Annotated in this window: 49 protein-coding genes, 1 pseudogene and 2 CRISPR repeat arrays; of the genes and pseudogenes, 25 read left to right on the top strand and 25 right to left on the bottom strand. The window is 70.3% G+C overall.

Going from position 1 to position 57,181, the window contains the following annotated elements; genetic code table 11:
• Positions 1–279: 279 nt before the first annotated feature.
• From IH09_RS32330 to IH09_RS32315, 4 genes are all read left to right on the top strand, one after another.
• Positions 280–546 carry a hypothetical protein gene (locus IH09_RS32330; protein WP_052861105.1) on the top strand — a complete coding sequence of 89 codons (267 nt, stop codon included), beginning with the start codon at positions 280–282 and terminating at the stop codon, positions 544–546.
• Positions 547–743: 197 nt separating this feature from the next.
• The gene (locus tag IH09_RS32325; RefSeq protein ID WP_425329074.1) at positions 744–1,634 is read left to right on the top strand and encodes an acyl-CoA desaturase; all 891 of its coding nucleotides are present in this window, start codon (positions 744–746) and stop codon (positions 1,632–1,634) included.
• A gap of 140 nt (positions 1,635–1,774) precedes the next feature.
• A complete protein-coding gene (locus tag IH09_RS32320) occupies positions 1,775–2,197 on the top strand; it encodes a DUF5994 family protein (protein WP_052861104.1) in 423 nt (140 codons plus the stop codon).
• A 501-nt stretch (positions 2,198–2,698) separates the two neighbouring features.
• Entirely contained in the window at positions 2,699–3,253 is a 555-nt protein-coding gene (locus IH09_RS32315; protein ID WP_052861103.1) for a DUF6344 domain-containing protein, read from the top strand.
• 450 nt (positions 3,254–3,703) lie between these two features.
• Here IH09_RS32315 and IH09_RS32310 read toward each other — a convergent pair whose 3' ends face one another.
• The 6 genes from IH09_RS32310 to IH09_RS32285 form a co-directional block, all read right to left on the bottom strand.
• Complete coding sequence (locus IH09_RS32310) at positions 3,704–4,237, bottom strand: Pycsar system effector family protein (RefSeq protein ID WP_052861102.1); 534 nt, start codon at positions 4,235–4,237, stop codon at positions 3,704–3,706.
• A gap of 125 nt (positions 4,238–4,362) precedes the next feature.
• On the bottom strand, positions 4,363–5,691 hold the full coding sequence (locus tag IH09_RS32305) for a DUF4407 domain-containing protein (RefSeq protein WP_240150709.1): 1,329 nt from the start codon (positions 5,689–5,691) through the stop codon (positions 4,363–4,365).
• Positions 5,684–6,757: a hypothetical protein gene (locus IH09_RS32300; protein ID WP_240150708.1), complete on the bottom strand. Its 1,074-nt coding sequence runs from the start codon at positions 6,755–6,757 to the stop codon at positions 5,684–5,686. The genes IH09_RS32305 and IH09_RS32300 overlap by 8 nt, the downstream gene beginning before the upstream one ends.
• Positions 6,754–9,000: a hypothetical protein gene (locus tag IH09_RS32295; protein ID WP_190233474.1), complete on the bottom strand. Its 2,247-nt coding sequence runs from the start codon at positions 8,998–9,000 to the stop codon at positions 6,754–6,756. The genes IH09_RS32300 and IH09_RS32295 overlap by 4 nt, the downstream gene beginning before the upstream one ends.
• A complete protein-coding gene (locus IH09_RS32290) occupies positions 8,993–9,769 on the bottom strand; it encodes a hypothetical protein (protein WP_318279618.1) in 777 nt (258 codons plus the stop codon). Before IH09_RS32290 ends, IH09_RS32295 begins: the two co-directional genes overlap by 8 nt.
• A 130-nt stretch (positions 9,770–9,899) precedes the next feature.
• The gene (locus tag IH09_RS32285) at positions 9,900–10,649 is read right to left on the bottom strand and encodes a Crp/Fnr family transcriptional regulator (protein ID WP_240150707.1); all 750 of its coding nucleotides are present in this window, start codon (positions 10,647–10,649) and stop codon (positions 9,900–9,902) included.
• Between the two features lie 291 nt (positions 10,650–10,940).
• On the opposite strand from IH09_RS32285, the gene IH09_RS32280 reads away from it, so the two are divergent.
• The 5 genes from IH09_RS32280 (at position 10,941) to IH09_RS38315 (ending at position 16,391) form a co-directional block, all read left to right on the top strand.
• Entirely contained in the window at positions 10,941–12,215 is a 1,275-nt protein-coding gene (locus tag IH09_RS32280; RefSeq protein WP_052861097.1) for an FtsX-like permease family protein, read from the top strand.
• A 50-nt stretch (positions 12,216–12,265) separates the two neighbouring features.
• Positions 12,266–13,588 (top strand): sensor histidine kinase, encoded by a 1,323-nt coding sequence (locus tag IH09_RS40380; protein WP_404827307.1) that lies wholly within the window; start codon positions 12,266–12,268, stop codon positions 13,586–13,588.
• A complete protein-coding gene (locus IH09_RS40375; protein ID WP_052861095.1) occupies positions 13,513–14,193 on the top strand; it encodes a response regulator in 681 nt (226 codons plus the stop codon). The genes IH09_RS40380 and IH09_RS40375 overlap by 76 nt, the downstream gene beginning before the upstream one ends.
• A gap of 225 nt (positions 14,194–14,418) precedes the next feature.
• A complete protein-coding gene (locus IH09_RS32265) occupies positions 14,419–15,276 on the top strand; it encodes an NAD(P)H-binding protein (protein ID WP_110952732.1) in 858 nt (285 codons plus the stop codon).
• A gap of 557 nt (positions 15,277–15,833) precedes the next feature.
• Positions 15,834–16,391 carry a GNAT family N-acetyltransferase gene (locus IH09_RS38315; RefSeq protein ID WP_110952729.1) on the top strand — a complete coding sequence of 186 codons (558 nt, stop codon included), beginning with the start codon at positions 15,834–15,836 and terminating at the stop codon, positions 16,389–16,391.
• 396 nt (positions 16,392–16,787) lie between these two features.
• On the opposite strand, the gene IH09_RS32260 is transcribed toward IH09_RS38315, so the two are convergent.
• Positions 16,788–17,000 (bottom strand): DUF397 domain-containing protein, encoded by a 213-nt coding sequence (locus tag IH09_RS32260; RefSeq protein WP_052861094.1) that lies wholly within the window; start codon positions 16,998–17,000, stop codon positions 16,788–16,790.
• Complete coding sequence (locus IH09_RS32255; RefSeq protein WP_052861093.1) at positions 16,997–17,827, bottom strand: helix-turn-helix domain-containing protein; 831 nt, start codon at positions 17,825–17,827, stop codon at positions 16,997–16,999. The genes IH09_RS32260 and IH09_RS32255 overlap by 4 nt, the downstream gene beginning before the upstream one ends.
• A gap of 288 nt (positions 17,828–18,115) precedes the next feature.
• On the opposite strand from IH09_RS32255, the gene IH09_RS32250 reads away from it, so the two are divergent.
• The 5 genes from IH09_RS32250 to IH09_RS32230 all read left to right on the top strand — a co-directional run bounded on the left by IH09_RS32250 (position 18,116) and on the right by IH09_RS32230 (position 22,034).
• The gene (locus IH09_RS32250) at positions 18,116–18,316 is read left to right on the top strand and encodes a hypothetical protein (protein WP_052861092.1); all 201 of its coding nucleotides are present in this window, start codon (positions 18,116–18,118) and stop codon (positions 18,314–18,316) included.
• 842 nt (positions 18,317–19,158) lie between these two features.
• Positions 19,159–19,752: a DUF6082 family protein gene (locus IH09_RS32245; protein ID WP_318279619.1), complete on the top strand. Its 594-nt coding sequence runs from the start codon at positions 19,159–19,161 to the stop codon at positions 19,750–19,752.
• Positions 19,753–19,884: 132 nt separating this feature from the next.
• Entirely contained in the window at positions 19,885–20,121 is a 237-nt protein-coding gene (gene tgmA / locus IH09_RS32240) for a putative ATP-grasp-modified RiPP (protein ID WP_052861090.1), read from the top strand.
• 1 nt (position 20,122) lies between these two features.
• Positions 20,123–21,070 (top strand): ATP-grasp ribosomal peptide maturase, encoded by a 948-nt coding sequence (tgmB, locus tag IH09_RS32235; RefSeq protein ID WP_052861089.1) that lies wholly within the window; start codon positions 20,123–20,125, stop codon positions 21,068–21,070.
• Positions 21,071–21,323: 253 nt separating this feature from the next.
• Positions 21,324–22,034, top strand: a complete 711-nt coding sequence (locus tag IH09_RS32230; RefSeq protein ID WP_052861088.1) for a methyltransferase domain-containing protein — start codon at positions 21,324–21,326, stop codon at positions 22,032–22,034.
• Positions 22,035–22,331: 297 nt separating this feature from the next.
• On the opposite strand, the gene IH09_RS32225 is transcribed toward IH09_RS32230, so the two are convergent.
• From IH09_RS32225 to IH09_RS32180, 10 genes are all read right to left on the bottom strand, one after another.
• Complete coding sequence (locus tag IH09_RS32225) at positions 22,332–24,122, bottom strand: reverse transcriptase/maturase family protein (RefSeq protein WP_052861087.1); 1,791 nt, start codon at positions 24,120–24,122, stop codon at positions 22,332–22,334.
• Positions 24,123–24,682: 560 nt separating this feature from the next.
• Positions 24,683–26,299: a CRISPR direct-repeat array (repeat unit 29 nt; unit sequence GGGACCACCCCCGCACCCGCGGGGACCAC).
• 75 nt (positions 26,300–26,374) lie between these two features.
• Positions 26,375–27,013: a CRISPR direct-repeat array (repeat unit 29 nt; unit sequence GGGACCACCCCCGCACCCGCGGGGACCAC).
• Positions 27,014–27,158: 145 nt separating this feature from the next.
• The gene (cas2e, locus tag IH09_RS32220) at positions 27,159–27,536 is read right to left on the bottom strand and encodes a type I-E CRISPR-associated endoribonuclease Cas2e (RefSeq protein WP_052861086.1); all 378 of its coding nucleotides are present in this window, start codon (positions 27,534–27,536) and stop codon (positions 27,159–27,161) included.
• A complete protein-coding gene (cas1e, locus tag IH09_RS32215; protein ID WP_052861085.1) occupies positions 27,533–28,483 on the bottom strand; it encodes a type I-E CRISPR-associated endonuclease Cas1e in 951 nt (316 codons plus the stop codon). Before cas1e ends, cas2e begins: the two co-directional genes overlap by 4 nt.
• A 3-nt stretch (positions 28,484–28,486) precedes the next feature.
• Positions 28,487–29,203 carry a type I-E CRISPR-associated protein Cas6/Cse3/CasE gene (gene cas6e / locus IH09_RS32210; RefSeq protein ID WP_052861084.1) on the bottom strand — a complete coding sequence of 239 codons (717 nt, stop codon included), beginning with the start codon at positions 29,201–29,203 and terminating at the stop codon, positions 28,487–28,489.
• Positions 29,203–29,964, bottom strand: coding sequence for a type I-E CRISPR-associated protein Cas5/CasD (gene cas5e / locus IH09_RS32205; protein ID WP_052861083.1), 762 nt, complete (start codon positions 29,962–29,964; stop codon positions 29,203–29,205). The genes cas6e and cas5e overlap by 1 nt, the downstream gene beginning before the upstream one ends.
• Entirely contained in the window at positions 29,961–31,172 is a 1,212-nt protein-coding gene (gene cas7e, locus IH09_RS32200; protein ID WP_052861082.1) for a type I-E CRISPR-associated protein Cas7/Cse4/CasC, read from the bottom strand. The genes cas5e and cas7e overlap by 4 nt, the downstream gene beginning before the upstream one ends.
• Before the next feature lie 63 nt (positions 31,173–31,235).
• Positions 31,236–31,991 carry a type I-E CRISPR-associated protein Cse2/CasB gene (casB, locus tag IH09_RS32195; RefSeq protein ID WP_052861081.1) on the bottom strand — a complete coding sequence of 252 codons (756 nt, stop codon included), beginning with the start codon at positions 31,989–31,991 and terminating at the stop codon, positions 31,236–31,238.
• Positions 31,988–36,715, bottom strand: a complete 4,728-nt coding sequence (gene casA, locus IH09_RS32190) for a type I-E CRISPR-associated protein Cse1/CasA (RefSeq protein ID WP_240150706.1) — start codon at positions 36,713–36,715, stop codon at positions 31,988–31,990. The genes casB and casA overlap by 4 nt, the downstream gene beginning before the upstream one ends.
• Positions 36,716–36,975: 260 nt before the next feature.
• A complete protein-coding gene (locus IH09_RS32185) occupies positions 36,976–37,161 on the bottom strand; it encodes a hypothetical protein (protein ID WP_052861080.1) in 186 nt (61 codons plus the stop codon).
• 502 nt (positions 37,162–37,663) lie between these two features.
• Positions 37,664–37,957, bottom strand: coding sequence for a hypothetical protein (locus tag IH09_RS32180; RefSeq protein WP_052861079.1), 294 nt, complete (start codon positions 37,955–37,957; stop codon positions 37,664–37,666).
• A gap of 414 nt (positions 37,958–38,371) precedes the next feature.
• Between IH09_RS32180 and IH09_RS32175 the strand changes: the two genes are divergently transcribed.
• The 3 genes from IH09_RS32175 to IH09_RS32165 all read left to right on the top strand — a co-directional run bounded on the left by IH09_RS32175 (position 38,372) and on the right by IH09_RS32165 (position 40,925).
• On the top strand, positions 38,372–39,634 hold the full coding sequence (locus IH09_RS32175; RefSeq protein WP_110952727.1) for a site-2 protease family protein: 1,263 nt from the start codon (positions 38,372–38,374) through the stop codon (positions 39,632–39,634).
• 216 nt (positions 39,635–39,850) lie between these two features.
• Positions 39,851–40,591: a PP2C family protein-serine/threonine phosphatase gene (locus tag IH09_RS32170; RefSeq protein ID WP_052861078.1), complete on the top strand. Its 741-nt coding sequence runs from the start codon at positions 39,851–39,853 to the stop codon at positions 40,589–40,591.
• Positions 40,592–40,739: 148 nt separating this feature from the next.
• Entirely contained in the window at positions 40,740–40,925 is a 186-nt protein-coding gene (locus tag IH09_RS32165; RefSeq protein ID WP_240150705.1) for a hypothetical protein, read from the top strand.
• Positions 40,926–40,971: 46 nt separating this feature from the next.
• Here the strand turns inward: IH09_RS32165 and IH09_RS32160 are convergent, their stop codons facing one another.
• Positions 40,972–41,631, bottom strand: a complete 660-nt coding sequence (locus tag IH09_RS32160; protein ID WP_240150704.1) for a DUF6058 family natural product biosynthesis protein — start codon at positions 41,629–41,631, stop codon at positions 40,972–40,974.
• A 246-nt stretch (positions 41,632–41,877) separates the two neighbouring features.
• Between IH09_RS32160 and IH09_RS32155 the strand changes: the two genes are divergently transcribed.
• Positions 41,878–42,282 carry a hypothetical protein gene (locus IH09_RS32155; protein WP_143682174.1) on the top strand — a complete coding sequence of 135 codons (405 nt, stop codon included), beginning with the start codon at positions 41,878–41,880 and terminating at the stop codon, positions 42,280–42,282.
• A gap of 15 nt (positions 42,283–42,297) precedes the next feature.
• Here IH09_RS32155 and IH09_RS32150 read toward each other — a convergent pair whose 3' ends face one another.
• A complete protein-coding gene (locus IH09_RS32150) occupies positions 42,298–42,825 on the bottom strand; it encodes a DinB family protein (protein ID WP_094793469.1) in 528 nt (175 codons plus the stop codon).
• A gap of 305 nt (positions 42,826–43,130) precedes the next feature.
• Between IH09_RS32150 and IH09_RS32145 the strand changes: the two genes are divergently transcribed.
• The 5 genes from IH09_RS32145 (at position 43,131) to IH09_RS32125 (ending at position 49,404) form a co-directional block, all read left to right on the top strand.
• Positions 43,131–44,594 (top strand): alpha/beta hydrolase, encoded by a 1,464-nt coding sequence (locus IH09_RS32145; RefSeq protein WP_052861074.1) that lies wholly within the window; start codon positions 43,131–43,133, stop codon positions 44,592–44,594.
• A gap of 466 nt (positions 44,595–45,060) precedes the next feature.
• Positions 45,061–46,179, top strand: a complete 1,119-nt coding sequence (locus IH09_RS32140; RefSeq protein ID WP_052861073.1) for a beta family protein — start codon at positions 45,061–45,063, stop codon at positions 46,177–46,179.
• Between the two features lie 420 nt (positions 46,180–46,599).
• The gene (locus tag IH09_RS32135; RefSeq protein ID WP_052861072.1) at positions 46,600–47,325 is read left to right on the top strand and encodes a DUF4232 domain-containing protein; all 726 of its coding nucleotides are present in this window, start codon (positions 46,600–46,602) and stop codon (positions 47,323–47,325) included.
• 330 nt (positions 47,326–47,655) lie between these two features.
• A complete protein-coding gene (locus IH09_RS32130) occupies positions 47,656–48,528 on the top strand; it encodes a helix-turn-helix transcriptional regulator (RefSeq protein WP_240150703.1) in 873 nt (290 codons plus the stop codon).
• 39 nt (positions 48,529–48,567) lie between these two features.
• A complete protein-coding gene (locus tag IH09_RS32125) occupies positions 48,568–49,404 on the top strand; it encodes a dioxygenase family protein (RefSeq protein ID WP_052861070.1) in 837 nt (278 codons plus the stop codon).
• 352 nt (positions 49,405–49,756) lie between these two features.
• On the opposite strand, the gene IH09_RS32120 is transcribed toward IH09_RS32125, so the two are convergent.
• Positions 49,757–50,068, bottom strand: coding sequence for a hypothetical protein (locus tag IH09_RS32120; protein ID WP_190233472.1), 312 nt, complete (start codon positions 50,066–50,068; stop codon positions 49,757–49,759).
• A gap of 363 nt (positions 50,069–50,431) precedes the next feature.
• On the opposite strand from IH09_RS32120, the gene IH09_RS32115 reads away from it, so the two are divergent.
• On the top strand, positions 50,432–50,980 hold the full coding sequence (locus IH09_RS32115) for a YciI family protein (RefSeq protein ID WP_052861068.1): 549 nt from the start codon (positions 50,432–50,434) through the stop codon (positions 50,978–50,980).
• Between the two features lie 555 nt (positions 50,981–51,535).
• Here IH09_RS32115 and IH09_RS32110 read toward each other — a convergent pair.
• The 3 genes from IH09_RS32110 to IH09_RS39440 all read right to left on the bottom strand — a co-directional run bounded on the left by IH09_RS32110 (position 51,536) and on the right by IH09_RS39440 (position 54,379).
• Entirely contained in the window at positions 51,536–52,654 is a 1,119-nt protein-coding gene (locus IH09_RS32110) for a TerD family protein (RefSeq protein WP_052861067.1), read from the bottom strand.
• Positions 52,655–52,764: 110 nt separating this feature from the next.
• On the bottom strand, positions 52,765–53,439 hold the full coding sequence (locus IH09_RS32105; RefSeq protein WP_052861066.1) for a transglycosylase SLT domain-containing protein: 675 nt from the start codon (positions 53,437–53,439) through the stop codon (positions 52,765–52,767).
• A gap of 802 nt (positions 53,440–54,241) precedes the next feature.
• Entirely contained in the window at positions 54,242–54,379 is a 138-nt protein-coding gene (locus IH09_RS39440) for a lasso RiPP family leader peptide-containing protein (protein ID WP_172450941.1), read from the bottom strand.
• Between the two features lie 741 nt (positions 54,380–55,120).
• Here IH09_RS39440 and IH09_RS32095 point away from each other — a divergent pair.
• Positions 55,121–57,025 (top strand): asparagine synthase-related protein, encoded by a 1,905-nt coding sequence (locus tag IH09_RS32095; RefSeq protein ID WP_190233471.1) that lies wholly within the window; start codon positions 55,121–55,123, stop codon positions 57,023–57,025.
• Between the two features lie 5 nt (positions 57,026–57,030).
• On the opposite strand, the pseudogene IH09_RS38305 reads toward IH09_RS32095, so the two are convergent.
• A pseudogene (locus IH09_RS38305) lies at positions 57,031–57,181 on the bottom strand (IS110 family transposase); the annotation flags it as partial.

Genomic DNA, 57,181 nt, shown 5'->3' with positions numbered 1-57,181 from the left:
TCTCCTTGTCGTTTCCGCTTCGTGCACCGCCCGAGCGGCCGGCCGCGGCCACCGGACCTGACCAGAGGCCAAGGGCGGGCGCGACTCGCCTGGGCAATGCGTGGGTCATGCGGAAGTAAAATCTACAACCTCGCGGATGCGCCGGGGGCGTCGCCTCCGATCCGACCGTTTCGTACGGCATTGCCCCTGTAGCGACGGAAATTCGGGCCGGTTGCGAGTACCGTGGAGATGTCGCCCCAGTGAGTGGAGACGTCGCCCCGGTGAGGTGGGTGGACCGTCATGCAGATCCTGTTGACCGTGGTCATACTGCTGGGACTGGTGGTGCTCGGCGCGCTCTTCATCGCCCGGGTCAACGCCCAGCAGGCCGGCCGGCTCGCCACGCACAAGTACGCGTCCCTGCTCCCGTCGTTCCGGGTGCGGATGCGCAAGTGGCCGCACGGCGGCGGCGCACATCCCGGCGCGCACGCGGGCGGGCCACCGCCGCGTGCCCCCCAGCCGGGCGGCTCCGGAGCGGACGTCCCCGAGGCGGGCGACGACGGCCGGTGAGCGGCACCGGCCGGTGCACGGTAAAGGCGAGTGAGCAGAGCAGACCAGTGACCAGCGAGGACAAGGCCGGCCGTCCGGTGCGGGACTCCCCGGACACGAAGGCCCGCCGTACCGCCGCCGCGGAGTACGACGGGACGTCGCCGTTCCCCGCCGGCGGCGAGGCCCCGGCGAGCGGCGGCCGGCGGATGTATGTGACGGTGACCGCCCTCATCGTCATCGCCCCGTTCGTCGGACTCGGGCTCGCCGTCCCGCTGCTGTGGGGCAGCGTCGTCGGCCCCACCGACCTCGTGCTCGCCGCCGTCTTCTACGTCGTCACGGGCCTGGGCGTCACCGTCGGCTTCCACCGCGGCCTCACCCACGGCAGCTACACCGCCGTCCCCGCGCTGCGGATCGCGCTCGCCGTCGCCGGATCGCTGAGCTTCCAGGGCGATGTCATCGACTGGGTCGCCACCCACCGCAGGCACCACGCCTTCACCGACCGCCCCGGCGATCCGCACTCCCCCTACCGCTACGGCACCAGCCTCCGCGGCCAGCTGCGCGGCCTGGTCCACTCGCATATCGGCTGGCTCTTCGGCAATGACCCCACCTCGCCCGAGCACTTCGCCCCCGATCTGCTCGCCGACCCCGGTATCCGCGCGGTGAGCCGGGCGTTCCCGGCGCTCTGCGTGCTCACCCTCGCGCTGCCGTTCGCGCTGGGCTGGGCCATCGGCGGCACCTGGGTCGCCGGCCTCACCGCCCTGCTGTGGGCGGGCTTCCTCCGGATAGCCCTGCTGCATCACGTCGCCTGGAGCGTGAACTCGCTCTGCCATGTGATCGGCGAGCGGCCGTTCCGCACCCGGCGCCACGACCGGGCGACCAATCTGTGGCCGCTGGCCCTGCTCTCGTTCGGCGAGAGCTGGCACAACCTGCACCACGCCGACCCGACCTGCGCCCGGCACGGTGTGGACCGCGGCCAGCTCGATCCGTCCGCCGCCGTCATCCGGCTCTTCGAACGCCTCGGCTGGGTACGGGATGTGCGGTGGCCCGACCCCGCCCGGGTCGCCGCCCGCCGTATCGAGACCCGTCGTATCGAAACGGAGCGCGCCTAGGGCACGCCGCTACGGCCTGGGACGGGCCGCGGCGCGCCGGTGTCCCGGTGTCCCGGCGCCGCGGGGCCGGAACGCGGCGGGGGCCGAGTCCGCGTACTCCTTCGGCCCTTCGGGGCCGTCCATCAACTTACGGAGTCATCATGACCGCCGTTCTCGGGGCCGTACCCGAACACCCGGGCCCGCCGCCCGTCGCCCGTCTGGCCATCGCACCCTCCCGCGGCATTCCGCGGCGCATCGACGGAGCCTGGTGGCCGCACTCCGCCGATCTGGTCGCCGAACTCCCGGAGCTGCTGGCCGCGTTGCCGTTCGACTGGCCGCGGATCACGCACGCCACGGTGAACGGCCCGATGTGGTCCGCGCTGCCCGGCCACACGCTGGTCGCCGGCCATGTCGTCCGGCTGCGCAGGACCGCCGAACGGCCGGGCCCGCACACCATCTGCCTGGTCTCCCCGGGCAACGGCCGCTGGGACCTGCTGGTCCTGCCCCCCGACACCCCCGAACCCGAGGCCGTCCGCATCCTGGCCGCCGCCGCGGCCGGCGCGGACGATCTGACGCCGGCCTGAGGCGGGAGCCCTCGGCGGGGCCTGCGGCGGGCGGGGCGCGCGCGAGGTGGTGCCGTGGCCGTTGCTGCGAGTGCGGCGGTGACTGCGAGTGCGGCGGTGGCTGCGACGGCGGCGGCCACGGCACCAGCGGCAGCACCGGCATCAGCTACGACCACGGCACCGGTATCGGCCACGCCGACGGGCATAACCCGGGATTCCGCGCCGCGCATCCCGTGGCAGCTCGCCCGACGTGTCCGGAACGGCGGTGACCGATCGGTTGGCCGGGATATACGGCCAGGTCCGCGGCGGATCCGAAGGGTCCGGCTACTGCGTACGGGTGGTGTTCATCCGAAGAACGCCGAACCGGGGGCGTCGCTCCTCGCATCCTCGCATTGCGTACTCATCATAAGAAAACGCACCAGATCACCCGTGGATCCGGGTGCGGATCACTCATGGATCTCCCGGCGAGATCTCTACCGAACATGGATCTCCCGGCGAGATCTCTACCGAAAGCGAGGGGCCGTGGCTGCGACCAAGGTCATGAAGTTCTGGGCGGTATGCCTTGCCGTACTCGGCAGATTGCTGGCCTCACTGGGCGTCTCCGCCCCGGCATCGGCCGCCCGCAGAGAGGCCGCGCGCTACGCACCGGCCCCGCGCACCGCGCCGCCGGCCGCCACGAGCGCCGCGCCGCCCGCCGCGCTCCCCGCACCGGACACCACCGGCGACACACCACGCACCACCGGCCCTGAGCCGTGCACCGCCGCCCCCGTACCGGACCGCGAACCGGAAGTGGCGACCCGCACCGCCCCGGTCCGGATCTGCGCACCGCGGTACGAACTCGGCACGTACGACCTGCCGTTGGCCGCCACGACACAGCTGCCGCCCACGATCAAACAGCGCATCAGGGCCGAGGCGCACGGCTCCTCACCCACCTCGCGCAGCCGCCTGGCCACCGGCGCCGAGTCGCTGCACACCGTCCCCGCCGGGACCGCACTGCACACCGATGTCCACCCGGACGCACTCCCCCCGGCCATCCCGGCGGCCCGCCGCCGGGAGCACACGGACTGCACGGCTTGAGCGGGGCGGTCGGTAACTGCTGTTCCAGCGAGCCGAGTTGAGCTTTGCCTTGGCCGTGGGAACGGGATGGCGAGACGGCCGGACAGTGAGACGGTGAGACGGCCGGACACTGAGCCAGTGAGATGGTGAGTCGGCCGGACAATGAGACGACGAGACGGCCAGATGGCCAGACGGCGTCATGACGAAACGGCGTGTGACAGATCCGCGCCGAAGAGCTGACGCACATGAACGAGCGAGGGTTCGCCGGCGGTCCCGGATCTTTTCCCGGTGGACCGCGGAGATACCCGATGGACCACGGAGATATAAGAGATGGGCCGCGGAGATATAAGAGAACTGAACCGCCCTTCGTAACGGATTTCCGATGACTTCAATTTTCTGAGTGAGACGCTTTCTTCGCATCGCTCTTTGCACTTCATGAGTAGAAACATTCGTGGCGTCTTCCGCCGGCGGTCAGCCGATTGACCCCACCAGCACGCCGAGAGACGTGAACACGAAGAAGAACGCACTGCACACCATTCCGCGCCGGATACGGCGGTACTTGGCGGCGACCACTTTCGACAGCAGGGCGAACTGGCTGACATCCCGCTCCAGCGGATCGGTCCGCCGCACGAGCGAACCGATCAGCCGCGCCGAGACGGTGGCGGCCGTATCGCCGGTGGCGGCCACGTCGCCGAAGTAGTGCACACGGTGCCGCTCGGCGCTGCCCACCCGGGGCACGATGACCTGGCCCAGCAGGTACAGGGACGGAGGCAGGGCCGCGCAGCCCGTCCAGAAGAGCGACTGCGCGACCGGACCGTAGCGCAGGGGCGCTATCCCGCCGGTGCTCACCGCACCCACCAGGGCGGTCACCGCGACACCGAGGCACGACAGGATGAAGCCGGCCTTCTGGTCGGCCTTGACCATTTCCTCGCGGGTCTCGGCCAGCAGCAGACGGGCCAGGGCGTCGCTACGGTTCCTTCCGTCGTCCCGCCGCGAAACGGCCACTCGGATTCCTTCCCTTCGGGTGAGCGGAGACTGATTTCCCCACCTGCCGCCCTGCGGAGTTCCCCGGCCCGGCACGGTGCGGAGCGCATACCGCGAAGGCGCCGGAGCCGGGGAACCACCGGAGGTCAGACAGTGGAAGGCCGGCGTAGTTCTTCCTCCAGCGAATCCACCGTCTGCCTTTCGCGGATATTCATCGCCGCCACGTGCTCGCGGTGGGCGGCGACGCTCTCGGCCTTACGGCGCCGCACGTACAGATCGGTCACCTCCTGCTTGATTTCCAGGTCCGCCATGGATTCGCGCTCCACCGCGTGCACGGCGGCGCTGTGGACCTTCACGGCGCTGTTGCTCCGCGCCGACAGCAGGCGGTCGTAGCTGTTCTCGTGGCTCATGAATTTCACCAGCACGGGCAGCACATCGATGAGCACGAAGAGGAGCCGGACCATCCAGACGCCCACGAACAGGGCGGTGTGGTCGGCGGTGAGCGCTTCCAGGGCCTGCATGCGCTCCAGGACGCCGATGCCCTTTTGCTTGGCCCGCTCCTGCGCGACGCGCTGTGTGATCTCCGCGTTCCGCGCGGTCAGGAAGGTGCCGCGGGAACGCGTGAGACGGCTGCCGTCCTGCCCGATCCGGTCGTTCATCTGCACCAGCCGCCGCTCGTTCTCGGCCGTGTGGTGCGTACTGCGGTACTCGGCCGCCTTGTCCCGCAGCCGCAGACATTCCGAGGTGCGCTGCAGCAGTCCGGAGGATGCGTTGCGGATCAGCTGCCGGCACTCCTCCCGGACCTCCGTGTCCAGGGCTTCGAGCGCGTGGGAGTCCTGGTCCACCCGCTTCTGGAGCGCGGCGGCGTCCTTCCGGAGGGCGTCCAGCTCGGTGGACTGCCCTCCGGGAGTCGCACCGAACGAGAGCAGATAGCTCCCGCACCCCGCCGGCGTGCCGTGGTCCGGCTGCGAGGGATCCGGGTTGCAGCGCAGGAGGTTGCCGCGCAGCCGGTCCACGTCGCCGTGCCGGTCCTCCTGGATGCGTTCCTCCACCGCGGTCTGGAAGATCCGCAGCACCAGCGGTTCGGCGATGACGGTGCCGAGCAGCAGGGCGACCGCGAGGCGCATCAGCAGCGGGCCCGGCCGGCGTTTGGCGTTCGGCTGGGGAGCGATCAGCCAGCGGTCCAGATTGAGCACGAACAGCAGCCAGACCACGGCGGGCAGCAGGGCGAGAACGGACGCCTCCCCGATCGCCTCGTTAACGAAGTTCCACATCGAGAAGGCGGCGATGACGGAGGTGCCGAGCACCACGCCGCCCAGCGCCGTGTACTTGCTGCGCTCGTACCACACCCAGGCGAGCAGGTCTTCGTCCACGCCGGTCAGCGCACGGAGCCGGCGGGCGAGGTCGAGGCCCTGGGGCCCGGCCTGTTCCGGCGGTCTGCCGTATCCGTCCGGCAGCTTGAGATGGTCAGTCAAGGAGGTCGTCCTCGTCCTTGATGAACGACGGGTGCGGCTCCCGGCCACCGCGCCCCGTCAGCTTGCGCGCCGGGCCGTGCTCGCGGTGCGGCCCGGACTCCACGGCGGGGGCCGGTGATCCCTTCGCCGGGGCGGCGCCGTACTCCGACACCTGCTGGAACAGCTGCTGGAAGTCCACGTACTCCTGGGACGTGCCCATCTGCTTCAGCAGGGTGTCGATGAGATGGGCCCTCATCTTCCGGTCCTCGGCCTCCCGTTCGCGGGCGTGCGACTTCTCCTCGGCACCGGCCTGGTGCCGGCGCGTCTTGTCCAGTTCGTCCAGGCGGTGGGCGCGTTCGGCGATGGCGGCCACATCGATGCGGTTGCGGGTCACCCCGAGGGCGTCGGCGTAGACACCTCCCTGGGCCAGCAGTTCCGCGAGCTGCTGCACGGCCTGGGACTCGAACTCGTGCTGTCCGCGGAGCAGTTCCTGACCCCGGCGCTCGTCCCGCAGCTTCTGTTCCCAGGCGCGCAGGTCGTCGGGGGTGAGCACCTCGATACCGACGTACTCCACGCTCATCCCGGCGACCCTGGGCGCCACGATCGTGGTGTACGCGGTCATCCGGAGGTTCACCTGGTCGCGGACGGCGTTGACCTCCTCGATCCGGTGCGCCGCGCTGCCCCGGGAGAGTTCGCCGTCCCGCGCGAGGTAGCTCCGCAGCGGGATGGTGACGTCGTCGATGCCCTGCCGGGCGACGACGGCGGCGTCGGTGACCTGGCAGGTGAAGGACGCCCGGATGGTGAAGACGTCCGCCTCGCTCACCGAGGGGACCGTCCGCTCGACCTCGACCAGCCGGGTGCGGGTGTCCACCAGGCTCACCGAAGCGGCCTCGACCACATCGGGGTGGGACGGGTCGAAGGAGACGCCTTCCGGGTATTCGCGGTACTGACCGCCGACCCGGAAGACATAGACCGCTCCCGGCGGCAGGGCGGGGACATCGACGCACTCACGGCGCCGGGACCACCAGCGGGGCTGGACCGTCTCCAGCGTCTGCTCCGCGACAATCGGGTAGTTCAACTCTGTCATCCTCCCAGTACGGAAACGGCGTCGGCCGGGGCATGACGCCGCATCGAGTCGAGCAGTACGCGGGCCAGCCGCTGGGTGCCCGGTATCGCGAATTCGGGGTGGCGCAGTGCCGACGACACGGCACCGCGCAGGGCTTCCCACTGCCGGTGGTCCAGCGCACTGCGCATCGACTCGCCCAGTGCGCGCACCGAGCGGGTGGCTGCGGGGTCGTCCTGCAAGGCGGCCAGCGTCCGGCAGAGTGCGGCCACGGCGCGCCCGCGGCGCACACTGAGCAGTGCGGAGATCCACAGCGAGCCGAGTTGCGGGGCGGTCCGCACATCGGTGCGCAGCAGGAACGCCGCCAGCGGTTCCACCGCGTTCAGCCGCTCCGCCGCGAGCACCTGGACGACCGTCTCCAGCGCGTCCGAACGCTCCTTGCGGGTACGCACGTGGGCCAGCTGCGTGCGCACATAGCGGAAGAAGAACAGGGCGCGTTCGGGCTCCCGCTCGGCCGTGGCGAGGAAGAGGACCAGCGACCGCCGGGCGGCGACCGCCACCCGCTGGCCGCGCCCGGTGAGCCCCCAGAGGCAGTCGACCGCTTTGAAGCGGTACACGGAGCCGACCTCGCCGGCGAAGGCCATCGCTGCGGTGATGGCGCGGGACTGCCCCGCCCCCCACTGCGACCAGCCGAGCGCCGTGGAGAGCGCCTGGGGCGCGAGCCGCTCGTCCGCGCACATGAACTGGAGGACGAACGCGGCGGTCAGCCGCTGGCTGGTGGTGCCGTCCGCCCAGGGCCGCAGCAGGTTCTCCTCGACCTCCGGCAGCGCGTACTTGGCGAGGAGCGCCACTCCCCGGGCCACTTCGGCACGGACGTCCGGGCCGCTCTCCACGGACAGCTGGTGGAGCCATTGCCGCAGGGGGTACCAGAGCCCGTAGCCGTAGAGGGAGTGGAGTTCCCCGATCACCAGCTCCCGGACCCGGGGGGAGGCGAAGACGATCATTCGCTCACTGCGGCAGTGGTCCGTGCCCTGTTCCGTCCGGCGCACCGGTTCGGCGATCCCGACGGCCCGCGAACTCCACCGTGCCCTGCTCTGCTCGATGTCCGGGTACGGCTGTGGCACGGGTACGCCCTCGTCGGGCGGTGTCCCGTCGGCGGACCGGTCCCAGTTGCGGACGTGCACCCCGAGCAGTACGGACAGCTCCTCGAAGGTGCGCTCCGGCAGGCCCTCGGCGAAGGCGAGCGCCGCCATCGGCAGCAGGTCGTCGGCCGGCGGCCGGGTGCCGAACCAGTCGCGCACGGTCTGCTTGGCGCCGTCCCGCAGCGCCAGGAGGGCCGCCGTCGGGCTCTCCGTGAGCCCGCGCACGGCCTTGACGACGTCGCCGGGGCGCCGGAGTTCGCCGACCCGCTCGCGCAGTTCGGCCGCCAGCTCCGGCGGGACGTCCGGCCGCGGCGCTGCCCCCTTCTCCGGCGGCCGCGCCAGGCAGTGGTCGAACAGGGGGAGCGGGTCCGGCGGGTGCCAGGGCACGCAGAAGGCTCTGAGGGCCAGGCGGCGCTGCGCGGCCGGTGCGGCCGTCAGCACGAGATACGAGCCCTTGTTCCGCAATGCGCCCTGGAGCTTCTTGACCGCGAACTCCTGCACCGCGTCGGGGTGTGTCTCACCGACGTAGTCGAGGATCACGTACCCCACCTCGGCCTTGAGCCCGTCCCGCTCGGTGAGATCGGCCAGCGAGTTCGCCGGGGACAGGCTCTGCAGACCGGTGCCCCGGCCGAGCAGGTCCCGCAGCATCGCGAAGGCGCCCGCGCGCCGTCCGCTGCCGTCCTCGCCGACGAGGACCAGGATGTGGTCGTCCTGGAGCCGGCCGGCGGCCTCGTCGTACCCGTCCGGATGCAGGTAGTCGCAGAGCACCCGGTCGATCTCGGCCGGTTCCACGAAGCCGGGGGCCAGACCCGGGGCGGCCGCCGCACCGAAGCCGAAGACGGCGTCCCCGGCGTCGACGCGACCGTAGAAGGTGTTGTAGACACGCTGGCCGAGGGCGGCGCCCAGTTCGCTGTAGACCTGGTCATCGTCGGCCCCCGGTTCACTGGCGGATGAGGCCGTGGGGTCGGTCCTGCGTCCTTCGTCGGGCGCGTCGTCGGTGTCGTGCGGGGGAGTCCCGTCGTCTCCTCGTGCGTCGGGTTCCCAGGTGCCGCGGTTGCTCTCGGCGCCGCGCCGTTCATCGGGGGCGTCCCCTTCGCGGGGCGCGCCGTAGTCGGGTTCAGCCACGGGGGCCGCCGAAGCCCACGACGCCACCACGGAGGTCGACCGGGGCGTTGAAGGTGTTGACGCTGACGTCGCGGCCGTTGACGTGCGGGCCCTGGGCGCCGACCGGTTGGGAGTCGGTGGGCGCCGTCTCGGACCGGTCGGCCCGCCCGTGCGGCGTGGTTCCCGCGGCCGTGCGGTACGGCTCTTCGGCCGCTCCGGTCCGGTGGCCGGGTTCGTCCAGGTCGAGCTGGTGCGCGTCGTGTCCGGGCACCCAGAGCCAGGCGGCCGCTTCGTACTCCTTCTCCTGTACGGCCACCCGCCGGAACGCCGTCGTGGGCAGTGTCGTGTGCCCGCCGCCGACCGTGGAGCGGTAGACCTCGTCGGACAGGACGAGTACCAGATCGGCGGCGGGCGCGGCGGTCAGGGCGCCGCGCAGCGGACCGGAGTTGAGCAGCCTGGACGTGGTGACCACCGTCCGGCCGGCGAAGCCGTTGTCGGCGACCTCGACCGGCCCGTGGTGGACGGCGGCCCGGATTCGCATCCGGGCGTTGCTCACCCGGTCCTGGTTGTAGCCGAGCAGTCCCGAGGTGATGTGCCGGATGTAGTCGTCCACGATCCGGGGCTCGGAGCCGTCCATCGGCGCGACGGCCAGCTGCTCGTCGCCCTTGGCCTGGATGTGCCACCGGGACCGGTCCAGACCGGAGTTCAGGGCGGCCCGGGACAGCAGACGGGGCAGATCGTGCTGGATTTCGGATTGCCTGCGGTCGTTGTTGCCTCCGTACGCTTGCACGTCCAGAGCAATACATGTGCAGGGGTGGTAACCGGCCTGTTCGGCCACTTCGTCTTTCCTCCCTCCTCCGCGGAGTTCCCGCGAAGCGATGAGGGAGAGGTTAGGAGGGCCGGCCGGAGTTGATCCCGTATTAATACGGGTTCTCGTCCTCGATTCTCGCGAATTTCAGTAGCTGCGGAATGTCACTGATGGTGATCCGACGGTAGTTTCGTTCCAGAAGTCCCTGCTGGGAGAGTGTGGCGAGGGCTTTCTCCGCGGTGGGCAGGGCCAGTCCGGCGAGCGAGGCCAATTCCGTCTGGGTGAGCGTCACGCCGAGCGTGACGCTCTTATCCGAGTCGCCGTTGTGCGGGTGCCCGTACGCCTGCGCCAGTTCCGCGATGACGCGGGCCAGCCGGGTCGGCGCGTCGTATGCCCGGAAGTCGAGACGGCGCCGGTTCGCCCAGCGCAGCCGGGCGCTCATCATCTGGAACAGGGCGGCCATGGCGTCCGCGTGCCGGGTCAGGAACCCTTCCAGGGCGCGCCACTGGATGATGTGCGCCGACACGTCGCTGCACGCGATGACCGTGCCGGAGCGGGGCTGGTTCTCGAATGCCGCCATCTCCCCCACGAGGTCGCCGGCCACGCGAACCGCGAGCAGCATGTCGCAGCCGTCCTCCGAGCTGGTCACCACCTTGACCACGCCCTCGGTGATCAACAGAACGTGCCGGCTCTTGTCCCCCTGATGCAGGAGAAACCGGTGTGCCGGGTATGCGGTGAGCGTTCCCAAATGCAGTAGGTGGTCCAAGGTCTCGGCCGGCAGTTGACCGAGGAACGTCGAGGGCGACCAGCGGGGATTCATCGAGTGGGCCCGTGGAAGGCCGGCGTTCCTGGACAGCGCCATGGCAGCAACATGCGTCATTTCCCCAGGCTTGTGAGGTGAGTGCGGCCCGTATGCGGGGCGCTCCGCTCCATGGTGCCGCCGGTATGTGAAACATGAAGCGGAAATTCAGCATTGGCTGAATTCCGTGGTGGTGATTGAGCGGCCGGCCGGCTGGTCGAAGAAGAGTTCGTCGGGGGAGTGAACGCCTTCGGCGTATTCTCGGCATATTCATTACAGAAGTGCCTTATGCGCGCACCCGGAGCCCCTGCGCGAGCCGCCCGGGTTCGGCCAGTGGCTGGGGGTGCGGGCGGTGTGGCATCCCGGGGCGGCGACGGCGCCATGGTGATCTCGCTGGTGCTGACCGAGATCCTGGTCGTGACGATGGTGGCGTTCGCGCCGCTGCTCGTCCCGCCGCTGGTACGGCTGGCGACCTTCCCGCTGGCCGCGGTCACCCGCGCCACCGGGGCACTGGCCGGCGACAACGCCCGCGCCGCGGTGCGCAGGACCGCGTCGGCCGCCGCCCCCGTGATGGTCACGGTGGCCGTCGCCGGCTCCCTCGTCGGCGTCACCACCGCGAGTACCGCTACGGCCATCGCCGACGACCGCGCGCATCTGACGGCCGATGCGGTGGTCGCCGCCGACGGTGGCCCCGGCCTGCCCGCCGCCGCGCTGCGCGAACTGTCCGCGGTCCCCGGCGTACGGGCCGCCTCGCCTGCCGTCGGGACCAGCGGCTTCCTCGTCGGCTCCGATGTCGTCATGGCCGGCGGTATCGGTGCGGTGGACCCGGCGACCCTGCCCGGCGTCATCCGGCTGGACACCGTCAAGGGATCGCTGGACGACCTGCGGGGCGACGCGATCGCGGTGACGAAGTCGCTCGCCGGGCAGCTGGGCTGGCGGGTGGGCGACGAGGCCGAGGTGTACCTCGCCGACGCCACGAAGGTACGGGTGAAGGTCGCCGCGGTGATCGGCTCGTCGGCGGGTCTGCCCCCGGTGCTGTTCCCCCGGGACGCGCTGGTCCGGCATGCGCCCGACACGATGGCGGACACCGTCTACCTGTCGCTGGCGCCGGACGCGGACCGCGCCGTGGTGAAGGTCGCCGCGGGACGGATCGCGGACGCGTACGGTGCGGTCGCGCACGACCGGGACGACTGGCTGGCGCTGCGGGCCTCCGCCGCGCAGCAGGAGGGCCGCGTACTGCTCCTGGTGCTGCTCGGCACGGCCATGCTCTACACCGGTATCGCCATCGCCAACACCCTGGTCATGGCCGCCGGGGAGCGGGCCGAGGGCATCGCCCTGCTGCGCAGGCTCGGTGCGACCCGGCGGCAGGTGCTGCGCACCGTCGGGTGGGAGACGCTGACCGTGGTGGCCGTCGGCGGGGTGCTGGGGGTGTTCGCGGCCGGGGTGACGATGCTCGGCGTGATCCGGGCGCTGTCCGGCACCGGTGTGGGCGCCGAATTCCCCGTGCCCTGGCGGGAGATGGGCGCGGTGCTGGGCGGCTGCCTGGTGGTGGCCCTGCTCGCCACGCTCGTACCCACCTTGATCCAGCTGCGCTCCGCCGGGAGACCCGCCGCTTCGGCCGGGAGGTGACGTGGCGGGCGCGCCATCCTGGGCCCCGGGCGGGATCTAGCGTAGGAACGGTGAGTTCCTCTCCCCTCTGGCGGGCCATGACCCGGAGCCCGGCCGCCTTCCTGACCTCCGCCGCGCCCTGGCGCTCGCTCGCCTATCTCGCCACCTCCGTTCTCCTCGGGCTGGTCTCCCTGGTCGTGCTGGGCGGTCTGGTGGTGTCCGGGCTGCTGCTGTCGGTGCTGGGCATCGGGCTGGCGGTGCTGGCGGGCGCGGTGCTCCTGGGCATCCCGCTGGCCGCGCTGGAACGCCGCCGGCTGCGGCTGCTGGACGGGCCGCACGCGGACCGGCCGGGCAGCCCGCACGGCCCCGTCACCCGGCCGGGGCTGTGGCCATGGCTGACCACCCGGCTGCGGGAGCCCGCGACCTGGCGGGAGTTCGGCTACGCCGTGGTGTTCACGGTGCTGCTCCCGCTCGTGGACCTGGTGCTGCTGGCCGTGGTCGTCCCGCTGTTCGCGCTGATCGCCGCCCCGGCCTACGTGGCGGTCGACTCCACCCAGCCGGAGGCGCTGGTGCTCACCGGTATCGGGATCGCCGGGCTGCCGGTGGCCGCGTACGTCCTGGGCGCGGCGGCGGCCGCCCAGTCCTGGTTCGTCCGGCTGATGCTGTCCCCCAGGGAAGGCGAACAGTCCGACCGGGTCGTGGAGCTGACCCGCTCACGGGCCCGGATGGCCGACGCCTTCGAGGCCGAGCGGCGCCGCATCGAGCGCGATCTGCACGACGGGGCGCAACAGCACCTGGTGGCACTGGTCATGACGCTGGGCCTGGCCGAGCTGGAGTTCCGTACCGCGGACCAGGAGGCGGGCAAGGGCGGCGAGCTGGTCTCCCGGGCCCGGCGCGAGGCGAAGCAGGCGCTGGACGAACTGCGCGACCTGATCCGCGGCATCCACCCGCAGGTCCTCACCGACCACGGCATCGCCGCCGCCGTATCGGAGATCGCGGTCCGCTGCCGGGTGCCGGTCTCCGTCGATATGGACCTGACCGGGCGGCTGCCCGCGCAGATCGAGGCCACCGCCTACTTCTTCGTCAGCGAGGCGCTCACCAACGTGGTCAAGCACAGCGGGGCCGCGGCCGCCTCGGTGCACGGCCGGCTGACCGCGGGCCGGCTGGCCGTCACGGTCACCGACGACGGCGTGGGCGGCGCCGGGCTCCGCGACGGCGGCGGGCTCCAGGGCTTGGCCGACCGGGTCGCCGTGGTCGATGGAAGACTGACGCTGTCCAGCCCCGCCGGCGGTCCCACCGCCCTCAGCCTGGAGATTCCGTGCCAGCCCAGCCACTCCGTATCGTCCTCGCCGAGGACTCGGCGCTCGTCCGCGAAGGGATCGCCGAGCTGCTGAACAAGTTCGGCCATCAGGTGGTCCGCGCCGTCGGGGACGCCGACTCGCTGCTCACCGCCGTGGCCGAGTGCTCCCCGGACCTCGTCGTCACCGACGTACGGATGCCCCCGGGCCACGGCGACGACGGGCTGCGCGCCACGCTGCGGCTGCGCAAGAGCGACCCGGACCTGCCCGTCCTGGTGCTCTCCCAGTACGTCGCGAACGCCTACGCCAAGGAACTCTTCACCCCGGGCCGGGCGCCGCACCGCCCGAACCCGGCCGGTCTGGGCTATCTGCTCAAGGACCGGATCGGCGAGATCGGCGAATTCGCCCAGGCCGTCGAGCGGGTCGCCGCGGGCGCCATGGTGATCGATCCGCAGGTCGTCCAGCACCTGCTGACGGAGCGCGACCGGCGCCACCAGTCGCAGCTGCTGTCCGCCCGCGAACGGGAGGTCCTCGGCCTGATGGCACAGGGCTACTCCAACGCGATGCTGCGGGACGCGCTGACCATCAGCGACGGCGCGGTGGCCAAACACATCGGCAACATCTTCGCCAAGCTGGGCCTGTCCGCCGACGACGGGAACCGGCGGGTGCTCGCGGTTCTTGCTTATCTGCGGGACGAGTAGGGCGCGGGGGTGCGCGGGGCCGCTCGGAGCGGGACCAGTTCCGTCGGGTCGGGGCCGCCCCGCAGCCGGGCGGGGCCCGCTCCGTCCGGCGCAAGCCCCCACGAACGTGATCGTGAACGTGATCGTGAACGTGATCGTGAACGGGAACGTCAACGTGAACGCACGCACATGGACCTGAGCCTCTCGACCATGTCCCGGCTGACCAGCACGAACTTGACTGTCGACATGACTCAGAACGCGCAGACCACTCCGACCGCTCACGACACGCAGAGCACGCCGCCGATCACCCTCGTCCTCGGCGGTACGGGCAAGACCGGCCGCCGGGTCGCGGCGCGGCTCACCGCGCAGGGGCACACCGTACGGATCGGATCACGTAGCGCCGACCGCCCCTTCGTATGGGAGGACCCCGCCACCTGGCCGGCCGTACTGGAGGGCGTGGCAGCCGCCTACGTCACCTACTCCCCGGACCTCGGCTTTCCCGGTGCGGCCGAGACCATCGACGAGTTCTCCCGGTTCGCCGTCGCCCACGGGGTACGCCGGCTGGTGCTGCTCTCCGCCCGCGGCGAAGAGCGTGCCCACGTCAGCGAGGACCGGCTGAAGGCGTCCGGCGCGGACTGGACGATCGTGCGCGCGAGCTGGTTCCACCAGAACTTCAGCGAGGACTTCTTCCTGGAGCCGGTCCTCGCCGGTGAACTCGTCCTGCCGACGGGGGAGGCCGTCGAGCCGTTCGTGGACGCCGACGACATCGCCGACGTGGTCACCGCCGTACTCACCGACCCCCGGCACATCGGCAAGACCTACGAACTGTCCGGCCCCCGGCTGCTGAGCTTCCGCGACGCGGCCGCCGAACTGTCCAAGGCCACCGGTCGGCAGATCAACTACGTCCCCGTCACCCTCGACGACTTCCGCGCCGGACTGGAGGCGGCCGGGGCCCCGACCGAGTTCGCCGACCTGCTCAGCCTGATCACTGACGGCCGCAACGCCCACCTCGTCACCGGCGTCGAGGAGGTCCTCGGCCGCAAGCCCCGCGATTTCGCCGACTTCGCCCGCGAGGCGGCTGCTGCGGGGGTTTGGGACGTCTGACCATTGGGGGAGGGGGCGACCTACTTGCCGTCGCCCCCTCCGGGGCGGGGTCGCGGGGAGCCTCCGGCGGCATGGGGCCACCGTCGTGCTTCCCACCGTCGGCCTCGACGACCACTTTCAGGTCTCGGGGGAAAACGGCACTCCGCGCCACCCTTCGGCGTCGGGCGTGCGCCTGTCGCACGTCTCGACCGATACAGCGCTCATCTACCAACCTCCTCTCTCGTGAGGGGCCGTGCCGCCGTACCGCCGAAGGCACGGCTGGCGGCCTACCTGGCAGGGGGAATGGGGGAGGGCGCTGAGGCCGCGCGCACCGCTCCATGTCCGCGCTGCTTCCGCATATGAAGCGTTCGCGCGCGATCACCACGGCCCGGCTCGCCCGGCCCCAGCACGGACAGCACGATGTAGGCCCTGCTGTCGAGACGGCGATGGGCATCCCCCGCGGCGCAGCATTCCCGTGTCGCCGGGATGCTCACCACCTTCACCGTCGACTTGCACAGGTTCGCGCCACGCAGCGTCCACACCCGCACCTTCGAGCAGCATCGGCGAGAAACTGTCACATGACCGTTGAAGCCATCACCCTGCGCAGCTTCACCGATCTTTCCGACGTCCGGGAGACGCTGGTTGGTTTGTACGCGGACGTACGAGCCGAGCTGTTGCATCTACCGAACTACAAACTCACCACGTTCGCCGAACGACTCGACCGTCATGGTGCCGAACCGGGATGGGAGTCGGTGATCGCCTATGAATATGGCGAAGCCGTCGGCTACGCCTACGCCAACACCATTGAGCCAGGTAACCGGTGGTGGAGCAGGCTGATTTCCCCGCCTCCGAACATCTACACCAGCGGACCGGTAGTCGCCATCAAGGAAATCGGTGTGGTGCAGAAACGGCGCGGTCAGAGTGTCGCTCAACGGATCCATGACGACCTACTGGAATCACGCGTGGAGCCTTACGCCACTCTCTGCGTGAACGGAGCGGCCGGGGGCGGAAAGGTCCAGGCGCTGTACGAGCGCTGGGGGTACGTGACGATCGGCCGTCAGGAGCCGCTGTCACCGGACTCGCCTCAACTGACTTGCATGGGACGCCAGGTATCCCAGCGCATACAGAATCCCTGACCAAATTTCGCCTTGCCCGCACGACGACGACCTATCGGAGATTGCCTTCTTTTCCCCGCTGAGACGCATAGTCGCTCCTCCACACAAGTGCTTCTCGGTTCCGAAGCGGTCATAGAGGACCTTGCACTTGGGGCTCCCCAATATCTGCGTTGTCGGGACCCCGCATACGCGGGGACCGCCTCTGCGGTGAGGGGTTGCCCCTCGCGGGCCTGGGACTACCCCCGCATCCGCGGGGACCACGAGTGGCGTTTCGGGATCATGGCCGCCGTCACGGGACCACCCCCGCACCCGCGGGACGCTCGCAGCGTAGCCCATGACAGAGCCCCGTCGCCCTGGTGGAGGGTGACGGGGCTGTCCGTCCCTTGCCCCCTCACCGATGGAGGGGGCGAGTAGCGGCTACGCGGAGAGTTCGCCGGCCTTGACGCTGCCAACGAACTCCGACCAGGCGGCCGGGGCGATCGTGAGTACGGGACCGCGCGGGTCCTTGGAGTCGCGGACGGGGACGACGCCGCGCGAGACGGCGAGGTTGGCGGCGACCTCAACGCACTGGCCGCCGTTCTCGCTGAATGAGGACTTGATCCAACGTGGGGTATCGGTCGTGGTCGTCACGGGGTGCCCTTTCGTAACTGGCTGATCATGGCCACGGATGCCGCTCGCGGCAGTGCTTCGGCCTGTAGTTGATGGTAGTCCGCCAGGATCGGCAGCACTGATGCACTGTCCCGCTCAAGATGGCCTCGATTGGCGGACTCGGCGTACGACATGAGCGACCGTTCCGGCATCGTGAGCACGGTTACCGGCAACGTCATCGGACGACGAACTCCGATGCCGAACGGAGCGACTTGAAGCACGGTGTTCGGCAGCTCTGCAAACTCCACCAGGCGCGTGAACTGCGCGTCCATAAGGGCGCTGTCGCCGATGGGACGGAGCAGGCAGCTTTCATCGAGCACCACGAAGACCAACGGCGGAGGTGTTCGTGCGAGCGACGCTTGACGCTGCTTAGCCAGCGCAATCCGTTCGTCGGCCTGCTCCCGCGAGGCGACACCCCGTTTAACGGTGCTGTCTCCAAGCGCTGATGCGTACTCCTGCGTCTGGAGCAGGCCAGGTATGACACCGACTTCATAGAGCCTGATCTCTGCCGCGCGCGCCTCGTGAGTGACGTACTCCGGGAAACCTTCCAGCAGCGCCGTTTGCCGAAGGGCCCGGCTCTGGCGTTCGAACCTATCTCCGGTCCCGAACACCTTGTCGACAGTCTTCGCAAATCGTTGAGTTGGCGGGCGACGACCAGTTTCGACGGCAGAAATGTGCGCTCCGGAGCACCCCATGCGCTCCCCTAACTCGTCCTGCGTCCAGCCCCGCTCGTCCCGCAACGTGCGTAAACGCTGTCCGAACGCGGCACCAGGCGATTTTTCGGGGTCCAGTTCCTTGCGGTTCACCATGTAGGGGCTCAATCCTCCAATCGTTCTTCGTAAGTTGATGACATCGCGACTGTAGGCCACTCTGAGTCGCCCGGTAGTGGCGTCGTTACGGAGAGGAGCAAACCTTGCCCCGGAGGTGCAGCCCCCACGAACCACAACTCACGGCGGAAGACAATGAGTTGACCGCTCTGATAGATGCCGGCGGGTTCTGGCGACTGGCCCCGGATTGGGTACCGCGTACCGGTTACGCCACGCCAACCAGGGACGTACTCAAGGATGTTGAAGCCGGACTGCGAAGGCGGCTGACCGATGAGTGATGACAAGATCCCGGCGGTGCGCATCTCGGGCACCGGGCTTGCCCCCGTGGACGGCTGCCGCATCTGCTACGCGGCCGTACAGGGCCGGGCCGCAGCGTGGAAGCGGGGCGACAACCGAGGTGTCCAGAACTACAACGAAATGATCTGGCAGCACCCCCACCAGCGCGCCACGGACCGGCGGGGGACGACATGAGCCCGGACGTGCCCGAGCGATCCGCGTTGACATGGCCGCTGTGCGACTGCCCCCGGTCCGACTGTCCCTATCGCAAGGAAACCGTCCGGGACGGGCTGACGTGCAGCACGCCGGTTTACGCCACGGACAGCCCGACACTCACCCGGCTGCGGGCGCGCGTGCACGAGGACTACCAGCGGCGACAGCGGTTCGGTCCCCTGGGGCGGACGCTGTGACGGTACAGGGGTCCGCTACAGCGGCACGGGGCACGCGCCGGCACGCAGCACCGAGAAGGCCGCCGTTCCCGGTGCGGGTGGTCCGCAAGTTCGGATGGGCCGTGTTTGTCTCCGTGGTCCTCCTGTTCTGCTTCGGCATGCTCGCCCTGGCCGCATCCGGCCGCCTATGAGACTCCGCCCCTGCCGGACGAAACCGAATTCGAGGCCCCTCCGCTTTGATTCGGAACTCCGACAGGGGCGGGCTACACCCCCGCCCGGCTGAAAGGACGGACAGCGACAGCCGGGCGGGGCCACATCAGAGAAGCCGAGGAGCCCGACCGTGCGACGTAGACGGAAATTGGTTATAGCAGCACGCGAAGCTGTGCTAGCCGATCAGCTCTACGTCATGCGGCGCTATGCGTCCGGCGAATCCGTAGCCAAGATAGATAGCCGCTACGGAGCGGGTGAACGCTGGCTCGCGCGGCGGCTCCGCAAATGGAAGGCGCCATGCCTGACGAGTACACCGAAGACATCTTTGACCTGGTAGGCGCCATTCGTACCACTGCGCCCACCACCACCCCCACGGAGGACATGGGGGATGACAGCGCAGAACCCGCCGCAGACGAATAGGGCAGGAAAGGCACCTTGGTGAAAATCGGATCTCTCGGTCTATGGGCCGTAGCGGCAGTGGGCGTCTGGCACGTGACGCAAACCGCGAAGCAGCACCGGCAACGGGTCGCCATCGACACACAGATCATCGTGCAGGAACTTGTTCAGTCTCAGGAGGAGTTCCCGGAGTACCGGGAAATGTGGAGTGTGCACGAGAGTCTGCCCGAAGATGAGCGCAGGCTCATGCTCCACTGCAATCGCTGGGTCAATCTCTGGGCGCTCGAATTCCGCGTAGGCGTAATGTCGCAGAACTCTCTTCGGGTGCACCTGAAAGACTTCATGCGTCGCAGCGCCGGACTCCTTTACTGGGAACGCGTGTCCCAGCATCGCGACGATGACGCAAGGGACAAGGTCGATCGCGAATTCAACCGGATCGCTAACCAGGCATACGCCGACTCGGCAGGACCCGCTGAACAGCATCTGACGAAGACTCCGCCCCTCCGGATGAACTCCCTATTCCATCCCTATGAAATAGGGGGCACGGTAGAGGGCGGGCACCACCCCGGCTGTCCGCAGGTTGTGACGGTTAGCAGGCGGCCGGGCAGCAACCGGAGTTATGTGGAAAGGAGTTGAGAATGAAGGACGACAAGACCATCGGAATCCCGACCTAGCGGTACACGCGTTCGGCTGTTCTGGTGCGACAGCGGACCGCCGGGCGACTCTGTAAGAGCACGATTGGACCAGCCACCACAGGAGGAACGCAGTATGAGCACGACAACTGCTACGCCCGCCGTCCCGTTCGGGGTCCGGCACCTGGTGTCACCGGCTCCGACGAACACCGAAGCGCCCGTCATCACGTACAGCGATGCGCTTCAGCTCAACGTCTCCGCCGAGGGCAACCCGTGGCACGCCATCACGGCCGAGATGCCCGAGACGCAGACCGAGACCAGCAACGGCGACGGCTCGGGCCCCGGCTCCGACTCCGGAACCGACCTGTACTGACATGCAATCCATCCTCATCCTGACCGGCCGGGACGACCTCACGGCCGACGCAGTGGTTGAGGAGCTGGTGAAACGCGGTGAACAGGTCGTCAGGTTCGATACTGCCGACTTCCCGACCGCTTCCCGTCTGGCCGTCTCCCTCACCGGGGACGGCTGGACGGGTTCCCTCGCCGGCTCCCGTACGGTCCGTCTGGAATCCGTCAAGTCGGTGTGGTGGCGACGCCCCAACGAGTTCCGGACCCCCGACGACTGGCCCGGACACGCTCGCGCCCTCGCGGTCTCGGAAGCGCGCTCGGGACTGCTCGGCGTGCTCGGGTCGTTGCCTGTCCGGTGGGTCAACCATCCGAGCAAGGATGCCGCCGCGAACTACAAGCCCGTTCAACTCGCGGTCGCTGCTCGCTGCGGGTTGGACGTACCCCGCTCCGTGATCACGTCGGACCTCGCGCACGCACGTACGTTCATGGGCGACGACACGGTTGTCTACAAGGGGCTCGGCGGTGGCGTGCTTGGCCCCGAAGGGAAGCGGCAGTTCCTCCCCGTGGCACTCGTCTCCGCGGACCAGGTGGACGACGGAGTGAGCGGCACCGCCCACCTGTTCCAAGAGCGCGTGGCCAAGGCGTATGAAGTGCGCTTGACCGTGATCGGGGGCCATATGTTCCCCGTCGCCATCCACACGGACAGCGAAGCCGCACAGCTCGACTGGCGGACGGACTACCGGTCCCATACATACGAGGTGGTGGACATGCCGTCGCAGGTGGAGAAGGGGGTCCGCCGGCTCATGGACGAACTCGGCCTGTTCTTCGGCGCGCTGGACTTCGCCGTCACCCCGGACGGCCGTTGGGTCTTCTTCGAAGTGAACCCCAATGGTCAGTGGCATTGGCTCGCTGTCAAAGCCGGGGTGCCGCTTGTTGAAGCCATGGCAGACGCACTACAAGGAGAGACCGCATGACCGAAGCGCCCGCATGGGCCAACGCCGCTCACGCGCTCGCCGACAAGGTGACCGCGAACGCGCCCGGATGGCATGAAGCCGTCAGCAACACCCCCCGTCACAAGCTCGTCCCGCGCTGGTGGCAGCGCATCCCGAACAGCCCGACCCAGGAATGGGAGTTGGTAGACCTCGCCGAGGACTCCCCGGAGCGGCTGCACGCCGCGTACACGGACGAAACGCTGGTGACCCGCGTCGGCCCCACGCACGCCGGGACGTGGACCCGTACCTGGTCGAGGCCGCCCGTACGCGCCTCGCCGAGTTCGGGCGCACGCCGCGCTTGGCAGCCGTCGACGCCACCGGGGAACTCCCCGATACCGAGTACGACCGCATCATGGCGACCGTTTCCGTACGGCCCGTCCCTGCGTCGTGGCTCCGCGCGCTGCGTCCCGGCGGAAGGCTGGTCACGACGATTGCCCACACCGCACTGCTGATCACGGCAGACATGGGACCGGACGGCATCGCACGCGGCACCGTCCAGCCCGACCCGGCCACATTCATGGAGACCCGGCAGGAAGCGGACTACCCGGCGAAGCTGAACGACGTGTTCGTGACTGCCCGCGTACGGGAGGGCGAGGACGTGCGGCCCCCCGAGGGATCCATTCCCGACCTGTGGCAGGAATGGCCGCTCCGGTGGCTGTTCGAGCTGGACACGCCCGGGGTCGAGACCCGCGCGGCTACCTACCCGGACGACGGGCGGCGCGTGGTGTGGTTGCTCGCTGCGGACGGGGCATGGGCCCGAGCCGAGGACGGAACGTCGCCCCTGGTGCACCAGGGCGGCCCCCGCCGACTGTGGGATGAGCTGGAACGTGTCCGCAGTAGGTGGGAGGAGAACAACAGGTTCTCTCTGCACTCGATGCGCGCGGAACTCTCCCCCGACGGCAGCCACCTGCTGACCCCCGACGATTCATGGCGCTTCACCATCTGACGCCCGATGGCTGCCGCCCCGTCCGGTGCCGTTCCGTTCAAGCACAGCGGGCGGGGCTTCGGCCTGCGTTGGTGCCAGGGAGCACCCCCGCATCCGCGGGGACCACGCTGTCCCGGCTGCGCCGGCCCCGGGTAACTCCGGACCACCCCCGCACCCGCGGGGACCACCCCCGCACCCGCGGGGACCACCCCATGAGTGAAGTAGGCCGCCGACGAGGTGCCCGTGGCGCGGGTCCTTTTCCGACGGCCCCTTCCCGAACGGAACGGGCGAGTTTCCCCGCATTCCGCTCTCCAGTGATCACGTCCGTTTAACAGCGGTGGGCCGTCCAGCGTGAATGTCTTCATGACAGCGGCGGCAGATCACCAAGGTTTTTCGCCGTCGCATGGCCATGAGGTGAACCCACGCGGGTTTCTCCCGCCGCCCTGGCCGGTTGAGATCAGCGAGCTTCCGGACGTGGTGCACTTCCAACTGCGTCCGGGATTCACAGATTTCACAGCATTCCGCGAGGAGCCGGTGGATCAACTCGTTGCGTTTGCTGCTGGCCATGACGGGCTTGAGATCGGTGAGGGTCGCTGTACGCTGTCGTTTGAGCGGGATCCCGCCGAAGCGGGCGACCAGCGGCTTCCTCCCTCGATCACGTTCAACCGTGACCTGGAAACATGTGCGCGGCCCGTCTGGCGTCTCGATCAGTCTCTTGTACTTTCGAGCCGTCTTCGTGACCGTGCTGCGGTGTTTCCCGGCCAGGGTCTTCAGCATCGAAGTCTCCATGACCCATCGGAGCCTGCCCAGGCGAAAGACGTCCTGGGCCAGGAGGTAGTACTGAACGACACCTTGAAACTCGGACTGGTACTTCGCGACGATGGTGAAGTCATCGTCACGCATAACCGAGCCTCTCAGCGCCGGTTTTCCCTTGCTCATGTAGAGCGCACATCGCTGCCTGATCGCCTGCCTGGGTACGAACAGCCCAATGGAACCATTGACTGCCCGGCGATTCCGGGTGATCTTGTCATTGGCGTACTGGGACTTGATGTCGTAGCCGAGGAAGTGCGCCGCCTGGCTGGTGGCGTGTGTAATCAACGTCTTGGGTTCGGAGAGTTCCAGCTTGAGTTCCTCTCGCAGGAACCTCCGGATCTTCGACTTGATCTCCTCTGCCTCGTGCCTGGGCCCGGCGAACCCCAGCAGCCAGTCGTCGGCATAGCGGACATACCGAAGCCGCCGGTAGTCCGGATCGTTGGGGTCTTGGCTCGGCAGGGCTCGGCGGCGAGGCTCAAGCTCCCGCACCGATTTCCGACAACCGCGCCGTCTCGCCCCTTGGATCCAGTGCTCCAGCCGTCGGTACGCCCGGTTCGGCTGTCGACGCCGGCCGTGGTTGTATTCGGGCAGCAACGACTGTTCAACGAACTGGTCGAGCCGGTCAAGGTAGATGTTCGACAGGATCGGACTGGCCACGCCACCCTGCGGAGCACCGCTGAGTGTCGCATTCCAGCGCCAGTCCTCCAGATACCCAGCCTTGAGCATGTGCCCGATCAGCCGGAGGAAACGGCCGTCGTGGACTTTCTCCGACAGGATCGACAGCATGACGCCATGGTCAAGGCTGCCGAAGCAGTCGGAGATATCGCCCTCGACGAACCAATGGGTTCCCGTCCAGTACCGTTCCACCTCGCTCAGCGCGGTGTGACAGCCCCGGCCGGGACGGAAGCCATGGGAATGGTCGGAGAACTGGACGTCGTAGTACGCCTCAAGGAGCAGGCGAACCACTTCGGCCACGAGCTTGTCCGACCAAGTCGGCAATCCTAGCGGGCGCTTCTTGGCTGACCCTTTCTTCTCGATATAGACACGCCGTGCCGGAGACCACCGATAACGCTCATTGCGCAGCGATTCGATGATCTTCTGGATCTTCTCCAGGGACATGCCGTCCACGGTTTCCCCTGTGGCCCCGGGAGTCATCGCACCCTTGTTGGCGTAGATGCGCCCGTAAGCCAGCAGGAACAACTCCGTGCTGAATAACTGCCGGTACAGCCTTTCAACCGGCAGACCTCTCTCACCGCGCTTGCGGAGGACGCTCAGCACCGTTTCAGCGCTCTGCATTGCGCATGCTTCCCTTCGCCGAACATCTCGATCACCTGGTGCCCTTCGCCCTGTGGTCCCGGCTTTCCCGGCCTCCTTGGCAGGTCGTTACTCCTGCGACTACTACGACACCTCCGTCGCCATAGGGCTCGCGCCCCGTAGGCGATCCCGTGGTACGTCTCCGTTGTACGTATCGAGCACGACGTAGGCCGCCCACTCATCTCCTTAACCACCCTCGTTGGGCGGCGTTTCGCGTCATGGAGGTTGCCTCGGCTTCACGGTTCACGGCCGGGCATGACGCGACGTCGGTTTCAGACGTCATTCCGACGGGTGCGCACTTTCACCACCGGAGATTGGGCTTCAAGCAATCCAGCCTTGGCCTTATCGTGCGGGTCTTGCGGCACCCCGCCCTGGACGCCTCCAGACGGCCGCCGCTTCCCTGGCATGCTCTTGTCCCCTCGCGCTTTCGCGTCCAGGTAAGTCAGGTGACCCAGAAACATTCCTCCAAGTTCCTCCCGATTGAGTCGGGGATACAACGAAGCGCCTCACGGCGCACGCCGTGCTTGCGTAGCTTCATGATGGGGACCACCCCCGCACCCGCGGGGACCACCGAACCCCTCCCCGGCCCCGGGTGTTGCTGTTGGGACCACCCCCGCACCCGCGGGGACCACACGATCAGCAGGGCAATGGCGCCCATCCCCACGGGACCACCCCCGCACCCGCGGGGACCACTACACCGTGCTGCCTGATGGGTCCTGGGTCACGGGACCACCCCCGCACCCGCGGGGACCACCCTGGTGCCCACCGGTGGGTGTCCTACTGGGCGGGACCACCCCCGTACCCGCGGGGACCACTGAATCGTCTGAACTCGCCCCGGCCACCATCGCGGGACCACCCCCGCACCCGCGGGGACCACCACGCGGCGGCCGCGATCGCGGCTGCCGGGATGGGACCACCCCCGCACCCGCGGGGACCACAAACCGGAACCGCGGGATCTGGTCTGAGTTCAGGGACCACCCCCGCACCCGCGGGGACCACCGAGGTCCTCGAAGCCGGTGGGGACGCCGGTGGGGACCACCCCCGCACCCGCGGGGACCACGTCTCCGGGTGGAGATCGGCGGCCTCGACTTCGGGACCACCCCCGCACCCGCGGGGACCACTCCGGCCGCGGAGCGCGCTCGCGCGGGGCAGTGGGACCACCCCCGCACCCGCGGGGACCACGTGGTGGTGGGGCGCGCCATGGCCATGGCCATGGGACCACCCCCGCACCCGCGGGGACCACATGGTCTTCTTGGGGCCGTCCTGGTCGGCCTTGGGACCACCCCCGCACCCGCGGGGACCACCCGAGAGCAGCAGTCAGTGCGCCACCCGCAGCCGGGACCACCCCCGCACCCGCGGGGACCACCCCTCCACCAGGAGCGCGATCTCGGCGGTGGCGGGACCACCCCCGCACCCGCGGGGACCACAACCGGATCCACGGGTGTGTGTCGCGCTCGGGGGGACCACCCCCGCACCCGCGGGGACCACGTCGAGTCGGCCGGCCCCGGCGAGGGCCGCCAGGGACCACCCCCGCACCCGCGGGGACCACTCGGTGTCGCAGTCGATGACGGCGAGCGGGCCGGGACCACCCCCGCACCCGCGGGGACCACCCAGATCACCCCGGGCGCGGGGGAGGCCCTCGGGGACCACCCCCGCACCCGCGGGGACCACGGCGAGCGCGCCGGGTCCTCGATATACGGGTCGGGACCACCCCCGCACCCGCGGGGACCACCCGAGCGCCGTGCCGCCAATTGGCGGCGAACCGGGACCACCCCCGCACCCGCGGGGACCACCCTCGGTCAGACAAGCACGCCGAGCCCGGCGAGGGACCACCCCCGCACCCGCGGGGACCACGTCGCTCAAGCCCGCCGGTCGGGATCCTGGGCGGGACCACCCCCGCACCCGCGGGGACCACGGACGGCATTGAGCACCTGGCCGAGGCTGTGCGGGACCACCCCCGCACCCGCGGGGACCACCCGATGTTCCACATGACCTCACCCGAGTAACCGGGACCACCCCCGCACCCGCGGGGACCACATCAGGGACCCGGAGCTGACGCCGGGACGCCTGGGACCACCCCCGCACCCGCGGGGACCACTCACGGTCTACGCCACGTATTCTTCGCTTCGGGGGACCACCCCCGCACCCGCGGGGACCACGCCTGCGCGTCGCACTGCGCGGCCCTGGACTCGGGACCACCCCCGCACCCGCGGGGACCACCCTCCCGATCAGCCTGGGACCACCCCCGCACCCGCGGGGACCACTCACATCGTCAATTCGAGCTGCTGCACAGCCTGGGACCACCCCCGCACCCGCGGGGACCACTCGCTCTGGAAGATTCCCGCACTGCCGCCTTGGGACCACCCCCGCACCCGCGGGGACCACGACGACATCGGCGGGCTGTTCAGCTGCGACGCGGGACCACCCCCGCACCCGCGGGGACCACACCAGCCCGCAGCCGGGTGAACGCCCCGCGTGGGGACCACCCCCGCACCCGCGGGGACCACGTGGCTTTATCGACGACTCGCCGACAGCACTTGGGACCACCCCCGCACCCGCGGGGACCACTCGTAGCAGCGGACGCTGCACGCGGTGCCCAGGGGACCACCCCCGCACCCGCGGGGACCACGCCGAGACCTTCGGCACTCAGCCGGACGCCAAGGGACCACCCCCGCACCCGCGGGGACCACGCCTGGCGGCCCTCGGCGGTGCGCAGCGCCGGGGGACCACCCCCGCACCCGCGGGGACCACCGCGGCGCCTGCAAGCTGCTGTTCGCCGCTCAGGGACCACCCCCGCACCCGCGGGGACCACACCGACTGTCAGCCGCCGCCCCTCCGCCTCCGGGGACCACCCCCGCACCCGCGGGGACCACAAGCCCTGACCTGGCCTTTCAACCAGCAACGCGGCCGTTTTTACTCACTTCCGCAGATTCCGACATACCCCCCACCTCCTCACCTCGCGGACAACGAGGAAAGCGCGCCCCCCACAACCCTCCCCCAGCCCGACACCTAGCCCTCCTACCGCCCCCCATACTTCCGCCTCTTGGACGCCTTGCTCCAGCCCTGGCGTGGAACATCCGGCGTCGGCCCATCCGATGCCCGTGGCGCCGGGCGTTGAGTCTTCGGGGACGGGCGGTGGATCAATGTCAGGCCCTCGTGGTCGGTGGGGTGCCATGAGTGGTCGTGGGTTTCGAATGTGTAGCCCTGTTCGTTGTTGGTCTGGTAGGCGAGCAGGGCGCGGCCCTGGCCCGCGTATTGGCGGACTTCCTTCCACAGGGACTCGCGGATGCGGGTGGAGGGGGCGCCGAGGAAGACGCCCGGGGAGATCTCCAGGAGCCAGCGGGTGAGCAGACCGCGCAGGGCGACCGGGCAGTTGGTGAGGACGATGACGGTCACCAGATGATCTCGTCGCCGTAGTTGCGGCCACCCTCGACGTGTCGGTCGCCGTCGGACTGAAGGGTCATGCGGTCCTGGGACGGGTCGGCCGTGTCGCGCGTCCCGTCGTAGGAGAGCAGGTCCTTGATGTCCCGGACGCAGCGGTCGAGCAGGCCGGTCTCGTTGATGCGGTCCCGGAGCATGCGGCGGGTACGCGCCGCGACGTCCTCCACGCCCTCCGCCGCCGCGTCGAACGCTGCCGGGATGGCGATCTCGGTCTTGTACAGGTCGGCCACGTCGAGGACGAACGACCGCTCGTGGCCGGAGTGGACGAAGCCCAGACCGGGGGAACAGCCGAGGGCCGCGACAACGGCGTGGGCGATTCCGTACATGCACTGTGCCGCCGCGGTGACGCCCTGGTTCGGTGCGTCGCCGGCCGAGAAGTCGTCGCGGTGGTACTCGCGGCGGCGCCAGGGAACTCCGGTGCGGGCCGACTCGTGCCGGTAGCAGTCCTTCAGACGCCGGCCCTCCATGAGGAGGAGGTCCTGCCGAGTACGGCCGGCGGGGTCCTCGTCCGGGAAGCGCAGGCGGTACATGGCGCGGGCCACCTCCAGCCGGGTGCGCCGGTTCGCCCACGCGGTGGCCTGGGCCTCGACCAGGCCCGACGAGCGGGTCAGCGCCCGGCCACCCGCGTAGTAGCGCACCCCGTGCTCGCCGACCCACGCCACACCCGCGCCGGAGTCACCGAGGACGGCCATCGCCTGGTGGGTGATACGAGTCCCAGGGCCGAGCAGGAGTGTGCCGATGGTGGCGGACGGGATGTGCGTGACTCCGTCCGCGTCCTCCGCCGTGATCGCGTGGGAGTCGCGATGGACGGTGCACCGCTCCAGATAGACGAAGGAGAGACGGTCGCCGATCCGGGCGAGGTCACGGGGCGAGGAGGCACCCCGACGGTTGACGGTGCTCATCGGTCACCGCACCGGGGCGAGCGTCATCAGACCGCAGCCGTACGCCTTGGCCTTGCCCAGGCCGTGGGTGAGCGTGCGGCGGAAGGTGTCGGGGTCCGTGATGCGGAGCCGGCCGTCGAAGGTGACCTTGGTGAAGCGGACGTCCTCGCGACCGGACTTCGACGGGGGCCTGCGGAACTGCAAGGGGCGCTGGTCGCGGACGATCAGTTCATGCTCGTCGCCCCGTTCCAGGAGCCGGCGTTCCACCGGTTTCCGTACCACCTCGAATCCCGCGCGCTGCTGCCGCTCCAGCAGCCACCGCGCCTGGTGGTACGGGGTCTGGTGGGCGGCCCGCTTGGTGCGCGCGCCCTCCTTGTCGTCCGGGTGGCGGATGTGGTGCAGGGGGTTCGCCGTGAGCCGGAATCCCCAGGTGTCTCCCTTGGCGAGTGCGGTGAGGAACGTGCCGTAGGCGAACGTCGTCCAGCCGGGGCCGTCCGCGGCCGGCCAGCCTGCCTGCTCGACCAGATGGGTCAGGTCGGGGCGGGCCGGACCGGCGATGAACAGCAGGGTCTCGGCGGGTGAGTTGCGGTCGACTCGCCACAGTACCCGGGGGCCCGATCCGTCCCGGGGCGGGGGCGTGGAGAAGGACATGTTCACCGCGCCGTGCACGAGGTGGGGGGAGCCGAGCAGCCGCCGGGCCTCGGATCGCGCGGTGTTGACGCGGAAGCGGGTCAGGTACATCAGGTGGTCCTCGGTGCGGCGGGCAGCAGCACGGTGGTCGGATCGTGGAATGGTGGCGGGGACGAGGGTGCGGGTGGTGATGACGGGGGCGGTGTTGTCTGCGTTCCGCGGATGCCGCGCAGTCCGTACTGGCGATGGCGCGGGTCGAAACTGAGCGGGAGGTCGCGCAGTGTGGTGTCCGGGGTTTCGTCGGCGGGGCAGTCGAGCAGCAGCTCCAGCTGCGGCGGGCCCTGGTGTGAACCATGGCCATTGCGCCAGGAGTTGGTGTATCGCTTCCGGTGCCGCGCGGATGCCTCCCATGCCGCTTCCCGCAAGGCGGCTTCGAGGGTGGTGTTCAGCGGCTCCGATATCGTCACCGGCTGCGCGGGGGGACAGGAGCGGCGTCCGAGATAGGGCAGGAAGACCGGCTCCAACAGAGCTTCGTACAGCGTGTGGAGAAGGCTGGGATCACCCGCCACGCCCGCCACGAAGACCGCGTCCGCGAGATAGAAGCGTTCCGACAACGGCATGGCCTTGCCCGAGTCGGCGTGGTGCGCGGTCTGGAAATCGCGGAGCCGGACACCGGGCTGATCGATCCGTACGCCGAACTCCAGAGCCGCCAGGTCGGAGAGGTCCGCGTCCCGGGCACGGCCCTGGGCCGCGGCTAGCAGTCCGAGGACGCCGCTCTTCGTGGGCGCGTTCTCGGTGGTGCGGCGGGTGAAGCGGGCCGCGGACCCCCACGCCTGGAGGGGCCCCGCGAGCCGCAGCAGCAGCACGCTCATGCCTCGGGCTCCAGCCGGGCGGCCACGGCGTCCCCCACGGCCGCCACCAGGCCGGGCAGCGTCACCTCGGTGCCGAGGGCGGCGAGCGCCTCGGTCTCCTCGCCGACCCGCAGCACCCAGCTCTGCCCGCCGGCGGTGAGCCCGTACTTGCTCTCCAGATCGGGTACGTGCTTCGCGAGCTGTTCGCAGCTCTGCCGCAGGAAGCCGCCCGCCTCGCCTGCCGCTACCGGCTCCTCGAACGCGGCGACGAAGCTGATCGGACGCCGGGAACGGAGCTTGACGACCACCGCGGCGGGCAGTGTGTGGTTGCCGAAGGTGTTGATCTTTCCGGTGGGCAGCGAGGTGATGAAACCTTCGAGGAAGGCGGCCACGGCACGCCGGGTGGGTTCGGCGGACGACCGGTCCTCGCGCAGGCCGGCGCCGAGGTTCTCCTGGAGCCGGTCGACGTCGACCGCGGCGTAGCGGTAGAGGGTCGCCGAGTTGAAATCAACGGAGCCGATCATGCCGGCGCCCATTTCGGCGTCGGTGTTCCTGTCGTCGACGGCGGTGAAGTAGTCCGACTCCACTTCCACCGGGTGAACGCTCAGTGCGTGCGCCACCTGGGCGGCCGCATCCACATTGAGGTCGGTCGAGTCGGCGACCATACGGCCGAAAAGGGCGATGTCCACCGAGTGCCCGGTGTCGGCCAACTGCCGGGCGCGCGCCTTGTTCTCCTTTACCTTGAGGAACTCCTTGAGTGAATTGAGGTCTCCGTCCTCTGCGCCCTCGACCGCCAGTCCGGCGAGAGCGTTGATCTGGCGCCCGCTCAGGAACATCAAATACGCGGATTCAGGAGCGGTTTCGCTCTCCCCGCCTTCCTTTTCCTTGTCCTTGGTCTTGCGCTTGGGGACCTCGATCTTGGAGCCGGTCGCCGCGCGCATGGTCTCCGCGGCGAGCTCCCACGCCGCGGTCTTGGACAGCGACGGGTCGAGGGCGGTAATGCGCTCGGCCAGTACCTCGGCGACCTTCTTCGTCCGGACACCCAGCTCGGATGTGTCGAGCAGGTCGACGAACGCCCGGCGCGTGGCGCGTTTCCACGCCTGACTGGAGACGCGGGCCCGCCGCACACCGCCGTAGACGGCCGATTTGGGAGTTCCGGTGTCGTCCCGGTTGAGGTTGCTCGGCGGAACGGTCTGGAGGATATGGATATCGAGAATGGTCCTGGTCACGAACGCTCAGTTCCTTTTCGCGGTCAGTGCGGGAGATAAAGAATTCATGGTCGGTGGGGGAGTTCACTCCCCGGGGCCGTAGTCGTCGTCTTCCCCGTCAGGGTCCAAGGACGGGTCGATGACGTCGTTTCGGCCTTCCTTGCCAGGTGACGCGCTTTTGCCGGTGCGCGGCGCGAGATGGAATTCCCGGCCCCACTCCCGCCGTACGGCGGCGCGTTCCGTCCGCGATTGCCAGCGGTAGAGCTGGTCGGCCAGTCGCCCGTAGTCGAGCGGCACCTGCGCGCCCCGGAGCAGCAGGACGATTTCCCGTAGCCGTACGGCAATCGATTCGATCGATTCGGCGGTACCGACACGGACGAGCCGTTTGCGGAGCGGGTCGTTCAGTTCGTCGTCAGGGCCGGCCCCGCTCTTCTCCTGCATGAGGGTGCGGACCGCGCGTCCCAAGGTCCACTTGGGGCGGTGCATATCGCCGTCCCGGACGGACTGCTGGTGGAGGGCCCAGAGCGTCACGGCCAGATATACCGCCTCTTCGGCATGCTCACGGCGTACGGGGGTCCGGCCGTCCGCGAGGATGTCGGCCAGCTCCTCCAGCCCGCCGAGCCCCCAGTGGTCCTGGACCGTGTGTGCGGTCCGTCCGGCACCGCGCCGCAGCCTGGCGAGGTTCGACACGGCGGCGGGGTTGTCCTGGCGGTACTGGTGCTGGAGCCGCAGGATGCAGCGGGCGGTGGCCTGTCCGGCCGGAGCGAGGGAACGGCGGGGGGCGGACGGGGCGGAACCGGCCGGCCGCGCGGGTTCGGGCCGTTGAGCGGTGCTGGTCATACGGGAGGCTCCGGGGGGTTCTCGTCGGGGTGGGTGTCCGGGGGCTCTGCGGACGGCGGGTCCGGGGGCGAGTCCGGTGAGACGGCCTCCTGTCCCGGGGAACGCCCCGAAGGCTGTTCCGGAGAAGGCCCCTGCGGCTGCTCCCGAGGGCGTGGTTCCGCTGTTGGCAGCACCTTGTTCAGGCGGCTCCGGAACCACAGGTCGGCGCGGGAGTCATCGACCCACCGTCTGCCGATTCCGGGTACCTCGGTGATCCGCCCCTCCGCGGCGGCCGGTCCCGCGGTGTCGAGCAGCTGCCGGCCGAGACCGCGGATGACGCGGTGCGCGGTGGTCCGCCATTCGGCCCGAGCCGCATCCGGGTCGGCATGCTCTCCCAGTGCCCGCAGCCACTGCCGGTACGGACCGTCGAGTGCCCCGAACCCCAGGTCCCGGGCGGCCGCAGTGGCCGGGGATGGCTCCGAGCCGGTGGCGCGCGCCAGATTGCCCGCGAGATGTCCCAGCGCGGTCACCCCCTGTTCGGCGTCCGCGACCGCGGCGACCGCCGTCGCGCCGTAGACCGGGTGCTCCTCGTGGAGCAGTACGACAGGCAGTGTGACCCCGTCGTCGACCACCTCGTCCACCACGGACTGCTGGGTCCCGTACACCGCCCCGATGAGGCGGGTACGGATGAGCGAGTCCTCGGGGAGCACCCCCTCGGTGGTGAGCAGGGCGAGCCACTTCACCACGCCCGGCGGCAGGCTCTGCGCGGTCCCCCGCCCGGTATCGCCGGTGTCCGACTGCTGGGCGAAGAGCAGGCTCGCCAGGCCCCGCCAGGCGGCGCGGGCGGGATCATGCTGCTGCGGCAGGTAGACCAAGGGACGTCCCTGCTTCTTCTCCTGCGCCGGGCTGCGCCGCCAGCCCGTCATGGGCTCCGACATCCAGCGGTCGTGCGGGGCGAGCGGATCTCCGTAGCCGAGGACGACCCCGGTGACGGTGTCGTCCTCGGTGTGCAGCAGCAGGCGCCGGGACTGCCAGGTGTAGAGGTCACGCGGGCCGGTGGGACGGCGGATGGACGGGTCCGCCGGAGACGGTCCGGGACCGGGCGGATCGCGGCGCCAGGCCGGCAGATCCTGCTTCCGGTCCGTCGTCAGGATGTCCTCGTCCGTCGCGATCAGGTTCAGCAGCAGCGTGTCGCGCAGGGTGCGGCCCTCCGCGAGGACGCCGCCGAGATTGCCGGCCCAGCCGACGCCCTGCGGGTAGACCTTGCCGCCCTTGGCCCGATCGTCGCCCGTCATCCCGGACTTGATGCCGGACGGGTCGAAGGCGTGTGCGTGCACCAGCCACCGGGCCGCTTCGGCGAGACCTAGCCGGTCCACGCTGGGCCGGCGCATGGCGAAGAACGGTTCGCCGTTCGGCACGTCGGCGACGATGCGGTTCAGCGAGGCGACCTCGTTCTTCGCCGTATGCAACCCCGCCACCTGGAAGAACGGCCGCTCCGCGGCGAGTAGGTCGAACCTTTCGCGGTGCCGGTCGAGGTAGCCCGGTACGGCCGCGAAGGGGTCCGCCGACTCCCACAGTTCCTCCCAGTCCGCCAGCTCCACGGGCCCCTCCACCGCGTCGTGGAGGATCGCCAGCAGCAACCTGAACAGCGCGAATTCTTGCGTGGGCAGATCACCCACCAGGCGCCGCAGCTCGTCCGCCCGCGCGAAGACCTCCAGCAGCGACAGCTCCACCGTCGTCCCGTCCAGGCGCTGCGCCGGCAGCCAGGGCCGGGAGATCAGGTCGAACGAGGGGGACGGTAAGGGCGGCGGCGGGGGATTCAGCACCTTTGCCTCCTGTTCGCCGACAGGTGTCACCACGAGTCCGTCGGCACGGCTGTATCGGAGGTCGAAGCCTGACAGACGGGTCTGACAATCCTCGTCGAGAACCAGCAGCAACTCGCCTGCCAGCCAAGGACATTCCTTCACCTGCCAGGCCGGAACCAGGAATCTTTCCAGCTCTGCGATGGTCCGGTCGATCGCCCACGGCTTGGAGAACTGCCAGGGCAGGGTCAGCGCGCTCGCGGCGACGGCCTCGGCGGCCCGGCGCGTCGGCGGGGCATGCTCCGGCAGCGCCAGACCGCCCCGCCCGCCGTCCAGCCAGCCGACGGTGGTCAGCCCGCCGTCCTGCTGCCGTTGGACGACCAGGACCTCCAGGCTCTCGTCGCTGTCCCGTACCTGGGCCCGGCCGGTGCGGCTGTCGTCCACGTCTCCGGCGTTCGCGTCCAGCCAGCCGAATACCGGCCGCCCCGCCCGGCGTACGGGGCCGAGCCGGAACACCTCGGCGCGCTCCCGTTTCCCGGCGAGCCGGGTCAGATACGCGTGACGGCTGTCGGCCAGGTCGGTGGCCCAGTGCTCGGGGCCGACCGGCCCGTCCCCGTAGGCGCTCTGGACCAGTGGGCTGATGTGGTCCGGCAGTACGAGCGGCGCACCGTCCAGGTGCGGGCCGAGGACGGCGAGCGCCCGCAGCAGGGTGTGCGGCCCCTGGTAGACGCCGAGTGAGCCGGGTACGGGCCGGGGCGGGTCGGCCTGCCAGTCCACGCCGGTCACGAGGCAGCGGGCCTGCGCCAGCCGGACCGGGCGCGGGCGCGGATGGCGGTGCAGCCGTCCCATGCGCTGGAGGACGAGGTCCACCGGAGCCAGATCGGTGACCAGCAGATCGAAGTCGATGTCCAGCGACTGTTCGACCACCTGGCTGGCCACGACGATGTGCGGGCCGGCGGGGCGCTCGCCGCCGGGGCCGAAACGCGTCCGCAGTTCGGTGTCCTTGCGGGCCCGGTCGGCCGCCAGGAACCGGGAGTGCGCCACGGTCACCGCGTCCGCGCCGAAGTGGTCCCGCAGCCGCTCGGCCGCCTCCAGCACCCGGTCGACGGTATTGCGCACCACCAACGCGCAGCCCCCGTCGCGCAGTTCGTCGTCCAGCCGACGCACCAGGGAGGCCAGTTCGTCGTCCAGCCGCTCCAGCGCGACCTCGGTACGGCGTCCCGAGGCGGCCGGCGGCCGCGCCGCCAGAACCGGGGCGCCGGGTGCCACGGCGGTGATCAGCGGATAGGCGTCGTCGGGTACGTCCAGCGCATCACCGTCGTCCCCGCTCCTGGCGTGCCCGGCGTCGGCCTCCCCGGCGTACGCCGCGGCCAGCTCCCGCCGCCGGCCCGCGGGCAGGGTCGCGGAGAGCAGCACCACGGGCACCCGGTAGGCGGCCAGCCACTCCAGTACCCGGTCCAGATACGCGTTCATATAGGCGTCGTAGGCGTGGACTTCGTCGATGATGACGACCTTGCCCGCGACGGCGAGGTGCCGCAGCGCCAGATGCCGGCTCTTGAGTCCCGCGAAGAGCACCTGGTCGATGGTGCCCACGGCGAACGAGGCGAGCAGCGCCTTCTTCCGTCCCCGCAGCCACTGGTGCGCGTGCAGCCCGGCGGGACTGGAGCGCTGGGCCCGTCCGGGGGGCGGGACCGCGTCCGGGCTGTCCGGTTCGACCGCGGCGATCGTCCGGTGGCCGGCTCGCATCAGCCCTGCCCAGACCTCGTTGAGCGCGGACTTGGCGTGGGCCAGGACGACGGACCGGGGACCGTCCGAGGGCAGGTGCGCCAGCCAGTTCAGCAGGCGGGGGAACATGGCGTCTCCCGTGGCCCGGGTCGGCAGCGCCACCAGGCAGCCGCCGGCCCCGGTCCGGGCCGCCAGGATCTCCGCCGCCGCGAAGGCCGCCTCCGTCTTGCCCTCGCCCATGGGCGCTTCGATGATCAGCAGCCCGCCGGCGGGCAGCTGCCGCGCCATCCGTACGGCTGCCTCCTGCACCGGCCTGATCACCGCACCGTCCGGCAGATCGAACCGGGCCGTGAACAACTCGGCGGCGGTACCGGCTGGTTCGCCCGGCACCCAGGGCCCCGGCAGGTCGAGCCCTGCCCAGGCGGCCGCGAGACGCCGTGCCTCTCCGGACCCGTCCGGCTGTGACCACGAGGACGGGTCGTACGGAAACAACTCGGCCGAACTGGCTATCCAGTCGGAGACGATCACCACAGCGGTCAGCACCACCTGCACCGGTTGCGGCAGGCGCACGGACCGCCAGTGCGGGAACCGGTCCGCCACCCCGGCGGCCCGCGCGCAGGCATCCAGTAACTCGTACTGCACCGCACGCCAGTTGCTCTCGCTCGCCCCCGGGGTGCGGAGCAAGCGGGGATGCAGGCGGAGGTCATGGATCTGCTGGTGGTCCGGGGGCGTCCCGTGGTGCCCGCCGGCCACGACGGCGAACTGCCCGGAGGCCCTGCCGCTCCACCCGAATTGCTCGGCGAGCCACTCCTGGAGCAGCAGTTGACCGGCCAGTCCGTGCGGTGCCATGCGCCGATCGGTGCCGAACTGCTTCTGATACGGCATATCCAGGCCCGCTGCACGCATACGGTCCGAGAGGCCGTCCACCTGGCAGGCGAAGGCGGGCGAGCACTTACCTATGTCATGTACACACGCAAGGTAGACCGCGACCCGGCGCGCGTCGTCCGCCCCGCCCGGCAGCACCTCGGCGACGAGCGCCTTGACGTTGCCGGGAACCCACTCGTCCCACAATTTCCCCGCGACCGCAGCGCTGTCCGCCATGTGTCTCCACAATGGCAGCCATTCATCGGTCCGCCGCTCGTACTTGCCCCAGGCCAGGCGTGCGGCGACGGACAGGTGATCGAAGGGCGCCCCGGGCGCGGGGCGATCCTGATTCATAGGCGTATTGGACATGGTTGGGCCCCCGCCGGTGATCGGTGTTCCGAAAAAGAGCATTGTTCGAAAGAAGATGGCTGCAAGTGATCACATCTGCCCCGGGGTCAGGCGAGCGCTTCACTCGGCGCTCACCCCCACACCCCCTCGCGCGGTCGGCAGCCACCCCGACGGTGACTGCCGACCGGCGTCGTACCTGTGCCCGTATCCGTGCCCGCAGTGGTTCAGGTGTTACGAGTGTGTCGGCCGCAATGGGGCTGTGCTGCTCAGCTGCGGCACTTCCTCGCCCCGGGGACGACCAGTACCACCACCACGATCACTGCGATACCCCAGACCCACGGTGCGAGGGGTGAGGGCGTGAAGGGCCCTGCCGCGACCAGGGCCATGAGCAGCTGAAGGACGTCGGCGGAACGCCCGCCGTCCTGATCGTCGTGGGCGATGTTGCCTAACAAGATCTCTCCTTGGGTGCTGAGCACTGTGAGGATGCGGCCGGCGCCTTGCCCTCGCCGTGACGGATCGGCTGCCTTCGGGCGTGGTCGATCCGGCGCGAGGCTGCGATCCGCCCGTGCCGCTGCGTACTCATCAGACGGTAGGGGGTGGAGCGTTGGTCTGTCCTGGCTTTGGCTGAAGATCTTGGCGTCCCTGTTCGCTTAGCGATCTTCAAGTGCCTGGGTTCTTCGAAGTTCAGCAGTGGTCTCCCTAGTTGCGAAGGTTGAAGCCCTCAGGGAGAGAAGCCTCGTCGGCGGGGAGAAGCCCCGCAGGCGCGGGGATGACGTGTACCAGTGCTGGTGCACCACTGCCCGCCCTAAGGACCATCCCCGCATGCGCAGGGAGCAGGTTCGCTACCAACGTAAGTGAGCACGACGCCGGAGACCAGTCCGCTTGCGGTGCGAGGAGCGACCCCGCCGGGCGCACACAACGCCGCGCCCCCCGCAGCCGGCCCCCCCGCAAAGCTCAAAGCAGCGACCGCTCCGGCATCGGCTGTTCCACGCCGTTCAGCTCCAGGGTGGAGCGGGGGCCGGACGGGATGAGGTGTGGTTCGCGTACGCGGACCCGGAAGGGGCGGGCGGGTTCGTCGGGTAGTTCGCCGGTCAGGAGGGTCACGCCGGGGCCGTGTTCCTTCTGGTAGGCGACGACTTTGCCGTTGACCAGGAGCTCTATCTCTCCGTCGCTGCCGGGTCCGATGTTCACGGTGACCGAGTGGTCACCCAGGTCCAGGTGGAAGTGGTGGCTCCGGCCCGTGGCCATGACGCACCTCCCGTAGTGCTGTCCGTAGTGCCGTCCGTAGTGCCGTCTGTACGTTCAGCCCCCGATACGTCCAGCGTAGATACGTCCGGTCCGGATGGGGTGGGTTCCCGGGCGCGTGCGCAGGTGCCCAGGTGCGTACCCGGGCGTCTACCGACTCGCGTGGCGAGGTGCCGGAGCGGAGATCACCGACGTCGACGTGGCAGCGCGAAAAGCGGCGGGAAGCTGTGGAAAACGCCGGGATGCGGCGGAAAAGCGCTGGCCCGCCGGGCGCGGCACGGTTCCCAATGACGTCGGCCTACCGCCTGCGGCCGCGCGAGTGACAATTGTGGTGAGTGCCGTGCTGCCCGGTCCACGGAGTGCAGGTCGCGAGGTCCTGCTCGGAGGGGCCGGGCGCCGAGCGGGCGGGAGACGACGATGAACGGCTCGGTCCGTGTCGGACGTGTTGTCGGGGTGCCCCTGCGGATGCACTGGAGTGTGCCGCTGCTGGTGGTGCTGTTCGCGTACGGGCTCGGCCGGGAGACCCTGCCCCTGTGGACTCCGGGGCGCTCGGACGCCGTATACGCCCTCGCCGGTGTCGTGGGGGCCGTGCTGCTCATGGGCAGCCTGCTGCTCCACGAGACGGCGCACGCCGCGACCGCCCGCTGGAAGAAGATCGACGTCGAGGACGTGACGCTGTGGGCGCTGGGCGGGATGACGCGGATGGGGCGGCCGCAGACCGCCGCGGCGGCGTTCCTGGTGGCGGTCAGCGGGCCGCTCACCAGCCTGGTCATCGGGGGTGCCGCGGTCGGTGCGGCGATCGGGCTGCACGCGCTGTCCGGCTGGTCGGTGCCCGCCGTCGTCCTGGTGTGGCTCGGCTGGGCGAACCTGTTCCTGGGCGTGTTCAACCTGCTGCCCGCCGTACCGCTGGACGGGGGACGGGTGGTGCAGGCGTTGCTGTGGTGGCGCACCGGAGACCGGGAACGTGCGGATCTGGCGGCTTCCCGGAGCGGCCAGGTCATGGGCGTGCTGCTGGTGGCCGTCGGCTGGATATCGGTCCTGCGGGGTGCGGCGAGCGGGCTGTGGCTCGTCTTCGTCGGCCTGTTCATCATGCTCGCCGCCGCGTCGGAACGGCGGCGTACGACGCTCGACACCGCGCTGCGAGGGGTGCGGGTGGCCGATGCGATGTCGAGCCCGGTGGCGACCGGGGCCGACTGGCTGACCGCCCAGCGGTTCATCGACGAGGTGGCCGTGAAGTCGCACCATTCCGCGCTGCCGCTGCTCGACTTCGAAGGCCGGCCCAGCGGAATCGTGCAGCTCCGCAGGCTCGCGGCGGTACCGGGAGCGCGCCGGGAGTCGCTGCGGGTGCGCGAGGTGGCGACTCCGCTGTCCCAGTGCGCGGTCGCCGCTCCGGACGAGCTGCTGAGCGCGGCACTCGACAAGATCCGCCTGAGTACGGGCATGCGCATCCTCGTCGTGGAGGCGGGGCAGCTGGTGGGGATCGTCACCGGGAAGGACATCTCCCGGCTGATGCAGCGGCACACGCTGAGACTCGGTGACGGGGGACGGGGACGGGGACATGGACAGGGAGGCGGCGGGCGCCGGGGCGACGGCGATCGGAGCGATAGCGATAGCGGTAGCGATCAGAGCGGCAGCGGCAGCGGCTGGGGTAGCGGCTGGGGCGACGGCGGGCGGGGCTGACCGGGCCGATCGCGTGGGGGCGGGTCCGGACGTACCGGACCGAGTACGCAGCCGTGCCCAGGCACGACGGCAACCGGGCGTCCGGGAGCCCGAGAGCCCGGGAGCCGCCGCCCGGCGAAGGCGCTCGCCGCCGCCCTGCGAGGGCGAGCCGCCGTTCGCGGCGCCACAATGGTGGTGCGGGACGCGACTGCTGTCGTGGAGAGGCGGGACACGTCGATGCCGTACATCACAGTGACTGCGCTGAGCCACACCGGGCTGATCCGCGATCACAACGAGGACAGCCTGGTGGCCGGTCCATGGACGTTGTGCGGCACCGTGACCGAGAATCCGCAGACGCTGGTGTTCCCCCTCGGCAGGCCGCTCGTCGTCGCGGTCGCCGACGGTATGGGCGGCCAGCCGGCCGGTGAGGTGGCCAGTGCGCTGGTCGTCCGGCAACTGGCCTCGTCCGGCCCCGCCCTCGACAGCGAGGAAGCCGTCCGTGACGCCCTGAAGGTCTGCAATCACGCGGTGTATGTGGCCGCCGACCGCGATCCGGCGCTGGTCACCATGGGCACCACGGTCGCGGGTGCCGTCGTACTACCGGAGTCACTGCTGGTGTTCAACGTCGGCGACAGCCGGGTGCTCGGTGCGTCGCCGGACGGGCTTCGGCAGGTGAGCCTGGACGACAGCCCGCCGCTGCCGCCGGGGCAGCGCACCACGCCGATCGTCACGCAGGCGCTCGGCGGGGCGCCCCAGTTCAGCGCCATCACGCCGCACGTCACGTCGTCACCGCTCGCCGTGGGTGATCGCTATCTGGTGTGTACGGACGGTCTGACGGACCCGGTCCCGGAGGAGGCGATCGACGACCTGCTGCGGGCCCACGACGGCGGCCGGGCCGCGTTCGAACTGTGGAAGTCCGCCATCGAGGCGGGCGGCCCGGACAACATCACGCTCGCGCTCATCCGCATCGGTGAGTAGGCGGACAGCGGCCGATGGAGCCGGACCGGCCGTACCGGAGACCGCCCGCCGCGCGGGAAGGCCACGCTGGATTTATCGTCAAGACATGGGTGTCTTCATAAAATTGGTGGAGAACCGGCCTCCTCAGGAATACGCGGATCCGAGCGCCGTGGATGTCACTTTCGACGACGTCACGAAGGGCGTCTCGCAGGTCACCTACGAGTACGACGTACTTCCCAGTGGCGCGCTGCGGATCCTGCGGGTGGCGAAGGGCGAAGCCCCTGTCGTCGACACGACCTACGCTCCAGGGCTCTGGTTCCGCGTCACGGGGCAGTGGAGCGGTACTTGGGAATAGGTGGTATTCGGGACGGGCGCAACGGGCGGGACGGACGGGGCGCCGACTACCGCACCCGCTCGGGGCGCGGAAAACGCGCACGCATCGCGTCGATGCAGGTGTCGCGCGAGGTCGGGCCGCCGAAGCGCAAGCGGTCGTAGGCCGTGAACGCGGGCTCCAGCGCGTCGAGTTCGTCGATGAGGGCGTGCAGCCGTACCGTCCACCGGGTGGTCCCGGCGGCGGGCTCGCCGGGCGCGGCGCCGATGGCCGCCGTGAGTTGCTCCTTGCGCTGAATGGTGGCCGGGGTCACGGAGCGCAGGCACACGTACTGCCCGCTCAGGTACGCCTGCCACTCCTCCTCGGCGGCGGCCGGATCGGTCCAGTGCGCGGTGAACCAGGCGTGCAGCCGCTCCGTCCCGCCCGCCTCGTCGGCGAGGGCGAACAGATCGGCCGGCACCATCTCGGCGCCGTCGGAGCGCAGATACCCGGGAAGCGGCAGGCGCCGCGCCAGCATGAGGCGTCGGACTTCAGTGGCGTCGCGGTCGGTGCACAGTTCCTCCAGGGGGGTGTACTGCGCGCTGACGTACGCGTCGTCGGCCGCCGTCATCGGGTGATCGCCGTTGACCTCTCGGAAGCGGTCGGCCAGTTGTTGTCTCAGTTGTCTCAGTTGTCTTAGGTCTGTCTGCGGCAGGGGGGTCCCCTCCGCCGTCGTCTCGTCCGTCGCCATCCTTGTCTCCGCCCTCTTCGCCGTTCTCTCCGTCAGCCTCTTGGCCGTCCTCCTGGCCATGACGCATACGGGCGCTTCCCGCGCCGTGTCCGGACGCTACCGACCTGATGGTTCGGTCCCCGCCGAACCGTGCGGCGGGTATGCGCGGATGATGCGGTGGCGGGGCCGGCCCCCGGTGCGGTCCGCTCCCCGTGGACCGGTTCTCATCCATGGCGTAAATCGAAAACGTGTGCGACTATCACGTTCGTGATCTCCGCGACTCAGGTGGTCGAGCGTTCCGGTGAGCGAGGCCCGATGCCCCTGCTCACGCTGGACGAGTTCTTCGAGGGCAATACGGACGAGGAGTCCCTCGCGCCCAACCAATGGGGATACGGGCGCCCGCCGCTGGCGGTGCTGGCCGCGCAGTTGCGCGCGATCGAACGGCGCGCGGACGTCCGATGGGTACGGGTCCAACTGCACCCGGAGACCATCGATATGGAGGTGCTCGCCGCCGAGGCCGTCGCGGTCTGCACCACGGCGGACGAAGCCACCTGCGCGGCGTGGACCGAGGGCTGGGCGGCCGGCGGTGTCCTGCCGGGCCTGGTGGACACCTTCCGGGATGTCCCCGAGGTGCCGGCCGAGGCGTCCGTATGGTCCGTGGTGTGGGACTGAAGGGGCCGGGGCCGCTCAGGCCCCCGTGGCGCCGTCGATGCGCTCCCTGAGGAGATCCGCGTGGCCGTTGTGGCGCGCGTACTCCTCGATCAGGTGGGCCAGGATCCAGCGCAGCGAAACCTCCCGGCTCCCGACCAGCGCGACCCACTGCTCCGGGAGGGCGCGGGAGTCGTCCAACGAGGCGGCGGCGATCGCCGCACGGCTCCGGGCGACTTCCGCGCGCCAGGCGGTCAGCACCTCGTCGGCGTCGCGGTCCGGGTCGAGCGCGAAACCGTCGTCCGTTTCGGGCGAGGGGCCGAGTGGCGCCTCCCGGCCCGCGAACACCCGCTGGAACCAGTTCCGTTCCACCACTGTCAGATGCTGGACGAGGCCCAGCAGCGTCATCGCCGACGGCGCCACCGAGGCCAGCCGCAGCTGACGGTCGTCGAGTCCCGCGCACTTCAGCGCCAGCGTGGCGCGGTGGAACTCCAACCAGCTCTCCAGCATGGCCCGTTCATCGGCGTGCGGGGGCGGGATCGGCCGCCCGTCCGGTGTCGTACCCATATGTGGCACCCTCGCACAGGCGTCGGCGCGGACAGAAGGGGAAGGTGCGGGGAATCGTCACGCGGGTCACGGCCCGGCGGGCCGCGCGCTGGGGCTAACCCCACTACCGGCTTGGTGGCTGCCGGATGGGCGTGGGCAGATCCCTCAACAACCCTTGTGGCATGTCCACTTATCCCAGTACGGCGCTTCTCCTCGTGCTCTCCGCCGCGGTCGTCACCGCAGCGACCGCGCCCACACGTACGACTGCGCCTACGACTGCGGCTGCGGCTACGGCTGTGTCAGCGTCCGCGTCCGCGACCGCTCCGATGTCCCGCGTCGGAGATGTCGTCACTGCCGCCGCTGCCGTCCCCGCCGCCACCGCCGTCCCCGCACTCACCTGGCGCCCCTGCGATGAGCCCAAGGGCCCCGCCGGACGGGAGTGCGCGGAGCTGCCCGCGCCGGTCGACTACCGCGATCCGGGCGGCCCGCAGCTCACCCTCGCGGTGTACCGCCTCCGCAGTGAGCGGCCCGCGGCGCGGCGGGGGGCGCTGCTGCTGATCCCCGGCGGGCCGGGCGGGTCCGGGGCGCGGCAGCTGGCGCAGAAGGGGGACGCGCTGCGGAAAGAGATGGCGGGCGCGTACGACATCGTCGCGCTCGACCCGCGCGGGCTGGGCGGCAGTACGAAGGCGAGCTGCGAACTCGCCCCGGACGACCGCTATCTGGTGAGCCTGCGGTCCTGGCCGGGACCGGACGGCGAGATCACGGAGAACGTCGCCCGGTCCCGGCGTATCGCCGACGCGTGCGGCCGGCGCGGCGGCGCCGTGCTGCGCGGCTTCTCCACCGCGAACGAGGTGCGCGACATCGACCGCTTCCGCCAGGCGCTGGGCGAGCGGAAGCTGTCGGCCTGGGGCGTCTCGTACGGGACGTACGTAGCGGCCGTGTACGCGCAGAGGTACCCGCAGCACACCGATCGCTGGGTCATGGACAGCAACGGCGACCCCGATCCGGCCCGGGTGGCGCAGGGCTGGCTGGCGAACATGGCGGTCGGCGTGGACGACCGGTTCCCCGACTTCGCGGCCTGGGCGGCGGACCCGGCCCGGCAGGACGAGGGGCTGCGACTGGCCCAACGCCCCGAGGACGTACGGCCGTTGTTCCTCGCCCTCGCGACGAAGCTGGACCGGAATCCGAAGGACTCGACCACGGTGGGGGTTCCGCTGACCGGCAACCTGCTGCGGCAGGCCCTCCAGAACGCCCTGGCCGGCAATGGCTCCTTCCCTCAGCTCGCCCGGCTCGTCCAGGCGGCCCAGGACCCGGCCGCCGAACCGGTCCTGCCCGCCGAGCTCGCCGAACCCCTGCCGGACCAGGACGCGGCGGTCATGATCGCGACCATCTGCAACGACGTGCGCTGGCGGGGGACGGTCCCCTCGTACGCCCGCGCGGTGGCCGCCGACCGCGTCCGGCACCCGCTCACGGCCGGGATGCCGGTGAACGTCTCGGCCTGCGCCTTCTGGAAGGACGCACCGGCGGAGGAGCCCACCCGGATCACCGCCGAGGGTCCGTCGGACATCCTGATGATCCAGAACCGCCGGGACCCGGCCACCCCGTACTCCGGTGCCCTGAAGATGCGCTCGGCCCTCGGCGACCGGGCCCGCCTCGTGACGGTCGACCACGGCGGCCAGGGTGGACACGGCGCCTACCTCGCCAACGGCAACGCCTGCGGCGACCGCGCCGTCACCACGTTCCTGACGACCGGCCGACGGCCGGCGGGGGACGTGCTCTGCGCGGACTGATCCGGCGCGGACCGGTCCGGCGCGGACCGATCCTGGGCCGGGTGATTCGGTGTGCTGCTTCGGTGCGCTGACTCGCTGTGCTGATCCGGAGTACTGACTCGCTGTGCTGTTTCGGTGTGCTGGTTCGCTGTGCTGATCCGGTACGGGGGCGGGCGAGGGGCCCGGCGGGACAGGGCCCCGGGCTGGGGCCACGGCTGGGGCCATGGATTCTGCGGACTCCGGCCCGAAGCGTCCCGGTGTACTACGCCCGGCTCCCGCCCACTACGCCCCGATCTTGAAACGCCACGCCCGATCTTGACGTACTGCGCCCGATCTTGGCGTATTACGGACCATGACCTGAAACGCGCCCTTTCGTGATTGTTCCGGCGCGGGCACCCTCCGAACAGGCACCTTCCGGTAAGGGGCGGGCGGGGGGACGACAGTGTCTGCTGCGGCGTCGGCGTCGAGGGCGCCTCGGCACGTTCCGGTGGACGTCCGGACGTACGTACCGGTCCTCCCGGCGAGACGCGCGGCCTTCACGGCCCTCGCGAAGGTCGGGTCCGCCAGTGAGCCGGGCATCGAGCCCCTATGGGTGATCCCGCCGCGGATCAGACGCCCGGCGGACCCGCTGTCCGCGGGCGGCCGTACCCCCGACGACCCGGTGGCCCTGGCCCACCACCTCCACTCCACCGCCGACACCCTGCGCACCCGGCACGGGCTGCGCCCCGGCTGGGTGGATGCGCGATGGGCCGAGGACACCCTCGAACTCGTCCGGGAACACGTATGGGACGTCCTCGCGTCCGACCTGGCCGGGACCGAGCTGCGCCCCGTGACCGGTCCGGAACGCGGGCCGATCCAGCAGGCGGCGGCCGGCGCGGTGGCCAGGGAATGGGACAGCGCCCTGGGCGTACGGATACCCGCGGACTCGTCGGCCGCCCTGGCCGGCGAAGTGCGGGACCGGTGCGCCGAACTGCTGAACCGGACCGGTGTGCCGCCCGAGCGGACCGACCTGTTGATCGATCTCCGCCAGGTGTCCGACGCCGACACCGCCGAAGCGCGGGCGCGCCGTGCCCTGGCCCTGCTCGCCGATCTCGCTCCATGGCGGACCACGGTCCTGACCGGCGGGTCCTTCCCGTACAGCGACGAGGGCCTGAAACGCCACGAGGTCGTCATGGTCGCGCGCGCCGAGTGGCTGGTGTGGACGGCCCTGCGCTCGCGCGGGACGGGTGACGGCCTGCGGGGCGGCGGGCTCGTCTACGGCGACTACTCGACCCTCCACCCCCGCAGCTGCGATGACCCCGTCGAGACCGGCCCGCTCGACATCTTCGAGAAGCCCCGCTACACCCTCGCCGAGCACTTCCTCATCGGCAAGGGCGCTCACCGGACCCGGGGCGAGGCGAGCTGCATGGACCGCGTCGCCCGGAAGATCACGAAGTACGCGCCCTTCCGGCCGGGCGCCAGCGCGGCGGAGCGCTGGCTCGAAGACCGAGCGGCCGATCCGTCCAACGAGCACCCCGGCAACGCCGAAACGTGGGTGACGCAGGGGCACATCCAGCACCTGACCTACATCCCCGAACAGCTCCGGCAACTCGGAGAACTCGGATAGCTCAGAGAACTCAGAGAACTTAGAGAACTCGGATAACTCGCGTCTGCCGTTCCTCAGCGCCTTCCGCTCCCCGGACCGTACCCGGACGCCATTCCAGGAGTAGGTAGTTTCCGCAAGTCAGAGGGCATATTGCCGTTCCGGCGTCCCATTCTTTCGGTAGCCCGTTGCACCCCGGGTCCGGCACCCCGAAAGCTGTGACCGGACAGCAGCCCCGGCACGGGAAGCAGCGTCGCTCACCCCCTCGGTACCGGATACGACCCGATGCCGTGGCCGGCGCGAGGCGGCCGCTTTCTCGCCGTCGGAGCGCTCCGGCTCCTCGCCCGAACGCACCGCGCCACCGGCACACCGCCGAGTGCGCCCGGCAGACCCCTCTCCAACTCCCCCTCCAACTCCATCTCCACCAACACGGGAAGAATCCCCATGCGCAAGAACCACATCCGCACCACCGCCCTGGCCGCCACCGCCCTCGTCGCGGCCCTGTCGCTGACCGCCTGCCAGGACAAGGACACGGGCGACAAGGACACGGGCGCCGCGCAGGTTCCTTCCGCCGCCGCGTCCGCCGCCGGGGAGGCCGCCGCGCCCGAGTCGTCCGCCGACACCGGCCGGAACTCCACCGGTACGGGCAGCGGTCACGACTCTGCCAAGGGCTCCGAAGCGGAGGCCAAGTCGGGCAAGAGCGGCAGCGGCTCCGGCACCGTCCGCTCCTCCGGCAGCGGCGGCAAGAGCGGTTACGGGCAGGTCTGCGGCGCCAACGACATCTCCTGGAGCACCCGGTCGGAGTCCCAGGCCGGCGGCTACATCTTGATCATGGCGAAGGCCAGGCCGGGCATCACCTGCTCCCTGCCCGCCGCGCTCCCGGTGGTGGCCTTCGGATCCGACGGCACCGAGGCGGGTCCGGCGGAGCAGTCCGTCGGACAGCAGGTGACGCTGAGCGGGGGAACCATCGCCTACGCCGGGGTGAACCCGAAGACCACCAACAACAAGAACGGCAAGGAACTGAAGAGCATCATCGTCGGCGTCGGCAAGGGCGACCCGAACCCGGTCAGCCTGCCGGTCGACGCGATGACCGTCGACGAGCCGATCGTCACCAACTGGCACACCTCCGCGAAGGACGCCGTGCCCTTCGACGGCGTCGACAGCCACTGACAGCGGCTCCGTTCCCGGCGACGGCAACGGCGACGGTGGCGGTGACGGCGGTGACCGTGGCGGCGGTGAGGGTGACGGCGGCGAGTGCCGGGAACGGGGATGGCGTCCGGGAGGGGGACCTCCCGGCACCGCCCGTGCGACCCCGCGCCCCCTCCATAGGCGGCAACGGGCGGCAATGGGCGGCAACGGGCGCCGGCCGGCGACCTGACCGGTTGCCCTACGGACGGCCGCGCTCCGCCGCCGTACGCTGTGCGGGTGATGCGAGGGGCGCGGGGGCAGGCGCGGCTCCGGGCGGACGACCCTGTGCCGTTACACCGGCTGGACGTGCCCATGCCGGGAATCCTGCCGTTCGCCATCGGGTCCTTCGACACGATCGGGCCGCTCTCCCGGGCCGACTTCCCGCACCGGCACACCTTCCACGAGATCGTGTACGTCACCGGGGGCACCGGCCACCACGTCGTCGACCTCACCCGGCTGCCGCTGCTGCCCCCGCAGCTGTGCGTCATCTCCCCTGGTCAGGTGCACTACTGGGAGCGGGCGTCGGGACTGCGCGGCTGGGTGATCCTGTTCACCGACGACTTCCTGCTCGCGCACCCGGAGGACCGGCAGTTGCTGCGCCGGCTCGGTGAACGCCCCTGGCTGCGCCTGGACGGCGCGGAGGCGGCCCGGCTCCGCGCGCTGGTCCGGGAGATGCGGCACGAGTTCGACCAGCGGGACGAGGGCTTCATCTCGGTGCTCCAGGCGCATCTGCATGTGCTGCTCACCCGGGCGGTACGGCTCCCCGGCGGACGCCGTGCGGCAGCGGAGACGGAACTGGAGGCGGGCCGGGCCTCCGTGGTGGCACGGGAGTTCGCCCAGCTCATCGCCCGGCCCGGCGGCGCCGAACTGTCCGTGAGCGCCTGTGCCGGACAACTCGGCGTGACCGTCGGCTATCTGGCCGAGGCGGTCAAGCAGAGCACCGGCCGCACCCCGGGCCGGCTGATCCGCGCCGCCCGCACGCTGGAGGCCAAACGCCTGCTCGCCAGCACGGAGTTGACCGTCCGGCAGGTGGCGCGCCATGCGGGCTTCGCCGATCCGGCCTACTTCTGCCGGTTCTTCCGCCGCGAGACGGGTGTCAGCCCCGGCGAGTTCCGCCGTGGGTCACAGGGGATTCACCACGTTCACCGTAGCGAGTCCATCGACCCCTCCGACCTGTCCGCCTAGCGTCGTCCGAGTACGTCAACGACTTCCGAGGAGGGCCTCATGGAGGACGCACACGTACCACCGCAGGACGCATCCGTACCACCGCAGGACGAACGCCGGGGGATCAGCCGTAAGAGACTGCTCAAGGCCGCGCTGGCGGCGGTGCCGCTGCCGATGCTGCTCGGCGGGGTCGCCCTGGCCCGGGACGCCGGGACGGCACAGCAGCCGCTGACGCCCACACCGTTCTGCGACGACGGTGACGACCCGACACCACCCCAGATCGAAGGCCCCTACTTCAAACCGGATTCGCCGGAGCGGACGTCGCTGCTGGAGCCGGGCTTGCCGGGCACCCGCCTGACGGTCAGCGGCTACGTCTTCGGCGTGACCTGCCGGCCCATCGCCCACGCCCTGCTCGACTTCTGGCAGGCGGACACGAACGGCGAGTACGACAACACCGGGTTCCGGCTCCGCGGGCACCAGTTCACCGACTCGCGGGGCGCCTTCACGCTGGAGACGATCGTGCCGGGCCTGTATCCGGGCCGTACCCGGCACCTCCACGTCAAGGTCCAGGCGCCGCATGAGCAGATCCTCACCACCCAGCTGTACTTCCCCGGCGAGCCGCGCAACCAGACCGACCCGATCTTCGACCCGGCCCTGCTGATGAACGTCCGCCAGGCCGGCCCGGCCAAGGAGGCGACCTTCGACGTCGTCCTCAACGTCGGCCAGCAACCCACCGGCGGACCCACCGCCCCCGGCGGTACGTGGGCGGCGGGCACCGACTACCGGACCGGCGACCAGGTCACCTACGCCGGCACGACCTACCGGTGCCGCCAGGCGCACACGGCCCGCACGGGCTGGGAACCACCGTCCGCCCCGGCCCTCTGGCAGCGCGTCTGACCCCGGCCGCCGGATACGCGCGACGCGCCCCGTCCGCGGGACGCGCTCTCCGCCCCGCCGGGACGCCGATGGGTGTTCCGGCGCGGGCGGGAGCCGGGCGGCGGGAGCCGGGCGGCGGGAGCCGGGCGGCGGGAGCCGGGCGGCGGGGGCCGGGGGAGCGGGGTGATGGTGGCCCGGCGGTACCGCCAACGGAAACAGCGTGGCGGTTACGGTCCGCACCTGAGCCTCGGCGCCGCCTCGCCCTGCGGCGACCCGGGCCGCATCTCGGGCCAGGACGAAGTACACGGGGCCATCTCGGCGTACTCGACGAGGTGGCCGAGCTCCTCTTCGTACAGGTTCCGAGGGGGTGCCGTTACTTCGCGCCCTCTTTCTTCGGCTGCTGTCCGGTGACCTCGCCGCCGGGGGTCAGGGTGAACCGGGTGCCGTCCATCACCGTCGTGGCATCGGCCGACGTGCCGTACGCCTCCATGGTGAAGTCCTCCGCCTTGCCCATGTGCACATACGCTTCGGCGGCGTCGCTCCACGAGTTGACCCGCACCCGCACCGCCCAGTTGTCCACGGACTTCTCCCGCCACGGCCCCCAACTGCTCTGCGGCAGCAGCCCCGCGCCGTAGCCCGAGAACACGTACCAGACCGCGAGGCCGAGCAGGATCACGACGGTCACGAGCGGAAGCGCGACCGACCGGCGAAGGACGCAGGGGAGAGGCACGGCGGATTCCTTCACGGCTCGGGGCGAGGGTTTCGCCGCAGTGATAGACGGCCCTCGGCGGGACGGCGTTCCCGGGGCCCGGCGCGCCCCGGATACGGGTACGCCGTACCGGGTCGCCGTATCGGGTCGCCGGGCACGGCCGCCAGGAACGGCCGAGGGTTCGTACCGCCCAGGTGTTTCGTACCGCACCGGTGTATCGGCGAGGAGACGCCCATCCGCTGCGCGGTGTCGGCACACGGCCTTCCGATGAGACCGCCGAGCAGCCGACGCGGTGAAACCCGCTCGACCCGGTCACCTCCTTGAAGGGATCCTCTGCGCATGGAGTTCCTCTGCTACCACCGCGACCGGCCCGGATCCCTGTCGCTGCGCCACGAACTGCTGGAAGAGCATTGGTCCTATATGGACGGGTACGAGAAGGAGCTGATCGCCCGGGGCCCGACTTTCGCCGACGACGGTGAAACCCCCACCGGCAGCGTGCACATCGTCGACCTGCCCGATCCCGCCGCCGCCCGCGCGTTCGCTTTCAACGAGCCGAACTACCAGGCCGGCGCCTACCGGGACGTGCTGCTGCGACGGTGGCGCAACACGCTGGAGCGAACCATGTGGGACTTCTCCGGCGGCCGGACCGGCGGCAACCGGTACCTGGTGCTCGGCCTCGGCGCGGGGCAGGCCGCCGACCTCGCGGTGCCGCCCGACCGGGACGAGCTGATCGCCTACGGGCCGCTGCTGTCCGACAACGGCGCCACCTGGCTGGGCACGGCGGCGTTGGTCCAGGCGCCGGACCCGGAAACGGCACGAGCCATCCTGACTCCGGATCGGTACGCCGATATTGAGGTGCACAACTGGGAGTTCGGCGGGCGGCGGTGATGACCAAGGACGTCCAGACCCACGCCACTGCCGAAGCCCTTCCCGGATCGCTCGGCATCCATCCTCGTGTTTCACGTGAATCAATGGATACATCGGCCTGACGCAAGCCGGGTTCCCGCTGCGTGAAGGCCCCCGCTCGGGGCCGCTGCCCCAGGAGACCGGGGAGTTCCGGCGCACGGTCAGGCGGCAGCCGGGGGCGGTAGGGGAGGTGTCACAGCGCGAGGCCGCGTGGAACTCGGCGTCCGCCGTCGTCGGCATCCTCACGCGCCGTGGCCGGCAGACGGTCCGGTCCGGTTCACCACCGGCTGCCAGGTCCCTGTGCGGGCCACCGAGCAGCCCCACGCTCCTCACCGGAGACGCAGGGACTAAGTCTGGGACAGAGGCAGAGGCAGAGGCAGGGACGGATACGGAGACTGGGACGGGAACAGACACAGACACAGGCGCTGATACCGACCGTGCCGCGTCCCTCCTTCGGCATCCACATCGTGTGCCGAATGCCGTGCGCCCGGCCGCGGACGAGTCCGCAGGCCGGGCGCAGGATGGTGTGGCTGTGGCTCAGTCGTCATCGTCGTCGTAGTAGTTGTTGATGACCGTCTGGGGCTCGTCGTCACTGAACGCCTCGTTCAGCAGGGCGCCGCCGACCAGGCCGGCCGCGCCGGCGCCGATGAGTGCGCCCGTGCCGAAGCGGCGGCCCTGCTGCTGGTCCTGCTGGTGCGGATAGTCCTGCTGCGTCGGCTGCGCATAGACCTGCTGGGCCGGCTGGGCGTAGCCCTGCTGTGCCTGCTGCGGGTACCCCGCCTGGGCCGGGGTGTAGTACGGCGGCGGCGTGGTCTGCACACGCTGGGCGCAGCCGCCGCACGCCTGGATCTGACGCGGGACACCCCACTGCGGGGACCACGTCACGGCCGACATACCAGGGCCGTGGCCGGGGTCGAAGAAGCACGTCATGGGGGAACTCCCTGTCGCTTGCTGTGGTGTGGTGGCGGAGCCCTGCCCGAACGCCGGCGAGCCGGTGGCGGCCGCCGCCACCGGGGGAGCGGGCGGTCCGGGGGGCGGGGTGTGAACCGGGGGCGCGGCTTCGGCGGCCGGTTCCTCACGGAGGACATCCACGCCGAAGTCCTGGGCGATTCCGGCGAGTCCGGAGGCGTAGCCCTGGCCGACGGCGCGGAACTTCCAGTCCGAGCCGTGGCGGTAGAGCTCACCGAAGAGCATCGCGGTCTCGGTGGCGGCCTCGCTCCGCAGGTCGTAGCGGGTGATCTCGGTGCCGTTGGTCTGGTCGACCACGCGGATGTGGGCGCTGCGGAGCTGGCCGAAGTTCTGGCCGCGCTGCTCGGCTTCGTAAACGGAGACCGGGAAGACGATCTTCGCGACCTCGGGGGGAACCGCGCTCAGGTCCACGTGGATCTGCTCGTCGTCCCCGCCGCTTCCGCTTATCCGCTCGCTGCCGGAGTGCCGCACCGAACCGTCGGGGCTGCGGAGGTTGTTGAAGAAGACGAAGTGCTGGTCGGACAGGACCTTGCCGGACTTGTCGCACAGCAGGGCACTGGCGTCCAGATCGAAGTCGGCCCCTCCGGCGGTTCCCACCTGCCAGCCCAACCCGACGATCACTGCGGTCAGGCCGGGGGCCTGTTTGCCGAGCGACACATTGCCGCCCTTGGTCAGGGCAACACTCATGTGCTTCCTCCACAACTGTCCTGGCATCCAGCGTTCTTCGGCTTCAACGCGGCGGAAATCCCCATGGTTCCCGGTCTGCGCAATTCCTGAAGTGACGGCCGGATTGTGGCTCAGGAGGCGACAGCCTTCTCGGCGTTGCCCCAGTTGTTGTGCAGGCGGTCCAGGTACGACTGGGCCTGTGCGCCGGGCGCCACACCACGCGCAAAGACCAGCATGTTGCCCGCCCCCGCGTTGTAGCCCATCGCCAGCAGGTCCGACTGCGAGAAGGTGGCGGACCGCTGCGCGGGCAACTGGCGGGCCAGGTCGTGCAGATGCCAGGCGGCTGCCTCGATGGCCAGGCCCCGGTCATCGGGCAGCTCCTCCCACTTCCGGTCGGCGAAATCCCGGCCCCGCCGGGTCTCCTCGAAGGCGGCGCGGTGCATGTTCGCGATACCGAACGCCGCATCGGGCTTATGGCGCTGCCAGGCGCGCTCCAGGTCCGGATCGTGCGGCTTGTACGCCTCGTTGTACAGGATCGCCATGAGCAACCGCGGCTCGATCCCCGCCTTGGCGGCGTACTTACGGACCTGCGGGGCATAGTCGGCGGGGTCGTAGACCGACGAGGGGGTGGCGTGGCCGCCGGCTCCGGGTGTGGTGGAGGAGGTGGGCGCGGGGGAGGAGGTGGGTGGCGTCGCGTGGGGCGTGGCGGTCTGCTGTGGCGTATGCCCCGTACGGACCACGGCCCAGACGGCCAGGGCGAGGATCGGCACAGCGAACCAGCGCCACCGCGTCCGTGCACCAGCCATCTGCCGCTCTCCCTCAGTCGCGCGCCACTCCGACGTCTCCACCTTGTTTCCATGATTGCGCAGGGAGCGAGTTACGGCGTGGGAGGGGGAGGCAATACACGGCATCCGGGCGGGGGAGGAGCGGGCGCTCTTCGGCGTGGCTGCCTTGGACTGACACCCTCGTGGCCGTCGCGGTGCTCCTGGGAGCGGTGCGTAAGGGGGAAGGGCGTCAGGGGCAAGGGCGGCGGAGCCGATACGCCCGGTCGCCGTGCGCAGCGGAGACAGAGGCGGCGGTACACCTCTCACCGAGAGGGGGGAGACGGCGAGTTGGCGTGGAATTACGGGCTCCCGCGGATCAGCGCCGAACTCCGTGACGAGGGCGACCGGGCCGACCACGAGCGCGGGCGCCCGGCAGACTGGGCGGTAGCGGACCACGCACCGAACCCGTAAACCGCCTCGGACAGCGATCTCCGAACGCACGCCTTCGACGCAGTGCCAGGCGCACCCCCGTCAGTTACCTTCGCGGAATCCGCATAAACGCAGCCCGGGATGCGGGTTCAAGACCCCTCTACCGCTGGCCCATTCACCCACCGCCCGATGCCGCGGAAAGCCCCATCGGAAACCCCCCATCGGAACCCCAAAAAATTGCCGGGCGCCGTAGGGCAGAGCGAGAAATGGTGGAAGAAGGCTGTAATGCAATACCCGGCCCCACCCCGGAAAACTTCACCCGTATCGTCATCTCGCGGCGAAATGCAAGGGCGAAGTCCGGTGCAGGGCCGGGTACGGCGAGCATCTATCGGTCGGACGATGCCTGCCGGCCGGGTTACTTGGGCTTCTTGAAGCCCAGGGTCGTGGCGTCCTTCAGCGTGTAGACGGTTCCGTCCGTGTCCTTGCTGAAGTGGCCGACCTTGGCGACGGTGGGCGGCACGTAACGCTCCGGCTGCTGCTTGTTCTTGGTCATGGCTTTCTCCCATACAACTCGGTTGAGCCTGGCATGACGCTGAATCATGTAACCGGCTTCCATTCGGGGTGTCCACCTCGTCATCGTAATTTCCGCCATCCATGATCCGGCTTCGCTCCCGCCTGTGTGGATCGGTCAGAAAGACGGTTGATCGTTCGTGTGTACATCGAACGGGGCGGGAGGCGGGTTCGGGCGAAGCCCCTTGAAGTGAAGGGCGGTGTACGGGGAACGCCGGCGCGGCGACCGGGATTCTGCGCCACCTGCGCCCGTTGGCCTGCCGTTTCGCCCGGTGGGGAATGAGGGAACGAGATTCGACCGGACGTCTGGATGGTATGCGGTACGGAATTCAAACCTTTTCCATATGCGCGCCGCCGTCGCGGACTTGAGGGAATCAGTCTTCGAAGAGAAAGTCCCTTGAGTCTCTTTCCGTCACGGTAGTGACAGAGGTCAACTTCCTTTCCGTCACGCTTATGGCGCGATGTCAACTGTGCCCTGTTGCGCGGCCTTCCTTCGGTGGCGCACGGTTCTTCGGCGGCCGTCGCGCTCCGGCCGAAGTGGCGGTCGACCGGGATCGCCGCGCAGGTCGATCGCCTCGGCCGGCCCGGCGGCGAGCCGGTCGCGGAGGCCGTTTGCCGCGGTGTCGCCAGGGCGGCCGCGTGGCCGGCCGGTACCGGTGTGCGGTTGGCGGTGGACGCGGTGCCGGCGGCGCGGATGGCGCCTTGATACCTGGTGGTGAGGTATGTGCAGTTGCTGAACGACAACCTTGTGGTCTTCCCGGACTCCCCGGGCGGCACGTGGGCGCACCGCAAAGTCTGCGCCGAGGCGCCGCGGCGGGTGACCCACGCTTCGGGGCGGCCGTGGCTGGCCGGCTCGTGGGCGCCGGAGGATCTGGTGGTGGCCGATGCGGGCCCGGTGCGGGTGGCGGTGTTCGGTGCGAGCTCGATCACGCCGGAACGCCTGTCCGCGCTGGTCTCCCCGGTACGCGGCCTGCCGGACCTGGACCGGCTGGCCCGCCGGCTTCCCGGCAGCGCGCACCTGGTGGCGTCCGTCCACGGCCAGGTGCGGTTCCAGGGCACCCTCACCGGGACCCGCTGCGTGTTCGCCGCCCGGGTGGGCGATGTGCCGGTCGCCGGTGACCGGGCCGATGTGCTGGCCGGGGCGATCGGCGCGGAGCCGGACGAGGACCTGCTCGCGGCGAGCGTGACGTACGGGATGTTCTTCGCGCCGCTGAACGAGCGCAGCTGGTGGCGCGGCGTGGACCAAGTGGCCTCGGACTCCTACCTGGTGATGCCCAGTGACGGCGCGGCCCGCACGGTGCGCTGGTGGCAGCCGCCGAAGCCGGAGCTGTCCCTGGCGCAGGGCGCGGCCCGGGTGCGCGAGAGCCTGCGGGAGGCCGTGGCCCAGCGGCAACCCCACCGGGGCCGGCTGTCCGCGGATCTGTCGGGCGGGATGGATTCCACCTCGCTCTGCTTTCTCGCCGCCGAACACCGCCCTGACCTGCTGACCTTCCGCTGGACCGGCGGCAGCGCGATCAACGACGACCCCCGGTACGCCGCCGAGGCCGAGCGCTTGCTGGAGCACGCCGAGCACCTGACCGTGCGGGAAACCGACGCGCCTCCCGTGTTCGCCCCGCCGTACTCGCTGCCGGACACGGAAGCCCCGCGGTCTCTCACCCGGGGGATGAACGCCATTCGCTCCGAGATCCGGCTGCTGGTCGAACACGGTGCCACCCGGCACCTGGCCGGGCACGGCGCCGATGAGCTGTTCACCGGCAGCGGCGCCTACCTGCACACGCTCTTCCGCCGCCACCCGGTGACCGCCCTGCGGGAACTGCGCGCCCACCGGGCGCTGTACCGCTGGCCGCTGGCGGCCAGCCTGTCCGGGCTGTTGCGGCGGGAGAGCCTCGGCGCGTGGTGGCGGCGGTGCGCCGATGACCTCGGCCGTCCCGTGCCGCCGAGCCCGGCTCCGTCCATGGGCTGGGGGGAGCGGATCCCGGCGACGCCGTGGGCCACCCCGGACGCCGTCAGGACCACGCAGAAGGTCTTCCGCGGCGTGGCGGACCGGATCGCCCCTCTGGCGCCGGACCGGGGGCAGCACGAGGCCCTCACCATGCTGCGCAGCGCGGGACCCGCACTCCGGCTGCTCTCCCGCGAGTACGCCGCCGAGGGGCTGCGCCTGGAGCTGCCCTATCTGGACGACCGGGTGGTCGAGGCGGTGCTGGCGATCCGTCCCCGCGAGCGCTACACCCCCTGGCGGTACAAGCCGGTGCTGGCCACGGCGCTGCGCGGTCTCGTACCCGACGTGATCCTGGACCGGACCACCAAGGGCGACTGCGAGGAGTCCGTCGACCGCGCCTTGCAGGAACACGTTCCCGACCTGCTGGAGCTGTTCGAGGACTCACTGCTGGCGCGCCGCGACCTGATCGACATCGCCGGTCTGCGGACCACCTTGCGCACGCCGCCCACCTCCGGCGACGTCTGGTCCGCCCAACTGGAGGCGACGCTCGGCGCCGAGCTCTGGCTGCGCGAGATCGCCGCCCGCCCCGCCCGCACACCGGGAGCCGCCGCCCCACCGGCACCCGCCGGCCCCGCCCGTGACGACGCCCGCCGCCTGCACCACGTCCCCAACTCCGAGGAGTCTCAATGATGAAGTCAAGCCGCCTGCGTGACCGGCGGGGCGGAGGTGAAGAGCCGCCCGTCACGGAGCAGGGCCCACAGCACACTCGCGCGTCGGCGGGCCAGGGCGATGACGGCCTGGACGTGTTTGCAGCCCTCTGCTCGCTTCTTGAGGTAGAAGTCCCGG

It is taken from the genome of Streptomyces celluloflavus, assembly GCA_000720995.1.
Lineage (GTDB): Bacteria > Actinomycetota > Actinomycetes > Streptomycetales > Streptomycetaceae > Streptomyces > Streptomyces celluloflavus.
The sequence above is the reverse complement of the archived record's forward strand: the minus strand, read 5'-3'. Positions and strand labels throughout refer to the sequence as shown.

What these genes read in the sequence shown, in the direction of transcription:
- IH09_RS32150 (WP_094793469.1), bottom strand. Translation starts at nt 42,825, where the DNA reads ATGGGTACGACACCGGACGGGCGGCCGATCCCGCCCCCGCACGCCGAT.
- IH09_RS32265 (WP_110952732.1), top strand. Translation starts at nt 14,419, where the DNA reads ATGACTCAGAACGCGCAGACCACTCCGACCGCTCACGACACGCAGAGC.
- IH09_RS32145 (WP_052861074.1), top strand. Translation starts at nt 43,131, where the DNA reads ATGTCCCGCGTCGGAGATGTCGTCACTGCCGCCGCTGCCGTCCCCGCC.
- tgmA (WP_052861090.1), top strand. Translation starts at nt 19,885, where the DNA reads ATGAGCACGACAACTGCTACGCCCGCCGTCCCGTTCGGGGTCCGGCAC.
- cas1e (WP_052861085.1), bottom strand. Translation starts at nt 28,483, where the DNA reads ATGAGCACCGTCAACCGTCGGGGTGCCTCCTCGCCCCGTGACCTCGCC.
- IH09_RS32175 (WP_110952727.1), top strand. Translation starts at nt 38,372, where the DNA reads ATGAACGGCTCGGTCCGTGTCGGACGTGTTGTCGGGGTGCCCCTGCGG.
- IH09_RS32180 (WP_052861079.1), bottom strand. Translation starts at nt 37,957, where the DNA reads ATGGCCACGGGCCGGAGCCACCACTTCCACCTGGACCTGGGTGACCAC.
- IH09_RS32225 (WP_052861087.1), bottom strand. Translation starts at nt 24,122, where the DNA reads ATGCAGAGCGCTGAAACGGTGCTGAGCGTCCTCCGCAAGCGCGGTGAG.
- casA (WP_240150706.1), bottom strand. Translation starts at nt 36,715, where the DNA reads ATGAATCAGGATCGCCCCGCGCCCGGGGCGCCCTTCGATCACCTGTCC.
- IH09_RS32330 (WP_052861105.1), top strand. Translation starts at nt 280, where the DNA reads ATGCAGATCCTGTTGACCGTGGTCATACTGCTGGGACTGGTGGTGCTC.
- cas6e (WP_052861084.1), bottom strand. Translation starts at nt 29,203, where the DNA reads ATGTACCTGACCCGCTTCCGCGTCAACACCGCGCGATCCGAGGCCCGG.
- IH09_RS32250 (WP_052861092.1), top strand. Translation starts at nt 18,116, where the DNA reads ATGAGTGATGACAAGATCCCGGCGGTGCGCATCTCGGGCACCGGGCTT.
- IH09_RS32125 (WP_052861070.1), top strand. Translation starts at nt 48,568, where the DNA reads ATGGAGGACGCACACGTACCACCGCAGGACGCATCCGTACCACCGCAG.
- tgmB (WP_052861089.1), top strand. Translation starts at nt 20,123, where the DNA reads ATGCAATCCATCCTCATCCTGACCGGCCGGGACGACCTCACGGCCGAC.
- IH09_RS32300 (WP_240150708.1), bottom strand. Translation starts at nt 6,757, where the DNA reads ATGACAGAGTTGAACTACCCGATTGTCGCGGAGCAGACGCTGGAGACG.
- IH09_RS32115 (WP_052861068.1), top strand. Translation starts at nt 50,432, where the DNA reads ATGGAGTTCCTCTGCTACCACCGCGACCGGCCCGGATCCCTGTCGCTG.
- IH09_RS32135 (WP_052861072.1), top strand. Translation starts at nt 46,600, where the DNA reads ATGCGCAAGAACCACATCCGCACCACCGCCCTGGCCGCCACCGCCCTC.
- casB (WP_052861081.1), bottom strand. Translation starts at nt 31,991, where the DNA reads ATGACCAGCACCGCTCAACGGCCCGAACCCGCGCGGCCGGCCGGTTCC.
- IH09_RS38315 (WP_110952729.1), top strand. Translation starts at nt 15,834, where the DNA reads ATGACCGTTGAAGCCATCACCCTGCGCAGCTTCACCGATCTTTCCGAC.
- IH09_RS32170 (WP_052861078.1), top strand. Translation starts at nt 39,851, where the DNA reads ATGCCGTACATCACAGTGACTGCGCTGAGCCACACCGGGCTGATCCGC.
- IH09_RS32160 (WP_240150704.1), bottom strand. Translation starts at nt 41,631, where the DNA reads ATGGCGACGGACGAGACGACGGCGGAGGGGACCCCCCTGCCGCAGACA.
- IH09_RS39440 (WP_172450941.1), bottom strand. Translation starts at nt 54,379, where the DNA reads ATGACCAAGAACAAGCAGCAGCCGGAGCGTTACGTGCCGCCCACCGTC.
- IH09_RS32255 (WP_052861093.1), bottom strand. Translation starts at nt 17,827, where the DNA reads ATGGTGAACCGCAAGGAACTGGACCCCGAAAAATCGCCTGGTGCCGCG.
- IH09_RS32130 (WP_240150703.1), top strand. Translation starts at nt 47,656, where the DNA reads ATGCCGGGAATCCTGCCGTTCGCCATCGGGTCCTTCGACACGATCGGG.
- cas5e (WP_052861083.1), bottom strand. Translation starts at nt 29,964, where the DNA reads ATGAGCGTGCTGCTGCTGCGGCTCGCGGGGCCCCTCCAGGCGTGGGGG.
- IH09_RS32105 (WP_052861066.1), bottom strand. Translation starts at nt 53,439, where the DNA reads ATGGCTGGTGCACGGACGCGGTGGCGCTGGTTCGCTGTGCCGATCCTC.
- IH09_RS32110 (WP_052861067.1), bottom strand. Translation starts at nt 52,654, where the DNA reads ATGAGTGTTGCCCTGACCAAGGGCGGCAATGTGTCGCTCGGCAAACAG.
- IH09_RS32285 (WP_240150707.1), bottom strand. Translation starts at nt 10,649, where the DNA reads ATGGCGCTGTCCAGGAACGCCGGCCTTCCACGGGCCCACTCGATGAAT.
- IH09_RS32320 (WP_052861104.1), top strand. Translation starts at nt 1,775, where the DNA reads ATGACCGCCGTTCTCGGGGCCGTACCCGAACACCCGGGCCCGCCGCCC.